The organism is Nonomuraea sp. NPDC046570 (assembly GCF_040645915.1).
GTDB lineage: Bacteria > Actinomycetota > Actinomycetes > Streptosporangiales > Streptosporangiaceae > Nonomuraea.
The window spans coordinates 1-54187 of record NZ_JBEYZF010000023.1 but is presented as its reverse complement, the minus strand read 5'-3'; the positions used below and the strand labels follow the sequence as shown (position 1 = coordinate 54187).

The following is a 54187-nucleotide window of genomic DNA, read 5'->3' as shown; positions in this document are numbered from 1 at the left end:
CGCCGAGCAGCGCTTCGTACAGCTCACCCCGCGCGGATCCGGCTGCTCCATCGTGCTCGGCGCCGCCACCACGCCGCCCGGCTCCCTGCAGGGCCTGCAACTGGTGGTCGACGACATCGAGGCCGCGCGCGAGGAACTACTCGGCCGGGGCGTGCAGGCCGGGCCGATCCACCACTACGGCCCCGAGGGGATGGCCGAAGGGCGGGGCGGCGACTGGAACTCCTTCGTCTCCTTCGCCGACCCCGACGGGAACGGGTGGGTGCTGCAGGAGCGGCCCGCCGTACGCGACAGCGCGCAGGAGTCCCTGGACCGGCTCTCGCGCGCGCTCGACCAGACGGGCGCGCTCATCGAGGCGGCCAGGCCCGAGCAGGCGACCGCGCCGACGCCGTGCCGGTCCTGGGACGTGCGCACGCTGATCAACCACGTCATCGACGAGGTGCACCAGTTCGCGCTGGTCACCTGCGGCGGCGCCCGCGAGGCGTCCGGCACCGTCGGCGACGGTGAGTGGAACTCGGCCTACCGCGCGGCCGCTGAGGAACTGCGGGCCGCCTGGCGCGAGCCCGGCGCGATGGAGCGGACGATCAAACTGCCCGGCGGCGAGGTCAGCGCCGCCTGGACGGTCGGCCAGCAGATCACCGAGCTGGTCACGCACGCCTGGGACATCGCCAAGGCGACCGGCCAGCCCACCGACCTCGACCCGCAGCTCGCCAATGTGGCCCTGCAGTGGGGCCGGGACAACGTCCTGCCGGAGTTCCGCGGCGCCGAGCAGGACGGCTTCCATCTCGGCGCCGAGGTGGAAGCCGACGAGGACGCCCCGGTGTACGACAGGGTCGCCGCCTTCGGCGGCCGCGACCCCGGCTGGTCGTAACCTCAGCGAAGGCGGCGGGCCTGTCAGGCCCTCGGGGAGGATCAGACCGGGTTTTGGCGGTAGACCCGGCGATCTTGATACCGGTTCGGTGTCTGGCTCCGTTTGGCCTGCTCAGCGGCCCTACGTTCCGGCTCGTGCCAGTTGATTTCCTGTCTAATGATCAGGTCTCCCGCAGGTTGCCTCGGACGCCAAGTTCGATCTCATCGATAGCCACGATTGCGTTGATCCCTGGGGCCGCTGAGTCCGTTGAGTCGTCGAACGCACCGTCGGCGAACGGCAGGCGGTCGCTCAGGTCGACCACGTGCAGGGCCGCGTCGTCACCGAGCCGCCGCCTGGCCAACGCCAGCATCCCGGCGCTGGCGTCGATGCCGATGACGACGGCACCGCGGTCGCGTAGTGCAGCGGACAGGGGGCCTGAGCCGCAGCCGGCGTCCAGGATCCGGCGGCCGGCCACGTCTCCGGCGAGGGCTATGATCGCGGGCCGCGCGTAGTACCCGTTCATGATGTTGTTCTCGGTTTCCGCCGAGTACGCCACGGCGAAGCTGTCGTAGTCATTCGCCTGGGCCGGGATCCGCAGGCTGGACGAGACTCCCGGGCACGTCGGTTACGCGTTCCATCGTCGCAGCCTAGAGCCTGCTGCCGACGGGCGCGGCGTTGCCAGTGCGCAGGAACTCATCGATCCGGATGAGCAGCTGAACCATATCGGTCCAGATGTCGAATCGGCTTGGCTTGAACACGAGCGCCTGTCATCCGAACGTGCCTCCCACGTAGAAGGCAACCCCGATCCGTACGTCTATCGCATCATCGTGAACACCCACGCCTCGTGGTGGCGTCGGCTGTGGCGCGGCGAGGTGCCGGTCGAGACCCTGCCCGAGACGGCCGACCCCCATGACCAGGCCGCCGCGGTGGCCGACCAGGCGGCGCTGTGGAAGGCCATCGGCACCCTGTCGCCACGCCAGCGGGCGGTGATCGTCCTGCACTACTTCGAGGGAAGGACGCTCACCCAGGTCGCCGACATCGTCGGCTGCTCGCTGGGCGCGGTCAAGAGCCAGCTCGGCAGAGCCCTGACCCGTCTCCGGGTCGATCCGGACATCCGCACCATGAACCTGGAGGAGCTCCCGCGATGAAGCACACCGAGAGCAACCTGCGCACGCTCCTGGAGAAGCACGCCCACGACGTGACCGGTAGGGAACCGGTCCCCCACCTCGACGCGATCATCCGGCGAGGCCGCCGGACGCTCCGGGCCCGGCACGCGCTGAGCGCCGGGGCGGCGCTGGCCGTCGCCGCCACCGCCGCCGTCTTGCTGACGGGCCCCGTCCGGACGGACCTGGCCGTGGTGGCCCAGCCGCCCAACTCGGCGCGGGTCGAGGCGCCCCCGGAACTGCCCGAGAGGTTCCCCGTGGTGCTGGGAGCCGAGAGGTTCACCCTTTCCCTCATCCACTCCCAGCGCTTTGGTACGACGGGCGTCGGCCGGACCGTGACGTTCACGCCGACAAGTGTCTCCACCGGTAACAAGGTGGTCTGCGCCGATCCCCGGGCCTGGGTCGTCGTCTCGACCCCCCTCAAGAGCGGTGAACCGGGCGGCACGTCCGGACGGTGCGGAGACGGGGTGGGAGGCCACCACGACCGGCTCTCCGCGCCCTCCGGATGGCTCAAGGGCCCGCAGGCGATACGGGTGTGGGTCTTCCCCTCGGACGCCCCCGTCGTCAAGGTCGCCGAGGAAATCGGCCGCTGCCGGCAGTTCACGAAGTCGGCAACGTGCGACGAACAGGCGGCCAGTGTCGCGCTCCTCCGCAGGGACGTGCTCGAACGTCTCTCGGCGGAGGTCGGCGAGCGGCCCGGCGAGTGGGCGGTCGGCATCTACGACCGCCCCGCCGCCGAAATCCCCGAGACCTCCAAGCCCTTGGGAGAGCGCCGCCAGCCCGCCACCGGCTGACCGCTACCGCCAAAGTCCGGTCCTATCCTCCCCGGGGGCCTGTCAGTGGCCGGGGGCGAGCAGCGGCGCGGCGGGGAAATCAGCGACGGCCAGCTCGACGTCGGCCCCGCAGCCGTCGCGCCCGCACTCACAGGCGAAGACCACCACCGTGGTACGGGCGTCGCCCCGCGACCACGGCCTGGCGAAGTACGCCTGGTACTGCTCGACGATCGCCCGGTTGGCGTAGCGCAGCAGCGGCCCCCGCTCGGCGGCGACCGGGCCCTCGTCGAGCGCCCCGGCGAAGATCCGCTCGACCTCGGCGACCGTCTCCTCCACCCCGCGCACACCGTCCACGACCAGCGTGGCGCCGCCGTACTCGGCCACCTCCCGCGCGATCTCCCCGGCCAGCAGCCGGTACAGCTCGGCCACCCCCGGCGCCAGGTTCCGTTCGGCGAGCCTGGCCCGCCGCACCTCCGGCGAGGGCAGCAGCCCACCTGATCGCCTCGGGATGCCCGGCCGCGATGGCGCGGTCGCGGTGCTCCCAGGTGTGCGCGTCAGTGGAGAAGTTCCTCGTGCCCAGCAGGCGGATGCGCAACCTGACCTTCAAGCTGCTCCCCCACATGCCGGGCAAGAAGCTCGTCAACACGCTGACCACCAGGGCCGCCAACGCCATCGACCTGGACCTGGCACGCTAGCGGGAACTGCGGCGGTGCACGATCACCTTGTCGCTCCGGCCCGGATACACCATGACCAGGATGTGCTGCGGCGTCCACGACTCCCAGTCGGGCTCCCGGTAGTGCACCCTGACCCGGTAGTGGCCCTTGCCGAGGAACGCCAGGTTCGGCAGCTCCCCCTCCCCGTCCATCGGATCCATCAGCTCGATGCGCCCCGCAAGGCTCTCGTAGCCGACCTCCACCACGTGGTTCCAGTCCTTGACCTCGACCGGCGGCCTGCGCCGGTACGTCTCGGCGGTGAGGCAGATGTCGAAGTCGGAGTGGCTGAGGATCATCAGGTGCCCGGGAATGCCGGCCACCAGGCCGTTGTCCTGCACGGTGTTCAGCAGGCCGTCGTCGAACTGCCCGCCTTCCTCCCCTTCGTAGGATTCCAGCACGCCGTAGTCGGTCCGCGTACGCTCGGGGGCCACGCGCACGGGCTTGGTCAGCGGCCGGTGCCGGGAGGCGTCGCAGACCCTCTGGTTCGCCGCTTCCCGAGCCTGGTACTCGGCCTCCTCCGCGTCCCGCTCCCGTTTGACGTCGGCGGCGGCCTTGGGACAGATCGGGGCGATCAACCAGCGGTCGGCCTCAGAGCCCGTGTAGACCGCACACCTGGTACGGCCGTAGGCCAGGGCGAGGTGGTCGGGCACCTTGGTGAAGCGCTCGCCCGCGTGAGCCTCGCAGAGGTAGGCACGATCGCCCGTGGGTGTCTCCTTCCCGCCTCGGTCGATGGATCCGCACTGGTCGACGGCTGTGATGGGGCCGGATCCCAGGTCGGCGACCGGCAGGAAGGAGAGCAGGGCGAGCAGCGCCACGCCGGTCGCGGTTCGCCGGAACAAGCGGGTCCGCAGGATCCGCCGCACCCGGTGCCGGGGGATGCGCACGGCGGCCAGGACGGACAGCGCGGCGATCGTGGGCGCGATGTCCGGGGCGAGGAAGAACTTCAGGCCTTCGATCCCGCCCCAGATGTCGAGGCAGTCCCTGTCGACGGCCAGGTCCACGGCGAAGCCCAGCAGGGTGGAGCCGTACAGGACGAGGATGGCGCCCGCGATCACGCGGGAGACGATCCGGCCGATTCGGGGGCGCCCCATTCTGGACGACAGCAGGTGCGTCAGGAAGGCGAGTGCCACGAGCGGCGCGCCGCCGTACCAGAGCAGTGGCACCCACCCGACCACCGACCACAGAAAGCCGGACGCCTCCTGACGAATATCCCAGGCTGGACAGAAACGGTAGTAACTGAACATCCCGAACAAGACACCCATTCGGGTAAGCAGATAGCCCACCCCAGCCGCCGACGCGATGAGGGCGACGGCCCACCATAAACGTGATCTCTTGGACACGATCCGCCAACGTACAGGCGGGCACCGACACGAAGCGGGGGAACGCGTCAGGTTCGGCGCAGCACCGAGAAGACGATCTGGTCGTGCCACTGGCCGCCGCGCCACTGGGCCTCGCGGATGACGCCTTCGCGCTGGAAGCCGGCCTTCTCCAGCGCGCGCTGCTCGGCGTGGTTGGCGATGTCGGTGAAGGCTTGCACGCGGTGGGCCCGGGTGTGCTGGAAGAGGTAGTCGACGAGCTGCCGCTGCGCCTCGGTCCCGACGCCGCGTCCCTGGTGGGCCGGCCGGATGCGGATGCCGATGGACCAGCACCACGAGGTGACCGGCGGACCCCAGGAGCCCTTGAACCAGTCGACGCGTCCGGCCACGTCGTCGCCGGTGCGGACGGTCAGCGTGCCGCCGTCCTCGCTCAGCAGCCCGGTGTCGGCGAACGCGCGCCGCTCCCGCACCGCCGCCCGGTGCCCGAACCACTGGTAGTGTCCCGCGCCCACCGGTGTGTCGAACTCCTCCTCGAAGATCGCCAAGTCGCCTGCCAGGACCGGACGCAGCGTCACGAGGCTCACGCGGGATCTCCTTCGTCGAGGTCGGCTCCGGAACCAGGCTAGGCCAGAAGCAGGACCGCGTCCCAGCAGGTGACAGGGGCACGCAAGAACGGAATGGCCTCAGAGTGGTCACCGGGATAGTCCTAGACCTGAGCCGGTGGGGTCCGAAACCTGCCAGTCACAGCAGGTCACAGCTGTTTGGCTGAGGGACCATGCATACCGGGAGAACACCGCTGCTGGGCTGGCTGGCCGTCGTCTCGGTGATGATGGGGATTTTCTCCATCGTCACCACCGAGATCATGCCGATCGGCCTACTGACCACCATCGGATCACATTTTCAGATCTCGGACGGCACGGCGGGCTGGATGATGACGATGCCCGGGATCATCGCCGCTGTCGCCGCCCCGCTGGTCACCGTGACAACCCGGCGAATAGACCGCCGTTTGATGCTCTGTGCCCTCATGGCCCTGCTCGCCGCGGCCGATTTCCTTTCCGCCGCCGCACCCACCTACTGGGTGATGTTGACGGCCAGGGCATTGGTCGGATTCACCATTGGCGGTTTCTGGTCGATAGGCGCCGGACTGGCCGTCCGCCTGGTGGGGGAAAAGTCGGCCGTAACGGCCACCGCGGTCATCTTCTCCGCCGTCCCCCTCGGCTCTGTCCTGGGCGTTCCCGCAGGCACCCTGATCGGGCATGTCGCCGGTTGGCGGGCCTCTTTCGCGGTCATGGGAATTCTGACCGTGGGCGTTCTAGTGGCGCTGATCGCATTGCTGCCACCCCTGCCTCCCGTCCAGGCGACGCGCCTGAATGTGCTCGGCGGCCTGCTCCGCAGAACCGATATCCGGATCGGCCTCGTCGCGACCTTCCTCATCGTGACCGCCCACTTCGGGACCTACACGTATGTGACCCCTTTCCTCCAGCAGGTCACACATCTCGAATCAGGACTTATCAGCACGGTATTGCTGGTGTACGGCGCCGCCGGGATCGTGGGCAATTTCATCGCGGGCTCGACGATCTCCCGCAACCTGCGCGCCACCTTCATCGTCAGCGCCTGCATGCTCGCCGCCGCGACCCTGCTGCTTCCCGTTCTCGGCGCCGGGGACGCCGGCGCGATCGGGTTGCTCATCGTCTGGGGGCTCGCCTACGGCGCCGTGCCGGTCTGCTCGCAGACCTGGCTCGCCAGGGCGGCGCCGCACGCGCAGGAGGCGGCCACGGTCCTGTTCACCTCCTCGTTCCAGGCGACCATCTCCATCGGCGCGCTGCTCGGCGGCGTCGTCGTGGACGTCGCCTCCACCTCGGCCGTCATGGTGTGCGGCGGCGTGGTCGCGGCGCTCACCGTGATTGCGCTGAGCCGGCCGGAACCGGCTACACTGCCGCCCGTGACTCTCTCGGACGAGTACGCCGCCCGTAGCGGCGGCGTGAACTCTCGGTAACCACGCTTCGCCGCATCTGCGTCAATCGCCGGTGTGGCCCCTCGTGCTGCCCGGCTCCCTGTTCGATTCGCGGAGCGCGTAGTGCACAAAAATCTTCTGTTCGTCCTCATGCTGTCAGCGTTGACGATCCCCCTGACGATCACGGGCGCGTCGGTCGCGCTGCCGGACATCGCAGCCGACCTGGACGCCGGTCTGGCCGCGACCCAGTGGGTCGTGAACGGCTACAACGCCGGCTTCGCCGGCTTCCTCGTGCTGACCGGTTCACTGGCCGACGTGCTCGGCCGGCGGCGGATCTTCGCCTGCGGGGTGGCGCTGTTCTGCGCGAGCGGCCTGATCAGCACGGTGGCCGACGACATCCTGCTGCTCAACGCCGTACGCGCCCTCGGCGGTGTCGGCGCGGCCGCCGCCACCACCGGCATGTCCTCGATCCTGGCCGCCGTGTTCGAGGGTCCGGCCCGGGGGCGGGCGTTCGGGCTGCTGGGCAGCGTCCTCGGTGCCGGGCTCGCGTTCGGGCCGACGGTCAGCGGCCTGCTGGTGCAGGTGCTCGGCTGGCGGGCGGTCTTCGCCGTACCGGCCGCGATCGCCGGGCTGGTCCTGCTGATGACGCCCCTGCTGCCCCGGATCCCGGGCGAGCGCGGACGGCGCGTCGACTGGCCGGGCGCGGCGCTGTTCACCACGGCGCTGCTGCTGCTGATCTTCGCCCTGAACGAGGGGCCCGCGCTCGGGTTCGGCAGCCCGCCCGTCGTCGGCGGATTCGTCGTGGCGGCCGTCCTGGGCGTGGCCCTCGTCCTGGTGGAACGGCGCACCGCCGATCCGATGTTCGACCTCGGCCTGCTGACCAACCGCCGGTTCCTGGCCCTCGCCCTCGCGGCGGGCACGCTCATGGCGGTGCTGGTCCCGCTGGTGGTGTACCTGCCGTCCTACCTCATCTCGGTCGTCGGGCTCGACGCCGGGCAGGCGGGCGTCTGGCTGCTCATGCTCACCGTGCCGTCGGTGTTCCTGCCCTCGGCGGGCGCGGCACTGGCCAGGCGGGTGCCGACGGTGGTGGTCGTGGCCGGGTCGGTGGCGGTCACCGGAACCGGCGCGCTGCTGCTGGTGACCGTCGGCCCGTCCAGCACACCACTGCGGCTGCTCGTGCCGTTCGTCCTGATCGGTACGGGCGTCGGATTGTCCAACGGCGTGCTGGACGGACTGGCGATCAGCACGGTACGGCCGGAGCAGGCGGGCACGGCGGCGGGCATGTTCAACACCGCCCGCCTGGCCACCGAGACGATCGCGCTCGCGGTGGTGGGCGCGCTGCTGGCCTCCCTCAGCGGCAGCCGCCTCGAAGGCCCGGCCTTCACCGGCGCCCTGCACGCCACCGGCCTCGCCCTGGCCGCCTTCGCCGCGGCGTCCACGGCCTGCGTCGTCGTCCTGTTCCGGCGCAGCCGCTGACATCAGCGTCCCTGTCAGGGCCAAGGAGAACCCGGCTCCTTGGCCCTGCTCACCACCGATCCCAGTGCAGGACCTGCCATCTTCCACACCCTCACACGCGGCCGGCTCACCGGGCAAGGTTCTGGGGATCGACGCCTGACAGAGCTCTACCTCAGCGCGGTCAACCGCTCCGAGACCTTTTCCAGTTCGTGGCTCGGGGCCGGGAGAGAATCCCACATCACTCGCAGATCGTCGCCATGCCAGCGTGGCACCACATGGGTGTGGAAGTGAAAGACGTCCTGCCAGGCGGCCTCGCCCGTGGAGTGGACGACGTTCACGCCCTCGGGAGCGAAGACCGCGTTCAGCAAACCGGCGACTCGATGCACCATCCGGGCGACATGGCCGTGAGCGACCTCGGAGATCTCCCAAAGGTCCCGCGCATGCTCGCGCGGGACCACCAAGGTGTGCCCGGGAGAGGCGGGCGCGATGTCGAGGAAAGCCACGGCGTACTCATCCTCAAGGACGCGATAAGAGGGCTGCCGGCCGATGACGATCTCGCAGAAGACGCAGTCGTTCATCGTCCCATGATCACACCTGGCCGGGCCCCACCCGCTCATCAACCCTGAGAATGACAACTCCCGGGTGGATGTCATGCGCCGAACAATTCGGCAGAGTGGCCTCGCCAGCCCACCCCCTCCCAAGGAGACCTCCAGGATGCATTCGGTGCGGAAGCTGTGGGCACGGGTTCTCGCGGTGCTGGCGGCCATCCTCCTCGCCGCCGTCGCCGGAATCGCCCTGGCCTACCCTTCCGTGGCGGCGGCCACCTGCCCCGGCTGCTACGGCCTGGCCGAGCTGGAGGAGGGCGTCTACACGGAGAGCGGGCTCTCGGATCCGCAGAAGGCACAGGTGAGGCAGGTGATCCGGCAGGCGCACAAGCTGGTCGCCGACTTCTACGGCTCCCAGGAGAGCTCGCCCAGCCTGCTCATCTGCCTGACGGACGCCTGCTACTCGCGCATCGGGGGCAAGAAGGAGCGCGGCATCGCGATCCTCAACCGATCGGTGATGCTGTCGCCGCGGGGTGTGGACGCCGTGATCGCCTCGCACGAGATGTCCCACGTCGAACTGCACAACAGGCTCACGTCCACGGCGGAGCTCCCGCAGTGGTTCGACGAGGGCCTGGCCGTGGTGGTCTCCGATGACGCCCGCTATCTGGCGCCCGAGTCGGCCGCCGACCGCTGCCTGATCACACCGGCGGGGCCGCTCCCGGTCACGCTGGAGGAGTGGTTGAGCGCGGCGAGCAAGGACGCCGGCACATACGCCAAGTCCGCCTGCCAGGTGAGCCGCTGGCTCCGCGAGAACGGCGGCCGCGCGGGCCTGCTGTCCTTGATCGACCGCCTCAACGCCGGCGAGCACTTCACCTCGATCGTGAAGCCCACCCATTGACGCGCTCTCCGGCGTGAACGCCGAAGATTCAGCCTGTGCCGCTCTCACGGCACTTCCGTGGCTTCCTGCTTCACCGACCTGCGCCACCGAAGTGGTCTTATCGGGTCTCCACAGGCTTGTGAATCCCGCAGGACTCCGTTCCCGCCCGCCCGGCGGTACCTGACCCCGTCAGATTAGCGGACGAGCGAGCCGTGGAGACCTTGCTGCGCGGAATCGCCACCGACTATCCCAAACTGGTCGAACACCACCGCCGCTTGTCCGGCCACGTCCACCTCTGAACGACACGCCCCGGCTATGACGACATATCGGGAACCGATGACGATGCCGAACGTGATGAAAGCGCCACCGCGATGCGCGATCAAGTAATGGGGATTGCCTTTACTTGTGGGGCAATCGTGGCACACTGCGCAAAGCGAGACGGGAGGTACACACATGCCAGACCAAGACGATGACGCTCCCGAGGCGCGCAAACACCCTTATGCCGGGTATGGGCGACCTCTTGAGGTATCCGACCGCTCTTCGCCGGATCCCGGACACGTCCCCCTCGCCGAGCCGGAGAGCGATCCCCCTCCCGCGGAGGACGGTCTCGACGAGCGGTACTGGGCGGAGCGGCGGGCCCGATTAGCAGACCCGGAGGAGTGGCACGACCCTCCTCGCCGAGGCATCGACTGGCGGAGTTCCGCACCCTTCGTCCTACTACTGGTGCTGTGTGTCGGTGTGGGCCTGTGGCTGGGGTGGCCGAGCTCCGGAGAGGGCCAGGTGCTGCCCGCCGGAGTGAGCACCACCTCCGCCACCCCGACGCCGACCACCACGCGGGCCGTACTGTTCACACCGCTGGCCACGCCCTCGGACCCGCCCCGCGCCACCCGCAGCGCCAAGCCCTCCCCGACGGCGAAGCCGTCCCGGCGTCCGACGCCCGAGCCGACCGCCCGGCCGACGGCACGCCCCACCCCCAAGCCGACCCGGACGCTCGCCCCCTCGCCCCGGCCGACCAAGTCCGCCGCCCGCAAGAAGCCGAGCCCCACGCCGAGCAGGACGCCGACCGAGGACGAGGGCCCGCAGACCCCGCCTCCGCCGCCGGCCGAGGAATGCGAGAGCTGGAGCGAGTGTCACAACGACCCTCCGCCGATCGGTTGAGTTCATGGCGGTGTACTCTCGCGCGGCGCCAGCTGCATCGCACGGGCGACCAAGGAATTGACGAATCCCTGCGCCAGCCCGATCCGCCGTAGTACGCTGGCATAGTTGTACTCGCGAGCGATGTCGATCAACCAGTCCGTCTCGCCGGCGCGGGGACTGGACGGCCAATCGGCAATTTTGGTAGTTGCAGCGGTTCCGTCTGGATGGGCCATTGCGTAAGTGATCCAGGCCGCATAGGTTACAGATTCCAGCCGTTGCGCAGGGACGGCAGCGGTTACCGCGTACGCGCGTGCCAGCAGCAGGACGTCGGACGAGCTCAGTGTCCGTAACTTGAACAAGCCCTCATTGATGACAGTCTCTCGAGCGACCAGTTCGGCACTGGCGGTGTCGAACTCTCTCCGTACACGGACCAGGTCGGGGAAGGCGATCTGGAGATCCGTCCATAACGGTCTGAGGATCCACAGCGCGCGGCGAGGTCTTAGCCATTGCGCCAGCAAGTCGAGTGCCGGCAAGGCGATACCGATGAAGCCCACAGTGTAAAAGGGCAGGTTGATACTGATGCTCAGCTCCGTCGACCAGGGCACGTTCGGCGCGGGCAGACCGGTTACCTGCGGGATCAGGAAGGACATCGTGTATACCGAGCGGGTCGCGCAGCCTACCGATGCCCAGGCCAGAATGTGCCAGCCACGCCTGAGCCACACCCTGTCGCAGATGTGGGCCAGGCGAAAGAACATCGTCACCTTGATGACGAAAACCACTATCACGTACGTCTCGTAGACGCCGAGGTAGAGCAGCTGCGGGGTTGTCGCCTGCTGCTGTCCGACGGCCGTGTAGGTGGCGCTGGAGCTCAGATCGTTGCCGAAGGCCAGCGCCGCGAAGCAGATGATGATGGGAACGGCGACGTACCACGGGTAGCGGATACGGCGCCTCCACGTGAGATCCCCGCTCCCCACCGAGGCGATCATCTCCCAGGTCACCGCCGAGGCGAGCGCGATGACCACGAGGGATGTCTCCAGGAAGAACGGGAGAGCGGGGGTCCCACTGAGGCTGGTCAGCCAAGGTGACAAGGCCGTCTGCCCGATGCTGATGCTGATGATGCCCGAAGTGAGCGCCAGCCAGATCATCAGGTGCTGCGGGGAACGACGCATCCCCGGCATGCGCATGAGGGTGATCGTCCACATGATCGCCAGACAGGCCACTATCAGGGCACTACGCACGGCGTCGCCGCCTGAAGGGGTCCACCAGGGGGCTGGCCATCCGTCCCACCATGCCGGGCCCGTTGTCGATCTCGTCGTGCCGAGTCATGAGGCGTTCGCGTAACAAGATCGCGAATGTCTCGGCTTCCTCCTCCTGTTCACTTCGGAACGTGGTACGCCCGGTGATCCTCTTGACCGCATCCAGGCCCCCGTACTTCATCAGCGTGGGCGCCACGACCAGAGCGAGCTGCTCCAGTCTCGCGTCCGGTTCCCCGAGGTGATCGTGTTCGACGTGGCCGAGTTCGTGGCCGAAGAACGTGATCTGCAGTGAGATGGGGATGGCCGGGGCTGAGGCATATCCGATGATGTCGCGCAGGAGTCCGGGTGTGTCCGGATCTTCGACTTGCACCCAGAAACCCGTGACCGAACTACAGCTGGACAACGGGGTATGGACGGGGTTGAAGGGAACCGGAATCACAGCGCGCTCACGGTGTGCGCTGAGCGCTCGGCAGTACTGGTCGATGTCGAAGGGGTCGGGTAAGAGTTGGAAGACTCCTGCATGCCGGTCGCGCAGGGCCTGGAAGGAGACGGGCACTGAGAGCCTCCTTAGGCGGGGGAGATCAGGAGACGACGCTCACTCGGGGCCGGGGATGCGTCATTCGTCGTGTGGTGATCGGGAGATCTTGTCCTTGTTCTGTTCGAGCACGGTGAGCAGGGCTTCGATGGCGTCGAGGGTGGCCGGGTCTCCTTCCGCGACCCGGTCGGCGCGAAGGGCGATGGCGCGGACTCGCTTGTCGACGGTCAGGTCTCGTAGTTGTTCCATTTCGCGAAATACCTTGGTTCCGGCGGGGTCGTCCAAAAGGATCATGCGCGGCTGATCGAAGAAGTCGGCAAGGGCATACACGGTCTCCAGCGTGGGGTTAGTGGTGGTCCCATCGCGCAGCCGGCCGATGGTGCTGGCGCTGACACCAGAGCCCTTGGCCACGGCCAGATCGCTGTAGGGCTTGCCGGTATGCGGATTGACTATGTGTTCGAAGAGCCAGTTCAACCGTTCAGCCAGGGTCGGCGACGGTGATGGTGACGGAGTGGACACCAGACATCTCCCTGAAGTTCGCGGGGTTCGTCCTTTATGGGTGGCGAGAGTATCGGATTCACCACAGATGCGGAAGATGATATTGACACTGGTGTATCACACCGGTCATGGTGGGTCCCCATAGAAGACGAATAGTCACATGGGCCTCACCTTTGATGGCGAGTCGCGGGGACTCCAGCGGGGGCGGGCTCAGCCTGACCAGTACCGAACGGACCTCACGATGGATCGCATCACTCCCCTGTCCCCCGGCGAGTACGCCTCCCTGCTCAAGCGCCTGCCCAGCCGCGTCCACCCCGGCACCCGCCCGCACACGCTCTGGGGGATGGCCCCTGTCGCCCCCATCCACCTCGGCTTCGACCAGCTCATCGTGCACCAGCAGTGGCTGGTCCAGGCCGAGGCCCAGCACGTCGTTCTGCTGGCCGACCTGCACGCCGCGCTCAGCCGCGGCCTGTCTCCGGCGGTGATCGCGCCCCGCGCCGCCTACTACCAGCACTACCTCCAGCACGTGTGCGGCCTGTCGGCCACCTTCGTGCGCGGCACCGACATCCAGCGCTCCCCCGACTACGTCGACCGGCTGTACACCCTGCTGGCCTCGGCCCGCCTCAACCGCCTGGTGGCGGCCGCGCCCGACGCCCGCACCGCCTTCGCCGTCTCACAGGTCGCCATGCAACTCGTCGACCCGCTGGTCCTGGGCGTGGACGCGGTCTTCGCCGACGTCGGCCAGGCCAAGATCTACGACGCCTTACCCCCCGACCAGCGAGACCGCCTGTCGGCCGGACACGGCCCGAACAAGCTCTACCCGACCCTCATCTACGCCGACCTCAGCTGCGACACGCGCGGCCGGCCACTGCGCGAGAGCACCTCCCAGACTCGTATCACCATCCATGACGACCACGCCACCCTCACCCGCAAGATCAAGAAGATGTACGCGCCGCCGGCCGGTCAGCCGCTGGTGCCGGGCAGCATCAACGCGCTGCTGGAGCACTTCCAGTGGTCGGTCTTCCCCTGGACGGCCGACCCCGTGCCGGTGCGCACTCGCGGGGGCGGCGGCTACTCGTTCTTCTCCAGTTACGAGGACCTGGCTGACGCCTACGAGGCCGGCGCCATCCACCCCGCCGACGGCAAGAACGCGCTCCTGCTGATGCTCTGGGCCCGCCTGCAGGACGTCCAACATCAGATGCCGCCGGCGCTCACCTCCTGGATCACCGAGCGATGACGGTGACGCCTGCCCGGCAGGCACCCGAACCGAGATCGGCCGGAGCGACGCCATCCTCACGGCACCGCGCCGCGGCCGCCAGGCCGATCCGTTTCGCGCTGTTGCGCCTGATCACCGCCGGCGTCATGGCGGTGATCATGGCCGACACCGTGGCGACGACCATGGCCATTCCGGCCCTGGTCGACGACACGATGACGCGGGGGATCCCGCTCCCCCAGCTCACCTGGATCAGCACCATCAACTTCGCCGTCATCGCCGCACTGCTGGCCACCGCGGGCCGCTGCGCCGACCTGCTGGGCCGGCGCGGTCTGCTGGCCCTCGGCCTGGCGCTGTTCGCCGGCGGCGCGGTCGGCGCGGTCATCGCCGTCGACTGGCCGATCCTGCTGGCCGGCCGCCTGGTCCAGGGCATCGGCGCCGCGATGATCATCCCCGCCTCGCTGGGCATGCTGCTCAGCGAGCTCCCGCTCGAACGGCGCGGCGGCGCGATCGCCCTGTGGAGCTCCGCGGGCGGCGTCGGCGCCCTGGCCCTGCACGGCTTCGGCGGCCTGCTCCTGGAGATGTACGGCTGGCGCGCCCTGTACCTCCCCAGCGCCATCATCGGCCTGGCCCTGCTCGTGCTCACCCCCGGCCTGCCCCGCTCACGCCCCGGGGTGCGCCGGATGCCCGACCTGATCGGCGCCGTGGCCCTCGTCTGCGCCAGCGGCGCACTCGTCCTGCTCATCTCCCAGGCGGGTATCTGGGACTGGAGACCCACCCTGCTCTGCGCGGTCGGCGCGATGGTGCTGCTGGACCTGGCCGTCGTCCGCTCCCGGCGGCATCCCGCGGCCGCCGTCGACACCACCCTGTGGCGGCGGCCGGGCTTCGCCTGGGGCGGGATCGCCACCTTCGCCTACGGCCTGCTCTGCTTCCCCGTGCTGGCCATCGCCCCGCTGTTCCTGCGCGACGCCGGAGTCGACGCCGGACAGATCGGCACCTGGCTGGTGCCCATGTCGCTGGCCGTCATCGTGGCCAGCCCGCTGGCGGCGATCGCGGGGCGCCGTACCGGCGTGCACGCGATCATCTATCTCGGCTCGCTGGCCGTCGGCAGCGCGAGCGTGCTGCTGCTGGCCCATCCCGAACCCGGCCGGTGGAGCCTGGTGGCCTCCATCGTGCTGGGAGCCGGATTCGGCGCGATGGCCACCGGGGCCTCCAGCGCCGGGACCCTGACGGTCGAGCCCGCCCAGCACGGCGCCGCCGTCGGCGCGATCACCACCACCCGGATGCTGGGCGGGGCACTCGGTGTGGCGGCCGCCTCCACCGTGATCAGCCACGCCGTCACCGAGGGCCCCGAGGCGGGTTACGCGCTGGTACTGATCGGCTGCCTGCTGATCGCGGCGCTGACCGGGGCGCTGTCCATCGTGCAAGTGATCCGCGGGCGGGGCCGCGCGCTGGGGGTGGCCACCGTCGCCGTCACCAACGCGCAGGTCACGGTGCCCCGCAGGCTGCTGCTGGAGCTGCGCGCCAGCTTCGTGCAGATCAGCGCCGAGGCCGACAACGCGCTCGCCCGCCTGGCACCGGCCCCCGCGGCCATGCCGCTGTCGGCTCCGACGATGGCCGACGCGCTGCCCGACCGGCGACCGCCACCGGCCTGGCCGTCCCATCAGCCGACGAACACACCCGTCCTGCGCCATCCCCTCTGATCGCGTGAAGGAGACGCCCGCCATGTCCACCACCGTGTACGACCCCGCGCACAGCCACATGAACGGCACCCGTGAGCACCATCGGAGCTCGCGGGCCGTACCGGACCGGGAGGGTCCCGCGCCCGTCGGCCGGCACCGCCACCCGTACGCCTCCGACCCGCGTCCCGGCCCGGACGTGATGCCGCTCGCCGCCCCCGTGGCGGTCGCGGAACCGATCGAGCGGGCCTGGCCGCGCTGGCAGGACTTCGACGACGAGACCCCGACCGCGAGCATGCGGGCGCTGTTCCCGGCGGCACTGCTCGCGCAGGTGCCCGAGCCGGCCGCGCTGACGCCGGAGGACCTCAGCCGGCTTCGGCACGTCCGGGACGTCGCCCGCGAGGCGATAGCCGTGATCGACAGGATGCTCGACCAGGCGTCCTGACCCCCCTGACATCTGCCCATGGGAAGGAGCGCCCCAGTGCCCCACCCTGAACCGGACAACCCGCCTGGCCCCCGCGGCCGGCACGCCCGTGCCGACGGCGACGATCCGGATGACTTTCGTAGTTGGGATAGCCGCGCCGACAAGGTCGACGACCTTGAGCGGGTGCACAAGGAGGTGTACGCGGAGATGTGGGCCGATCGCCCGGACGAGGCGCCGGCGGAGGCACGCATTCAGCTGCGGCCGCTGCTGCGGATAACCGCTCTGCTGGGCGGCGGCGGGCTGATCGCCATGCTGCTGTGGCAGGGCATGTTCGGCAACAGCGGCCAGGCCACCCTGTCGTCCGGAGTCCGGGCCGGTCAGGTGCAGAATCCGCTTCCGTCGCTGGAGGATCCCTCCGCGCTGCTGGCCACCGATCCCGCGCTCCAAGTCCCACCGACCCAGCCGGGCCGGTCCGTTCCCGACCAACCCAGCCGCGGGCCCAGCGCCGCCCCGAGCACGCTGCCCACGCCGCCGCGGACGAAGGCGTCCAAGCAGCCCACGATCAGACCGACCGGCAAGCCCACCAGGGACACCGTCGTCCCCCCGCCGCGGACCACCAAGGAGCCCCAGCGCGACCAGGGGCCGAAGGATCCGCCGTCCACCAAGCCGACCGGCAAGTCCTCGGATCCCATCACCCAGCCGTCCACCAAGGTGGCGCCGCCGCCGCCCAAGCCGGCGCCGCCACCGCCGCGGGCCCAGCTGTCCAACTCCTCCATCAGCCTCGGCGCGGAGCGGTCGGGATCCTTCTCGGTCGACTTCTCCCCCGGCACCGGCACCGCGACCGCCTCAGGGTCCGGGGCGATCTCGGTATCGGGCAACTCCTTCACCGTCAACGCACCCCGCTCCAAGCCCGGCTGCGGCACCACCCCGACGACGGAGTCGGGCACCATCACCGTCTCCTGGTCCGGGTCCAACACCGGCGACGGGACCACCACCTCCGGTACCACGCACGGCAGCGGCTCGCTCACCCTCTCGGTCAGCTGGACCATCGCTCAGGACAGGGGGCAGTGGGTCGTCACACCAGGTGGAGGCGGCCACTGGATGAACTGCGGCAGCTAAACGATCACTCTTGAAGCGAGGATTCCCGATGAAGCGCCCCCTGAGCGGTACCGGACGCGAGAAGATCATCGCCGTCGTCGGTATCGTGCTCGCCCTTCTGGCGACCTCCATCGTGGTCGCGGTCGCCGAGACCGTCGACCCGTTCGGCGGCGCGTCGGGCCCCAGACCTCCGGCACCCGCCTGCGAGGACCTGCTCCCCCCCGACGCCAACCCGTTCCTGTGCGACCCCAACGGCAAGACGCCCGCCGAGCTGATCGCCGGCTACCAGGAGATCGACACCACCGGGACGGGCCTGGTCGCGGTCTCCCCCACCGTGCCGAGCAAGCGCATCACCATCTGCCATGAACTGTCCGACCTGGCGGCTCTGGGCCAGTGCGGCAAGGGGGGACAGACCATCTGCCAGCCCATCGACGGGCAGCGCCAAACCTGGCAGTGCTACAACTCCAAGACCCGGCAGTACACCACGCACAGCATCTCCGCGATCAAGCAGGTGTGCGGCGTCGGCAAGGGGCGCCGCTGCGGCGGCCTCGACAACGCCCGCGCCGACATGGGCGCCACCCGCGGCGTCAACAGCGCGCCCACCGAGATCCCCGTGGCACTGCCCTCGGACCGGCCGAGCACGCAGGCGCCCACCACTCCCGATCCGACCGCGATGCCGACACAGGATCCGCAGCCGTCCGCGGGCGAGAACCCCGAGGTCGCCCAGGCGATCGCGGCCGCGAGTCAGCAGCAGTTGCGGGTATGGCTGGAGGCCGATCTGACCGCGGCGTGGGCGGCCGGCCGTACCGTGCATGCCAAGGCCGTGGCCGCGCTGGTACGGCAGGCGAAGAGCGCGCAGGTGATCGGCGTGAACTTCGCGGACTCGCTGGCCTTCACCGGCTGGCAGTCGGCGGCCGATGTACGGCAGTTCATGGTGGCCACCTCTCGCGCCCTACGGGCGGCGCTGCCCGGTAAGCGGATCGCTGTCTCGGTGATCGTTCCCGAGCTGGGCTGCGGTTCCTCGCTGACCTGTGTCACCGCGATGCGCCAGAAGTACCCCCTGGTGACCAAGGACAACGTCAGCGGCTACCTGGCCGGCAATGTCGTGGACAACATCTACGTCGCCACCGGCCTGCTGCGCGACGACTACGCCAAGCACCAGATCAGCCTCAAGGGCAAGAGCCAGCGGATCACCCCGGCCATCGCCGCCGAGGCCCAATGGCTGATGATCAAGGCGCTGGGCTGGGACGCGATCATGCCCGTGGGTGCTCGCGAGTACGGCTTCGCCCACCAGACAGACCGCTCCACCTGGGACACCGCCCGCGCCAAGCTCGAACTTGACACCCGGGTACGAGGGCCCATCGTCAACCACCCCGTCGGCACCGTCACCTTGTGGGCCCACCGCTCCACCGCGGACGCCCGGATCTGGCGGCTGTTCGACGCGGGGCTGGCCGACAACGCGGTCACCGAGCAACTGGCCGCCGAACCCGCCCTGCGCAACCGCGTCGGCGTCCTGTTCGACCCCACCGACGTCGAGGTCGGCATAGCCGCCGACCTGGCCCAGGTGGCCAGAGTGGCCGGCGAGGTGTTCATCATCACCCGCTGACCTCACGCACCTCTCCGCCCCTCCGGCAAGGGGCGGAGACCCGGGCCCTGGACGGGCCTCGACGGGTGGGAACCGTACTCGCGGCGGCGGCCGACAATCCAGCCGTCCCTGACCTGGTCCGCAGGGAACAGGCCGGACGGTCGGCAACTCCGCCGGTACGGCTCGGCGCGACCACCCTGTCGAGAAGCCGTCCAGGGCCTTCCCCTCTTACCGGACGCCCATCGGCGGCGGGCCGCTCGTAGTAGCCATGCGCTGGGCGAGCCCGGTCGGGCTGGCAACACATCTTAAAACTGGACTATCATCGCAATATGGCGATTGATAGTGAAGCTGGCCGATGTGTGAGTGCTGACATCGCCGCAGGCATCTCCCCCGCGGCGGCACTGTTCCACTCGCTGGCCGATGGGACCCGGCTGCGGATCGTGCAGCGTCTCGCGCGTGGCGAGGCTCGGGTGGTGGACCTGACCGCGGAGCTCGGGCTGGCCCAGTCCACGGTGTCCAAACACCTGGCCTGCCTGCGCGACTGCGGACTGATCGACTACCGCGCCGAAGGCCGCCAGTCGTTCTACGCGCTGACCCGGCCGGAGCTGATGGACGTCCTCGCCTCGGCCGAACAGTTGCTGGCCGCCACCGGTCACGTGGTCGCGCTGTGCCCCGCCCACGGCGACAGGACGACCGGGTCATGACCGCGCTGAACCTGTCACCCCTGGCCCCGGCCCGGCGCGCGGTGCTGCACCGCCGGATCCGGCTGCTGGTGGGGGCGACCATCACCTACAACGTGATCGAGGCGGCGGTGGCCATCACCGCCGGTACCGTCGCCTCCTCGGCCGCGCTGATCGGCTTCGGCCTGGACTCCGTCGTGGAGGTCGCCTCCGCCGCCGCGGTCGCCTGGCAGTTCTCCGCCGCCGACCCCGAGCGGCGGGAAAGGGCAGCCTTGCGCGTTGTCGCGATCTCGTTCTTCGTCCTGGCCGCCTACGTCACCTTCGACGCTGTACGCGCGCTGCTGGGCGTCGGCGAAGCCGGACACTCCACCCCCGGCCTCATCCTCGCCGCCCTCTCCCTGCTGATCATGCCGTTCCTGTCGTACGCTCAGCGGCGCGCGGGCCGCGAGCTCGGCTCGGCCTCGGCGGTGGCCGACTCCAAGCAGACCCTGCTGTGCACCTACCTGTCGGCGGTGCTGCTGGTCGGCCTGACGCTCAACAGCCTGTTCGGCTGGTCGTGGGCCGACCCGATCGCCGCCCTGGTCATCGCCGCGGTCGCGGTCAAGGAAGGCCGCGAGGCCTGGCGAGGGGACGCCTGCTGCGCCAATGGCTCCACCTCTTGCCGCTCACCAATCAAGGAGGACAATCGATGATCGGCCGGAGAATGCCCGCCCTGGTGCGAGCCGCCTACACCGCCGAGATGATCGCGGCCCGTGCCGCCGCGGATCCGGCCGCCCGGTGGCGGCACCTGGAACGCGCGCACATCCTGTCCCAGCCCTGGGCCTGGCCGCACACCCGCAACCACATCTCCATGCTGGCCCTCGCGATCGTCCAGCGAGACCGGCGCGAGGCCCTCGGCCAGGTGGTACGGATCATCGTGGCCGCCCCCGGCTCGGCGCTGGGCCGCTACCCCGAAGGCAACACCGGCCGCACCCGCGTCGGCCTCACCCAGCCCATGCCCATGCCGGCCGACCTGGCCGCCCTGCTGGCCTCCACCTGAGCCCCCTGGTAGCCGCCGCGTCCGGTCTACAGCCGCTTTGCATTGATATCGACTCCCGGCACCCCTCCCATCTTTTTGCTGGTCAGGCCGTTAAAGCACCCCTCGGCCCCACAGCGCCGCGCCATGGCAGAGCGACGGCATCTTCACCCGGCTCAGCGGCCTGCTCCGACGATTAGTGCGCACCAGCGAAGGATGTGACCCCGACCCAAGCGCCTGCGTCATCGACGCCCAAAGCGTCAAGACCTCCACCAACGTCCCCGCCCACAGCCAGGGCCACGATGCCGGCAAGAAGATCGCCGGCCGCAAGCGCAGCATCGTCACCGACACCCTCGGCCTGCTCCTCGCGGTCCCGGTCACCGCCGCCGGCGTCTCCGACAGCGCCGCCGGCCTGCCCCTGCTGACCCAGGTCGCCGCAGAGAACCCGGCCATCACGGGGCATGACGAGCATCCGAGCGAAAAGTCCCGTTAGCGGGTGGCCACAGCTAACTATTTGATCTTCCGCTCGTCCTGCTTGCTGGGACTGCCCTACCTTCGGCGTCTATGCCGGTTGAGTTCTTGAGTGATGGTGAGGCGGCCGCGTACGGCCGTTTCTCGGGTGCTCCGTCGCAGGCGGAGCTGGAGCGGTTCTTCTACCTGGATGACGCGGATCGGGCGCTGATCGCCGAACGGCGTGGGACACACGCCCGCCCCGGCTTCGCCCTTCAACTGACGACAGCCCGCTACGTCGGGCGCTTTCTGACCGACCCACTGGACGTGCCCGACGAGGTGCTGGTGCACCTCGGCGAGCAACTCGGGATCGAGGATGTCTCGCAGATCAACCAGTACACCGAGCGGCGCAGCACGCCGTTCGAGCACCAGGACGTGATCCGCAAGGCATACGAATTGAAGGAGTTCTCCCAGGCGGAGGCAGATTTCATCGTCTGGGCGGGCGCGCGGGCGTGGAACACCGGCGACGGCAAGAAGACGATCTTCTATGACGGGGTGACGTGGCTGCGCACCAACAAGGTGCTGCTCCCGGGTGTGACCACGCTGGCCCGGCTGGTCGCCCGGGTGCGGGATGAGGCCACCGACCGGCTCTATGACACGCTGCGCGGGGTGCTGTCGCCGCGGCAGCGGGTAATCCTGGAGATGCTGCTGGAGGTGCCCGAAGGTCGGCGCGCCTCGGACCTGGAACGCTGGCGCAAAGGCCCAGCGGCGCCCTCGGGCAGAAATCTGGAAAAGGCGCTGGAGCTCGCCGCGGAAATCCTCGGGGTCGGGCTGGGGGCCATGCCGCTGCCGCCGGAGGTGCCGCACCGGCGGATGGTCGACCTGGCGCGGTACGGCACGCAGGCCACGGCGACCGCTTTGCGCCGCCATGGCCCCTCTCGCCAGCTCGCCACGTTGCTGGCCACGGTGATCTATCTGGAGGGCAAGGCGGTCGACGACTGTCTGGAGATGCTGGATCTGCTGGTCACCACCGAACTTGTCGGCAAGGCCGAGACCGCGACCGACAAGGAGCGGGTACGCCAGCATCCGAAGTTGGCCAAGCACTCGGCCACGCTCGCCGCGGCGGTGGAGACCCTGCTGGAGGTCACCGACCTCCGGTTGGATCAGGTGTGGGAGGCGATCGACGCGATCGTGCCCAGGCGGGAGTTGCGGGAGGCGGTCGCGGCGGTGACCGAGATGGTGCCGCCGTCCGACGCCGATGCCGATGGGGAGATGCGGGCGCTGCTGGCTTCGCGGATCGCCACTGTGTCGGGGTTCCTCAAGACGCTGACCACGGTGATCGAGTTCGGTGCCAACGCCGAAGGCACGCGGGCGCTCGCGGCGATGAAGCAGTTGCCCCGGCTGCTGGACGGACGCAAGAAGAAGGTCACCGAGGCCGACATCGACCCCGAACTGGTGACCGGGTCCTGGAAGCGGCTGGTGTTCAAGAGCCTGCCGAACGGCAGCACCGTGGACAAGAACGCCTACACCATGTGCGTACTCACCCAGTTCCACCGGCACCTCAAGCGCCGCGACGTCTATGCCGAGGCCTCGGCGCGCTGGCGGGATCCACGCGGGCAGCTGCTGGACGGTGCGAAGTGGGAGGCGGCCAAGGGTCCGGCGCTGGTCGACCTCCAGCTTCCCGAGGATCCCGGGCGGCTGCTCGCCGAGCACGCGCTGGTGCTCCATCTGGCGCTCAACGACGTCGCGGCCGGGCAGGGCAGGACGGTGTGGATGTGAGCGTGGGTGGGGAGGGACGACTGCACGTGGCCAAGCTGGCCGCCCTTCCGGAGCCGCCGTCCCTGATCGACCTGCGCAAGCGGTTCCTCGCGATGCTGCCGCGGGTGGATCTGCCCGAGCTGCTGCTGGAGGTGATGGGCCGGGTTCAGGAGTTCGAGGCCGCGTTCACCTCTGTAGCCGGCGGGGTGAGCAAGCTCGCCGACTTCCGCGTCTCGGTCGCGGCCTGCCTGACGGCTCAAGCGCTGAACATCGGGTACGCGCCGGTGGTGAAGGCGGGCACGCCGGCGTTGGAGCGCGGACGGTTGTCACACGTGGTGCAGAACTACCTGTCTGCGGAGACCTACACCCTGGCCAACGGTCCGCTCATTGATGAGCAGGGCAAGATCGGTTTTGCCCAGGTGCTCGGCGGTGGGCTGGTCGCGGCGATCGACGGGATGCGGTTCGTGGTCCCGGTACCCTCGATCTACACCCGGCCGAATAAGAAATTCTTCGGCCGTTCGCGCGGAGTCACGTGGCTCAACATGATCAACGACCGTGGGGTGGGGCTCGGGGCGAAGGTCGTCACCGGGACCGTGCGCGACTCGCTCCACATGATCGATGTGGCGTTCCGGCGGGATGGCGGACCGCGCCCTGAGGTTCTGGTGACCGACACCGGATCTTACAGCGACGTCGTGTTCGGCCTGGCCCACCTGCTGGGCATGCAGTACCGGCCCGCGCTGGCCGACATCCCCGATCAGAAGGGCTGGCGCATCCAGGACGCCGACTACGGCATCCTGTCCCGGTTCGCGCGCGGGAAGATCGACCTGGAAAAGATCAAGCGGCACTGGAGCGACATCCTGCGCGTCGTGGTGTCGATCTACACCGGTGAGATCCGCGCCTACGACGTGATGCGCATGATCCAGCGAGACGGTAACCCGACCCCGCTCGGGGAGGCGATCGCCCACTACGGGCGGATCTTCAAGACCCTCCATATCCTCACCTACGCCGTCGAGGAGCCCTACCGGCGCGACATCAAGGGCGTGCGCAACCTGCAAGAATCCCGCCATGCACTGGCAGGGAAGATCTTCCACGGCAGGAAAGGCGAGATCTACCAGCGCTACTACAAGGGCATGGAAGACCAGCTCGGCGCGCTCGGCCTGGTGCTCAACTGCGTCACGCTGTGGAACACCTTCTACATGGACCGGGCCCTCGATCAGCTCAAGGCAGAGGCCTATTCGCTGGCTGAGGAAGACGTCGCGCGGCTATCGCCCTTCGTCCGCCAGCACATCAACGTGATCGGCACCTATTCCTTCGCCCAGCCTGACCTTGGCCCCGCTGGCGTCCGGCAGCTCCGCAACCCCGATGAGCCGGATTGGGAAGATGACATCCTCTCAACGCCGTTCAGTTAAGGGGGAGGACTGTTCGTCAAGGTCGGTGAACAAAGCAGCGGAGCTGCTGTAGAAGAGGTCTGTATAGGCATCAGCTCCCATAACGCCCTCTAAGGTCGCTGTCCCGTGACAGCGAGCCTTGAGCTTGGCGCAGAGGGATGCCCCCGATCATGTCGCCCGTCCGGTTGTTGTGCAGGTGGCGGTCCAGGCTGGTGAGGGATGCCGCATGTGCGGGTGCGTAGTAAGTCGCCCTCCGGGCCGGGGCTTGCGGGCGATGATCGCAACCTGTAGATTGCCATTAATGGCAACCTACAGGTTGCGAATGAGGGTGGGCATGGGTTCGGACGCGATCGAACGTGTGGTGGTGCTGCGGCACCCCATCGAGCGGGTGTGGGCCGCGCTGACCACCGCGGAAGGGCTCTCGCGGTGGTTCGGCTCGGTAGCGGGGATAGATCTGCGGCCCGGTGGGCGCGCGTTCTTCCGTTGGGACGACCTGGACGAGGAATCCGTCGCCACGATCGCGGTGGTCGACCCACCACACCGTTTCGCGTTCAGGTGGGCAATCGAGGGCCTGCCGGAGGCTGACGCACCCCAGACGCTTGTGGACTTCACCCTGGAGCCGGTGCCGGGCGGTACCCGGCTGCGCCTGGTGGAGAGCGGGTTCGCCCAGGCCGCCGCCGACGTGGCCCACTCTGCCCACAAGGCCAACAGTCAGGGATGGGACGCCGAGCTCGTCGATCTGGAGACCTACCTCGATGCGGCCGCCTGATGCAGAAGGTCAGGCCGTCGCGGTGTTCGCGGCGCTCACCGATCCGACGCGGCGGGCGCTGCTGGAGGAGCTCGGCCGCGCCGGGCCCGCAACCGTCACGGATCTGGCGCGACGGTTGCCGATCAGCCGCCAGGCGATCGCCAAGCACCTCGGCCAGCTCGCCGAAGCGGGCCTGATCAGCGTCGGCGAACCGGCCGGTCGCCGCCATCCCTACCGGTTGGAACCAGCCGCCATCCGCACCGCCCAACTGTGGCTGGCCAGGCTCGCCAGCAGGTGGGATGACCGGCTGGCCGCGCTGGAAGGCGCACTGGAGGCCACTGACACCGACGCCACCGACACGAACCAAGGAGTCACGCAACCATGAGCAAGCCTGAATTCACGGCCGGCCTGAACCTCGCCATGAAGATCCCCAAGGCACAGTACGAAGCCACCGTGGCCTTCTACCGCGACACGCTGGGCTTCGACGTCAAAGAAGACGACGTCTCCTACGCTCCGACCGTCTCGAGAACTCATTCGGTGCGGTTCGGACCCAATACGCTGTGGCTCGACTGCGTCGACAACTACAGCCAGCCCGACCTGTGGCTGCAACTGCACACCGATGACCTGGACGCGGCAGCGAGCAAACTGGCCGACATCGGCATCCACCCGTGTGACGAGGTCGAGCCCCTGGAGAACCTCGAATCCAGAACCCACTGGATCAAGAACCCAGCCGGTGTCGTCCATCTGCTCGCGGAGTCCGGCTGATCCCGATGTCGCGATGAGGCATCCCAGCGAGGTGAGCAGCCACCCTCGGCGGTAGCGCGGAGCCGAACGCCCGGTTTCCCGAGTCGCTTGCACGAGGTGTTCGGTCTCATCGGACCCGAGGCAGTCTCACCATGACCGAGGCATCCGCGCAGATGCCTCACCTTCATGAGACGGCCGGGGCACGACCAGGCGCGACGGCCTGGCCGCCGCCCGCGACCAGCTCATCCTGGCCGCCGGCGTCATCACCGGCACGGACATCGACCTGGTCGGCACCATCGGCCGTCATGTCCTGGCCCATCTCCTGCCCGCCCGGCGAGTCCGCACCAAAGACCGCATCGTCAAACGCGCGATCTCCAAATACAACGCACGCGGACCCGCCATCGACCGGACCACCTACAAGGCCACCATTCACATCAACATGATCACAAGCAGCCCTTGACGCCGCTACCTCAGCCCTAACTGAACGGCGTTGCCTCTAGCCCCTGAGGCATGTGTGGGCTGACGCCCGCGACGGGAGCGGCCTGTAGGTAGCCTTCGCCCGTGATCAGCTAGACGAGTAGATCCGATGTGATCAGTGGTCGTAGGCGATCAGTGAGCGGGTGACAGGTGCGCCTGTCTGGTTGTTGTGCCAGATTCCGGCGGCCATCGCCAGGACTCGCTGGGCCACTCGGACTGCGACGCCCTCGAAGGTGCGCCCGCCGTGTTGTTCCAGGTCGAGCTGCCCTTTGAGGGTGTCGTTGACTCGATGAGCTGGCGGACCTTCTTGAGCATCGGCTCGCCGAATCGCCGTTTCTCGCGTTTGAAAGAGGGCCGCAGCAGCTCGATGCTTAGCCCGGCGAGCTCCTGCTCGAGCGCTTTGGAGGCGAAGCCCTTGTCGGAGATGAGCAAGATGCCCTCGCGCTGGGCAACCAGATCGGCGTCGGCCTCGAGCATCGCGGACAGGACTTCGCGCTCGTCGAGCTTGGGGGTGGCCAGTGCCCACAAGATCGGCATGCCGGTCGGGGTGCACACCAGGTACAGGCGCAGGCCCCAGAAGAACCGGGAGTGGGAGGCGCAGTAGCCGTAGCCGGCCCATCCGGCCAGGTTCGACCGCTGGACGGTGGGACGCGACATGCCGCACGGCACCGGTGTGGAGTCGACGATCCACACGGTGTCGGTCCAAAAGTCGCTGTCTTGGGCCAGCTCCCGGATCAGGCGTTTGACCAGCGGAAGCGCCGCGCGCAGTCGTTTGTTGTAGCCCGCGCGCTGGGGCAGATAGGGGAACATGCCGGACAGGTCCTTGTGCGCGTAGCGCAGCCAGCGGGCTTCGGAGTGGTAGCCGAGCAGTGCCTGCGCGACCGCCAGACAGACCAGTTCGGAGTCACTGAGCAAAGGCGGGCGGCCCAGCCACCGCGTTCCTCCGATCTCGTCGTCGATCTTCACGTACAGTGCGGTCAAGAGGGTGTTCAGGTCGGTCGTCACAAACTGATCTTGGACACCCTCACCCCTTTGGCGGGGCGGAACTTCGGATCTACTCGTCTAGGTAGATGCGGGGGCGGAACGTCGCCGGACGCATCCGCTCTCCATGGTCTTCGGGCCGGATACCGATCAAGATGTCGACTGTACCTGCGGCTATGGCAAGTCGACATGGGCCACGATCGGCATCATCCGAGCCCGGACCGCCTCTTCACGGCGCGAGGGATCTCGGCGCGACGGTCGCTGCCATGGCTTGTCGGCGTGATCGGGCGCGCAGCAGGCCGAGGACGCCGATCACGACAAGTGTCAGCGCGACGAGTTGGAAGCCGTGCGTACGCTCACCGAGCAGGAGGACTGCCAGAAGCATCGTCACGGCCGGAGCCGGGGCGGTGATGGTGCTCGCGACCGATACGTCGATGTGACGGACGGCGTTGAACCAGACGATCAGCTCCAGGTAGTAAGCGAGCCCCATCATCGCCGCGAACGACTGCAGGTCAAGGCTCGACCAGGTGTGTGCGATCTCCGATGGGCCTTCGAGAGCGAGGGCGATGGTGAGCAGGCACAGGGCCGAGACAAGGAGGCGTGAGGTGGTTACCTGGTTCGGCGTGATGGGTGTGGTGTCGAGAACTTCCTTGAGGATCACGTGGGCGACACTCCACAGCACCGGGACGGCGATGGCGACCGCGAACCAGGGTGACAGTCCCGCCAACTTCCAGGTGCCCTGCGTCGCAAGGTAGTACATCGCCGCAAGGATCAGGCCTGTGAAGCCCCACTCGGCAATGGTCTTGCGGCGGCCCAGGAACAGCGACTCGAGCGTGGCGGCGAAGAGCGGGTAGAGCTGGAGCGCGACCGCGGCGTTGATGGCGCCGGCCTTCTCGAAAGCGAGAACGTAGGCCCAAGTGGACAGCGCGAACAGTAATCCAGTGAGGTGATCTCAGCGAATTGCCGGTAGATAGTCGTGCTCGAAAGGGGTGAGGACAAGCGCCGCGCGGGCGATGTCGCCGATTCTGCTGGGGCTGACGGTGATGTGCTGGAGGGCTCGCCAGCGGGCTTTGAGGGGGGGCAGCCGGAATACGGGAGAAAGACACCGCGGCCGGGTGTTCCTGCTGGTTAGTGGCGTCGGCGGGGTGGGGCGAGGTGTTCGGTGACGGCGGCGATTGCTTCGCTGCCGGGCCGGGTGTAGCGCATGGCGGTGCGGGGGTTCTTGTGCCGGGTCTTGGCCATGATGAGCTGCAGGGGAATTTCGGCGTCGCCGAGGTGGGTGGCGGCGGAGTGGCGGAGCTGGTGCAGGTCGAGCCCGGCGTACTTCTCCAGCAGGACGCGGGCGCGATCGTAGCCCAAGCGTGCCCGGCCGGTGTGCGGGCAGATGTCGGCGGCCGCGGGCTGTCGGGCGGGGACGGGACGGCGTTCGGAAAGGAACAGCGGCCCCCGGGTGCGCTGCGTCCCGTCGGGCAGCCGGAGCAGCCGGGGTAGGAGGTGGGCGGTGCCGGTGTCCCAGTACACCCATTCGATCGCCCCGCCCTTGGATCGGATCGGTGCGCGGCGTCCATCGAGGTCGAGGTCTTCGACGTTGAGGGCGAGGATCTCAGCGGCGCGGGCGGCGGTTTCGTAGAGCATCCGCCACAGGGTCTTCTCACGCAGCGGCACGTCCCGGCGCGACAGTAGCCGGTGGATCGTCGTCTTCGCGACCGCCTTGGTTTCGTCTGGGGTCTCGCGGCGCCGTTCGATATCGCCTGGCACCGACGGGGCCGCCCACCGCTTCTTCGTCGTGCACCAGGTGAGCCAGGAGGCGACCGCGGCCCGGTTGCGGTTCCACGTCGCCGGCGCGCACCCACCCCACAACTGGGTGAGCGCGGCTCCGATCTCGTCGTCGGCGACCTCAGCCAACAGCCGGCCCGCACCCAGAAGCGCGACGGTCCGGTCGATCGCCGAAGCGTAGGCACGATGCGTGTTCGGATTGCCGATCCGGTTCGTCGACAGGAACTGCTCGGCGGCCGCGGCGAGGTCGACGCCGTCGCCGCGCAGCGGCGAGACCTTACGGGCTGCGGCCGCGTTCACACCGACGTCCTGATGTACCGGATAACGTGCGCGAGTCGCGCACCATCCGTGAGAGCGGATCGCCTGCTCGGCCGGGGCCGCTGGTGGCTCATGTACGTGATAAGACTATTATCACGTACATGAGGCGCGGCTTCGACCAGATGGGGGCAGGAGGTCCAGATGGGGGCAGGAGGTCGAGGCGGCCCATGGCGCGGGCATCAGGGAGGAACTCCGCGGGGAAGCCCTGGCCGATCAGGAACTGGCGCTCCTCCTCGAACGCGGCCAGAGTCTTGCAGCGCCAGGTGAAGGCCCACCCTCGAAGGACTGGCCTCGGCCCGAGCGCGCGGCCGCGTCGGTGGGCGGCTGGCGGCCCTGGATGCCCACGGGGTGGAGATGGCCCGCGCGCTGTACGAGATGAAGGGCGATGACGGCAAGCGCCGCTACACCGTCCAGCAGATCGCCGACCGGCTCGGCGTCAGCCGCGCCACGATCTACCACCACCTCGATCCCGACAAGCCGGTCTCGGCGTAGGAGGAGCACGGTGCTGCCCCGGTCACCTACTACGGCGGCAAGGCCAAGCTGAGCTTGTTCTTAGGAAATCTGGAGCAATCTCGCAAGCGCTAAGGTTAAAGGTCAAGTTGGCGGAGTGGTGCGGCGGAGCCGTACCGCTACAAAGGCGAGCAGCCCGAGGGCGGCCAGCGTGAAGACCGTGTTGCCGATGAGGTCCACATTCGCGGGCGCTGGGAAACTTGGCGGCTGCGGGAAGCTGTGCCAGGCGTAGGTGAGCAGGCCGGCAGCGCTCAGGGCGAACCTGTGCCAGGGTCCCCAGCCCGTGCGCCGGGACCAGCGCAGGATGAGCAGCGTCATCGTGGTGTAGAGCGTGAGGTAGAAGCCGACCGTGATCCACGCGGGCACGATGGACTGCAGCTTGCCCGCCATGGTGGGGAGCCAGAACGCCAGCCCGGCCGCGATGGTGATCGCGAAGACGGTCCACGGGCTGGCCGGTGTGGCCGGGAGGAGGGGGCGGCGGAATCGAACGGACAGGAACGCGGCGATGATCAGGGCGATGGCCGTGATCAGCGTCCAGGTGATCTGGGCGGCCGACAACGGGTAGATGGCCGGACTTGCCAGGGCGATGGGCACCGCGCCGCCTAGCAGAAACAGGACGGCTGACACGGTGAGGCCGACCTTGCCGAGCCAGGGCGTGTCCGGCCGGCGTGAGCCCGCCTCTACTATCGAGATCGGCACCGCGATGCTCCACACCCCGTGGATGGCCAGAACGAACACGGTCCAGTAGGCGCCGATGCCCAGCGCCGGAATGAACCCGTAGTCGAGCAACCGCAACCCGACGTAGTCGGGATTGAACAGCGACTGGGTGAGCAGGCCCTCCTCGATCACGGCATAGGCGAGCCCGAGCAGGATGATCCCCGGCCACCCCAGCCGCCACCGGCGGGCGACCTCACGGATCAGCAGCGCGCCACCGCCATAGAGCGGAATCAGCCCGATGATCATCGGTAGGGCGTTGATGGCGATGTTGCCCAGCAGATACTCGCCGACCAGCGGCGCGAGAACCAGCAGGCCAAGTGCTGGAAGAATGCGTTTGAACACGTCTACCCTCACCGGTTGTAGAGCCTGCGTGCCGACAGATAACTGACCAGGGCGATGCCCGCGCTCCACACAGCCGCCTCCAGGAAGCTGGACCCGGCCGGGCGCCCGGCCAGCAGCGCGCGCAGCGTCTCGATGACAGGGGTGGCCGGCTGGTGCTCGGCGAACCAGCGCAGTCCGGCCGGCATCGACTTGGTCGGGACGAAGCCGCTGCCGAGGAAGGGCAGCAGCATCAGCGGCATCGGCAGGTTGCTGGCCGTGGCCACGTTCTTGGTGACCATGGCGAGCGCGACCGACAGCCAGGTGATGGCGAAGGTGAACATGGCCAGCACACCGACCACGCCGAGCCAGTCCAGCGCCGAGGCGGACGGGCGGAACCCGATCAGCAACGCCACCACGGTCACCATGGCAATCGCGAGGAATGTCTGCACCATCGCCCCGAGTACGTGCCCGGTGAGCACCGAGACGCGGGCGATGGCCATGGTCTTGAACCTGGCGATGATGCCCTCGGTCATGTCGGTCGCCACCGAGATCGCGGTCCCCTGCGCGGCCCCGACGATCGTCGTGATCATGATGCCGGGGGTGAGGTAGCCGACGTAGGCGGCGCGGTCGGCGCCGATGCCCGCGCCCATGGTGCCGCCGAGGACGTAGACGAACAGCAGCAGGAACACCACGGGCACGGCCGCGAACGTGAGGATCAGCGTGGGGTAGCGCCAGATGTGTTTGACCTGGCGCCGCAGCATCGTCGCCGAGTCGGTGATCGCTCTCATCGGGAGGGCTCCTGGGTCAGGGTGAGGAAGACGTCGTCCAGGTCGGGGGTGTGCACCGACAGCTCGGCGACGTCGATGGCATGTGTGTCCAGCCACTCCAGGAGCTTCCTCAGCGTCCTGACTCCGCCGGAGTCGGGGATCTGGACGGTGAGCGCCGCGTCGTTGCTGGAGGTGGCGCCGACGTGGCCAGCCGCCCTGCGGTACCCGTCGGGGTCGGCGAAGCGCACGACGATGTGGCCGCCGGGGACCATTCGCTTGAGCTCCTCAGGGGTGCCTTCGGCCACCAGTCGGCCCTGGCTGAGCAGCGCGATGCGGTCGGCGAGTTCGTCGGCCTCCTCCAGGTATTGGGTGGTCAGGAAGATGGTCACGCCGTCCTGCTGGACGAGGTCCCTGACGATCTGCCACATGGTGCGGCGGCTGCGCGGGTCCAGGCCCGTGGTCGGTTCGTCGAGGAAGATGAGCTTGGGCGTGCCGACCATGGTCATGGCGAGGTCGAGCCGGCGGCGCATGCCGCCCGAGTAGGTGGCCGCGGGCTTGCGCGCGGCGTCGGTGAGGTCGAAGCGCTCCAGCAGTTCGCGGACGCGCCTGCGGCCCTTGGCGCGGCCGAGGTGGAGCAGGTCGGCCATGAGTCGCAGGTTCTCCTCGCCGGTGAGGAAGTTGTCGACTGCGGAGAACTGGCCGGTGACGCCGATCGCGGCACGCACCTTGTCGGGTTCCTTGGCCAGGTCGTGCCCGGCGACCCAGATTTCGCCCGCGTCGGCCTTGATCAGGGTGGACAGGATCTGCACTGTGGTGGTCTTGCCCGCGCCGTTGGGGCCGAGTAGCGAGAAGACGGTGCCCTGCGGGATGGTGAGGTCGATGTCGTCCAGGACGCGGTGGGCGCCGAAGGACTTACGCAGCCCCGTCACCGAGACGAAGGTTCGCATCGCGTTCACCCCCGATCCCAGGTGACGGGCAGGCTGTGCACGCCGTACACCTGCGAGGGATCGGTGCGCAGCGACAGCTCTTCAGCCGGTACGGCGAGCCGCAGCGTCGGGAAGCGGATGAGCAGCGCGGGAAACGCGACACGCATCTCGATGCGGGCAAGCTGCTGACCGAGGCACTGGTGGACGCCGTGGCCGAAGGCCAGATGCCCGGCGGCTGAGCGGCGCAGATCGAGCACGTCGGGGCCTGCGAACCTGGCCGGGTCCCTGTTGGCGGCGTTGATCGCGATGACGACCGTGTCGCCCGCCTTGAGCTGCCTGCCGCCGAGCTCCACGTCCTCCAGCACGCTGCGCATACCGGTGGCGGCGACGGACAGGTAACGCAGCAGCTCCTCCGCAGCGCCGACGGCCAGATCGGGGTCGCCGCGCAGTGCGGTGAGCTGGGCCGGGTTGCGCAGCAGGGCGAAGGTGCCGAGCGCGAGCATGTTGGCGGTGGTGTCGAGCCCGGCGCCGAGCAGGAACGCGGCCACGCCGCCGAGCTCCTCGTCGGTCAGGCCGCCGCCGGTGACCACGTCGCTGAGCAGGTCGTCGGCCGGCTTGGCCCGCTTGGCGAGCGCGAGCTCCCGCAGGTACGTGCCGAGCTCGACGAAGGCGGCGTACTGCGCCTCAGCGGCCCCGGCCTCCGGCAGGGCCCGGGTGGAGCTCTGGAACTGGTCGCGGTCCTCGTACGGCACGCCGAGCAGCTCACAGATCATCAGCGCTGGAACCGGCTGCGTGAAGACCTCGACGAGGTCGGCGGGCGGCCCCTGCCGCTCCATCGCGTCGAGCCGCTCACGGGTGATCTCGGTGACCCGCTCGGTGAGCAGGTTCATCCTGCGGACGGTGAACTTGCCCGCCAGCAGCTTGCGGAAGCGGGTGTGCTGGGGTGCGTCCATGCCGGTCAGGTCGCCGACGGGGGCGGGCGGCAGGTGCCCGCCCGCCAGGGGGTGGTAGTGGGTTTCGTAGCGGGAGCTGAACCGCGGGTCGGCGAGGATCTGGCGGACCAGGTCGTATCCGGTGATCATCCAGACGCCGGGGGCGCCCTCGGATGCGGCCAGGCGGGCGATTGGCTGCTCTGCGCGCAGGGCGGTGAGCGAAGGGGCGGGATCGAAGGGGCAGGCGGGTGCGCGGTCGAGGGACGGAGTGACCGGCTCATCGCGATAGTACGTGTTCATCACGATTGAAAGCTACGTTGCTTTCAGAAATTCTGTCAATTGATCGATGCACATAAGTGCAGGTCAAAGCCAATAAATTGATGCGTTGATGCTGAAGCTGAATGCAATGAAGCATTGCATTGTGTGGCGCCGAACGCAATAGTGGTGTCATGTCAGAAGGAAGGTTGACCCGGCAGGAGCGCCAGCGCATCGCGACCGGCCTCGCCGAAGGCCGCTCCTATGCCGAGATCGCCAGGCGGCTGGACCGGCCGACCTCGACGATCAGCCGTGAGGTCGGCCGCAACGGCGGCCCCAGTGACTACCGCCCCGAGCGGGCGCACCAGGCGGCAGCGCGGCGGGCGCGGCGCGGCACCCCGGCACGTTCGCCCGAGGCCGAACCCCAGGACCGAAAGGTCTTCGAGGTGGAAGAGGGAGCCGTCGAGATGGCGATCGGGATGGGCCTGCCGAAGATGATGGCGCGCGTGCTCATCGGCCTGTGGCTGAGCGAGGACGGCAGGCTCACTGCGGCAGAGCTGTCGCGCGGGCTGAAAGTCAGTCCCGCCTCGATCTCCATGGCGGTGGGCTACCTCACCCAGCAGGGGCTGATCAGGCGCGAACGTGATCCGCGGCGGCGGCGCGACATCTACGTGGTCGACGACGACGCCTGGTACCACTCGACGGTGATCAGCTCGCGGCAGACGCTCGCGGCGGCGCAGATCGCGAAGGAGGCGGGGCGGACGCTCGGGCTCGATACGCCCGTGGGACGCCGCCTGGCCAGGGGCGGTGCGTTCCTGGAGCGGATCAGCCTGGACGTTCTGGCGTCGGCCGAACGCTGGCGCGACCTCCCGCCGTGATCAGACCGCAGTATTTCTGCTAGCCACGCAGCGTCACAACAGTCACACAGAGTTACTTTGCCCCTGATGGCGCCGACCCGAGAGGGGGGCCTTAGACGCTGTCCCGAGAACCGGACAGAACCCAGGTTCTGTCCGGTCAGTATCCCGGCGCGGCCCGTTTCCGCCGTATTCCGGTGACACCCCCTGCACGGCGGCATCGAGGCGATCCCGTTGCCCGGCCAGAGCGTGGATGTGGTCATCTCCAACTGCGTGATCAACCTGTCCGACGACAAGGCCGCGGTGCTGGCCATCTACCAGGCCGGCCTCGACACCGGCCAGGCGAGCTTCGAGACCGTCGCCCCGTCCTGGGAAGGGTTCGAGGCGGGCAAGCTGCCCCACCTGCGCTTGGTCGCCGTCGACACCGAGACGGGCGAGGTCGTCGGCTGGGCCGCCGCCTCGCCGGTCTCCAGCAGGCCGGTATACGCGGGAGTGGTCGAGCACAGCGTCTACGTGCACCCGGCTGCCAGGCCCACGGCATCGGCCGCTCGCTGCTGAGCGCGTTCATCGCGGCGGCCGAGGACGCCGGGGTGTGGACCATCCAATCCGGGATCTTCCCCGAGAACGCCGCCAGCCTGTCGCTGCACCAGGCGCTCGGCTTCCGCGTCGTGGGTACCCGCGAGCGCGTCGGCCGCCACCACGGCCTGTGGCGGGACGTGTTGCTCATCGAACGTCGCAGCATCGTGACCGGAACCTGAGCCCGCCTGCTCCAGGCCGGCGGCGGGAACATCGGCAGGCGGCTGGTGGTTACAGGACTCGTGGCCGGTGTGCCCAGTGTCCCCGGGCCTCACCTTTTGCCTTCGCGGACTACCGTTCGGCTGGAGCCGCGTTGAGCCTTTCGCCGAGAGGCGACACGCACACCGGTACGCACACGTGCAAGGCCCCGGCCGTCGCAAGACGCCGGGCCTTCGCCATCTCCAGGTCGCGCAGTGGCCGATGCCGGGAGCCGCGGGCCGAGCAGGAGACGACTGTTCACCCGCTGTTCGCCCGCCCGTACATCGACAGGTGTCAATATCGAGACTCATCTATGTGACTGCGGGAGCCCCGAGATGCCGGACACCTACAAGCGCCACGACCTGACCATCGACCAGCAGCTCGCCCTGACCACCGCCGCGCGCCGCCTGGGCGAGGACTTCGCCGGCACGTTCGGCACCGAGACGATCGAGCGGTTCCTGCACGCCGGCTACGACCAGTTCGCCACCAGCGCGGCCGTGGCCAACTTCCTGCCGCTGCTGGCCGAGCGCTTCGCCCGCCAGCGCCTGCACGCCCTGGCCCGCGTCGAAGGCCACGGCGACGGCCGCCCGATCGTGCTGTTCCTGTGCGTGCACAACGCCGGGCGCTCGCAGATGGCGCTCGGCTTCTTCGCCGCGCTGGCCGGGGAGCACGCGGTCGGCTGGTCGGGCGGCTCGGAGTTCGCCACCGAGATCAACCCCGCCGCCGTGGCGTCGATGGCCGAGCGCGGCATCGACATCTCGCGGGAGTTCCCCAAGCCGTGGACCGAGGAGATCGTCCGCGCCGCCGACGTCGTGGTCACGATGGGCTGCGGCGACGCCTGCCCCGTCTACCCGGGCAAGCGCTACCTGGACTGGGAGCTCGACGACCCCGCTGGGCTCGCGGCCGAGGATGTGCGCCCGATCCGGGATGAGATCGAGCGCCGGGTGCGCGACCTGCTGGCCGAGCTCGACGTCCCCGTCACCGACCACGCATAGACACATGTCAATATAGACGTGAGCTGACTTCGACGCTCATCTATAAGGAGTGGGTATGGAGCTGCTGCAGATCCTGGAGTGCAGCCCGCCGCTGGCGCGCGAGCCGCTGGACGCCGAGCAGGCCGCCGGTGTCGCTCGCGTGTTCAAGGCGCTGGGTGATCCGGTACGGCTGCGCATCCTGTCGATCGTGGCCAGCCGCGAGGGCGGCGAGGTGTGCGTGTGCGACATCAACGACGCCTTCGAGCTGTCCCAGCCGACCATCAGCCATCACCTCAAGGTGCTCAAAGACGTCGGCTTGCTGACCTCGGAGCGGCGCGCCTCGTGGGTGTACTACCGGCTGGTGCCCGAGACGCTGGGTGAGCTGTCGGCGATCCTCGGCGCTCCGGCGGCGGTGTAACCGATGGCAACCCGAAGCTCTGCCCCGACGCCCACGCCTGGCCAGGGGGTGATCGCCGGGCTGTCCACGCTGGACCGGTTCCTGCCGGTGTGGATCGGGGTCGCGATGGCCGCCGGGCTGCTGCTCGGCCGTCTGCTGCCCGGCCTGGACAGCGCCCTGGAGGCGGTGAAGATCGGCGAGATCTCGCTGCCGATCGCCCTGGGCTTGTTGTTGATGATGTACCCGGTGCTGGCCAAGGTCCGCTACGACCGCCTCGGCACCGTCACCGGCGACCGCCGCCTGCTGCTGTCCTCGCTGGTGCTCAACTGGGTACTCGGGCCCGCGCTGATGTTCGCGCTGGCCTGGGCGCTGCTGCCGGACCTGCCCGAATACCGTACCGGCCTGATCATCGTCGGCCTGGCCCGCTGCATCGCCATGGTCCTCATCTGGAACGACCTGGCCTGCGGCGATCGCGAGGCCGCCGCCGTCCTGGTCGCCCTGAACTCCGTCTTCCAGGTGGTCGCGTTCGGCCTGCTCGGCTGGTTCTATCTGGAGCTGCTGCCCGGCTGGCTCGGACTGCCGGAGAGCGCGCTGGACGTCTCGGCTTGGGACATCGCGCGGTACGTCCTCATCTTCCTCGGCATCCCCCTGGCCGCCGGGTACCTGTCCCGCAGGCTCGGTGAACGCGCGAAGGGGCGCGACTGGTACGAGACCCGTTTCCTGCCGAGGATCGGGCCGGTCGCGCTATACGGGCTGCTGTTCACCATCGTCATCCTGTTCGCCTTGCAAGGACACACGATCAGCCAGCGCCCGTGGGACGTGGCCCGGATCGCGCTGCCGCTGCTGGCCTACTTCGCGCTGATGTGGGGCGGCTCGTTCCTGGCCGGGCGGGCGATCGGCCTGTCCTACGAGCGCACCACCACGCTCGCCTTCACCGCGGCGGGCAACAACTTCGAACTCGCCATCGCGGTCGCGGTCGGCGTCTTCGGCGTCACCTCCGGCCAGGCCCTCGCGGGGGTGGTGGGGCCGCTCATCGAGGTGCCCGTCCTGGTCGCCCTGGTCTACGTCAGCCTGTGGGGCCGACGCCTGTTTCAAGGAGCCCGCGCATGTCCGATAAGCCCAGCAGGCCCAGCGTGCTGTTCGTCTGCGTGCACAACGCCGGACGCTCCCAGATGGCCGCCGGATGGCTCACCCACCTAGCCGGTGACCGCGTCGAGGTCCGCTCGGCCGGGTCCGCCCCCGCCGACCGGATCAACCCGGTCGCCGTCGAAGCGATGCGCGAGGTCGGCATCGACATCACCGCCACCCAGCCCAAGATCCTCACCACGGACGCGGTCCAAGCCTCCGACGTCGTGATCACCATGGGCTGCGGCGACGCCTGCCCGATCTTCCCCGGCAAACGCTACGAGGACTGGACACTCGACGACCCCGCCGGCCAGGGCATCGAGGCCGTGCGGGAGATCCGCGACGAGATCCACGCCCGGGTGAAGAAACTGATCCACGAGCTCGCCTGACCGCTCGCGGCACCCTGGGGGCCGGCAGGTTGCCGGGGTGCGAGATTCTTGCTCTCCACCGGTGATGAGGAGCGGGATGGATCGTAGCGACAGCCTGGAGAGCGCGGCCGTTGGCCGAAGGCGCTCGACGCTCCTGGTGGCGGCGGCCGGGGCCGCGGTGGGCGCGCTCGGCGGGATGATCGGCCTGGGCGGAGCCGAGTTCCGGCTGCCGCTGCTGATCGGCCTGTTTGGCTTCGCCGCGCTGGCGGCGGTCATCGTGAACAAGGCGATGAGCCTGATCGTCGTCCTGGCCGCGCTCCCCGCCCGGCTGGCCGCCGTCCCTCTCGCCGACCTGGCCGCGCACTGGACGGTCGCCGTCAATCTGCTCGCGGGCAGCCTGCTGGGCGCGTGGGCGGGAGCGTCCTGGGCGGTACGGATGCGCACCGCCACCCTGTACAAGGTGCTCGCGGTCTTGATGGTGGGCATGGCCGCCGCCCTGGTGCTCACCCACACCACCACCGTCGGCTCGCTGGCGCTACCCGGCGCCCTTCAGGTGGTGGCCGGGGTGGCGGCCGGGTTCGGGATCGGCGTGGTGGCGGCGATCATGGGCGTGGCCGGGGGTGAACTGCTGATCCCGACGATCGTGCTGCTGTACGCGGTCGACATCAAGACGGCGGGCAGCTTGTCGCTGCTGGTGTCCCTGCCCACGATGCTGGTGGCCTTCGCCCGCTACAGCCGCGACGGCAGCTTCGCCGTCCTGCGCGCCAACCTGCGCTTCACCGCGACGATGGCCGCCGGGTCGATCGCGGGCGCGCTGCTGGGCGGCTTGCTCCTCGACGTCGTGCCCGACCTCGTGCTCATCCCGGTACTAGCCGCCATTTTGCTGATCTCGGCGGTCAAACTGGCCCGTCACGCGCCCGGTCACGTATAAGACGGCGCGCCCTCAAGTCGCGTCAGGCGCGGGCCGCGCTCAAGCAGGAGTCAGCTTCAGCTCCGTCCGGCCGGCCGCGGCGGGCGCCGTTTGGCTCAGGGGTGTGAACAGGGCGCCGAGTCTGTTCACGGTCTCGGGGATGATGCGGTAGTAGACCCAGGTGCCGCGGCGTTCGCCGTCGATGAGGCCGGCGGTGCGCAGGATCTTCAGGTGGTGGGAGATCGTGGGGGCGGTCAGGTCGAAGGCGCCGGTCAGGTCGCAGACGCACGCTTCGCCGCCGGCGTGGGAGCCGATCATCGACAGCAGGCGCAGCCGTACCGGATCGGCGACCGCCTTGAGCAGCAGCACCGCCTCGGCCGCGTCGCTCTCGGAGATCGGCTCGCGGGCGATCGGCGCGCAGCAGGCGAGGCTTGCGGGGGCGGCCATGACACGACTCCTTGGTTCGACGTCAATCTAACTATAGGCGGTGGTAGGCGACCAAAGCTCCAGCGGCGATCACACAGACGGCGGCGACCGCGGCCATCACCGGCGGGTAGCCGACGACCTGGGCCAGGGCGACGGCGCCGAGCGGGGCCAGGGCCTTGTCGGCGACGGAGAAGACGGCGATTCGGCCGGACAGGGTGGCGTAGGCGGCGGTGCCGTACCGGGCCACGAGCAGGTGGGGCAGGGTGATGGAGGCGATGCCGAAGCCGAGCCCGAAGGCCAGCACGCAACCGATCGCCCCGGCCACACTGCGCCCTGCCAGCGGCAGCAGCAGGGCGGCGACGCCCTGCAGGGCGAAGATGGCGGCAGCGATGAGGGCTGCGGGCAGCCGGGCCTGCAGGCCGGTGGTGATCAGGCGGCCGGTGACCGACAGCACGCCGAGCAGGCCGGCGAGGGCGGCGGCCAGCACCGGGCTGTGGCCCAGATGGATGAGGTAGGTGACCAGCACGACGGCGATGGTGGCGACGGCGCCGCCGTTGGCGGTGAAGGCGATCACCAGCAGCCAGAACGGGCGGCGCCGCACCGCGGCCTGGACGATCTCGGCCCGGTCGGCGGCCGCGGCGGGTGTGCGTGCGGCGGCCGGGCGGCGGCGTAGGACGAGCAGGTGCAGCGGGATGGCGCTCAGCCCGTAGAGCAGGGCCAGGACGATCAGGGCCTGGCGCCAGCCGTAGGCGTCGACGAGCAGGCCGGTGAGCGGGATGAAGATGGCCGAGGCGAACCCCGCGACGATCGTGAGGGCCAAGATGGCGCCCGCGCGGCCTTTCTGGTCGGTGCCGTACCAGGCGACGATGACGGCGAAGGCCGCCTCGTACAGCACCATCGCGCAGGCGACGCCGATGGCGGCGAAGGCCGCGTACAGCTGCCACACGTTCTCCACCCGTGACCAGGCCAGCACCGCCACGGCGGCGAGGATGGAGCCGGCCGTCATGAGCCCGCGTCCGCCGCGGGCGTCCAGCCAGCGGCCCGCGGCCGGGGCGAGCGCGGCGGCGATCAGAATCGACACGGTGAGGGCGGCGGCGATCTGGGCGTGAGAGGCACGCAGGTCGCGCGCCATCGGGGCCAGGAAGACGGAGAAGGCGTAGTAGAGCACGCCGTAGCCGATGGTCTGGGTGACCGCCAGCGCCGCGACGATCCCCCGGCCGCGCCCCGAGCGCGGCCGGCCGCCGTCCCCGCTGGCGGGGGCGGCGGCCTCGGCCTCAGGCCCGGTGTGAGGCCCGGTAGCAGGCTCGGTGGCCGAGCTCACGCGGGCCCGCCACTGCAGCCGATCAGATCCCGGCCCGAGGCCGTGCTCGCCCAGACCCCGCCGGTTTCGGCGATGTGGTGCTGGGCCTGCAGCCGCCAGGCGAGCATCCCGGCCTGGCGGGCGATCGCCGGCGCGTAGCCGGGGTTGGTACCGGCCGGGCGGGCGGCCACCAGGTGCCGGGCGAGCTCGGTGGTGGTGAGCCGGTCGTGGTCGCAGATGAGCCGCAGGGCCTCGCGCTGCGCGGCGGTGGGGTGCCCGTCCGACATGACGTTCCTCTTCCTCTTCCGGGTTGTGCGTCCTGCTGCGGGTGCGGTGGTCAGCCGCAGCAGCCGCCCTCGGCCGACACCGTGGCGGTGGCCAGAGGCAGCGGGGTGGCGAGCAGGCCGCCGCTGATGCCGGTGGCCAGGCCGACCCGCTGCTCCTGGGCCTCGGCCAGGCTGGAGGAGCACACGCCGGTCTCGGGCAACTCCAGCTGCACATCGCGGGCGGCCTCCCAGTCCCCGGCCAGCGCGGCGACGACCGAGCGGACCTGCTCGTAGCCGGTGGCCATGAGGAAGGTGGGGGCGCGGCCGTAGGACTTGACGCCGACGGCGTAGTAGCCGGGCTCGGGGTGGGCGAGCTCGTCGACGCCGTGGGCGGGGACGGTGCCGCACGAGTGCTGGTTGGGGTCGATGAGCGGGGCCAGGGTGCGGGTGGAGCCGAGGATCGGGTCCAGGTCCAGGCGCAGCTCTGCGGCGATGGTGTGGTCGGGGCGGTAGCCGGTCGCCGCGACGACCCGGTCGGCGACCAGAGTCTGCTCGTGGCCCGACGCATCGCGGCTGACCACCGTGACCTCGTCACCGTTGCGCTCGACGCGATGGGTGAAGAAGCCGGTCACGAGGTGGATGCGGCCGGCGTCGACGTGCGCCCGTAGCCGGGTGCCCAGCGCGCCGCGGGCGGGTAGCGCGTCGGCCTCGCCGCCGCCGTAGGTACGGCTCGCGCCGCCGGCGCGGATGGCCCACGTGATGCGGGTGGCCTCGGATAGCTGGGCCAGGGCGAGCAGGGTGGTGGCGGCCGAGTGGCCGGCGCCGACGACCAGAGCGTGCTCGCCCTCATATCGGTCGCGGTCGGCGCCGAGCACGTCGGGCAGCGCGTGGTCGACCAGGCCTTCGGCGGCGGCCTGGTGCTCGCCGTGGGCGGGCAGGCCGCTGGCGCCGAGCATGTTCGGGCTCTCGTAGGTGCCGGAGGCGTCGATGATCGCGCGGGCCTGGAGTTCTTCGCCGTCGTCGAGGCGGATGAGGAACGGCACGTCCTGGCGGCCGTTGGTGCGGACCCGGTCGTAGCCGAGACGGCTGATCGCGGTCACTTTCGCGCTGAGCCGTACGCGCTCGCCGATGAGTTTGGCCAGCGGGGCGAGGTAGTCGCCGATGAGCTCGGCGCCGGTGGGCAGCCATTCGTCGTCCGGGGCGCTCCAGCCGTCGGCCTGAAGCAGGCGGCGGGCGGCGGCGTCGATGTTGTACTTCCACGGGCTGAACACCCGCACGTGCCCCCACCGGGCGATGGAGGCGGCGATCTGCTCGCCCGCCTCCAGTACCAGGAAGGGCTGGCCGCGTTCGGTCAGGTGGGCGGCGGCGGCCAGGCCGACCGGGCCCGCGCCGATCACCACGACCGGCAGACCTGCCGCGTCGGGGCCGTGCACGATCTGCTTGAGTTCAAACGCGGTGGTGCCGCAGCAGCTGTTGGTCATGACAGGGCTCTCCTCAAGATCCGAACGGTGCGAAGACGAAGGACGCGCAGGGTGCCGGGTGCTGGTCGCACCCGACCTCCCTTGTTTAGAAGATTGTCGAAGCAGTGTTCATAGTGCGCCACTGCTTAGAGGAATGTCAAATTAGCTGGATGTCGAAGCAGCGACCGTGCTGAGGGCCGGCCTCAGAGGCCGACCTGGGCCGGGGCGCGGCGGGCGTGCGCGGCCAGCGGGCCCATGATGTGCGCGGCGTCGGCCGCGACCCCGCGCAGGGTGTTGGAGGCGAACGAGCGCTGAAACTCCAGCCCCAGATAGGCCAGGCCCGGCCGGGTGAGGGACAGCCCGCCCTGATGCACGGGCAGGCCGTGCTCGTCCAGCGCGCCGAGCGGCGCCAGATAGTCCAGATCGGGCAGGTAGCCGGTGGCTAGCAGCACCACGTCCACCGTCTCCCGCTCTCCGTCGGCCCACACGACGTGCTCGCCGTCCAGCGCGGTGAACATCGGCCGGCGCACGAGGCGGCCGTCCCGGACGGCGGCGGCGTAGTCGCCGACGTCCATGACCAGCCGGGCCCGCACGTGGTGGATCAGCCAGGCGGGCGGCAGGTCGTCGAAGCCGCTGGCCACCAGCCAGTGATGCACGTCCCGGCCGTCCCGTCGCTGCGGCAGGAAGGCCAGCGGGGCACGCGAGGCGACGCTCACCCGCTCCGCGGCGCCGGCTAGTTCGTAGGCGATCTGCACGGCGGAGTTGCCGCCGCCGACCACCACCACCCGCTGCCCGGCCAGATCCTTCGGGTCGCGGTAGTCGGCCGCGTGCAGCACCCGGCCGGCGAAGGTGCCGGCGCCGGGCAACTCGGGGCGGATCGGGCGGGCGAAGGAGCCGGACGCCGCCACCACGGCCGCGGCCTCGATCTCCTGCCCGCTGTCGGTCCGCACCACGAACGCGCCCTCCGGATGCCGCTCGTCCGCGCTCTCGACGGCCTCCACCCGGGTGCCGGTGCGGATCTCGGCGTCCAGCAGGGTGGCGTAGCGGCGCAGGTAGTCGGCCACCTCGTCGCGATGCGGGTAGCGGTCGGGGTCTCCGTCAAAATCCAGGCCGGGCATGGCGCTGAAGCGGGCCGGGGAGAAGGTGGTGAGGCTGTCGTAGTAACGCGGCCACGAGCCGGCCGCCTCGCCGGAGGCTTCCAAGATCAGCGGGCGCAACCCGGCCTGCAGGGCGGCGCGGGCGGCGGCCAGGCCGGACTGGCCGCCGCCGACGATCACGATGGGTTCAGTGGTTCGGGTCATAACCCCGGAACATATATCGCTAATTTCAGATATGTCAAAGAAGCGATATGATGATGGAATCCGACCGGAAGAGGAGGAGCATGACGCAGCAGATGACCGGGCCGGAGGCCGGTGACCTGGAGGCGAGCAGCCCTGCATGCTGCCCGGCCGAAGGCGCCGTCCAGAGGCAGGACGGGCCGGAGGTGGCCGAGCTCAGCCCGGCCGTGCACGCCTTCCTCAAAGCCATGGCCAGCCCCGCCCGCCAGCGCGTCATGCTGCTGTTCGCCCACGGCGCCGAACTCAACGTCGGCCAGGTCGCCGAGGCCACCGGCCTGGCCCAGCCCCGCGCCAGCGAACAACTCGCCGAACTCCGCCGCGGCGGCATCCTCACCTCCCGCAAAGACGGCAAGACCGTGCTCTACCGAGCCGACAAACAGGCCACCACCGCCGCCCTGGCCGAACTCCAGGCCTACCTGCAGCACTGCTGCTGACCAACCCAGGAGGTTATGGGTCACGGCGTTCGCGCTGGCTGCTCGCCGTCGTGGAAGGCACGCAGACCGCCGGCGACCTCAGCGCGGGTGAAGGCGTAGCGGCCCAGGAAGTTGATGTGCTCATAGGCGATCGGCGACAACCTGGCGCACATCTCCTCGGTGACCGGGAAGCCCTGCTCACGCAGCCGTTCGACGGCGGCGTCGATGTACAGGCTGTTCCACCAGATGACCGCGTTCAACGCCAGCCCCAGACTGCCTAGTTGATCTTCCAGGCCCTCGCGGTAGCGCTGGCGCAGCTGGCCCCGGTTGCCGAAGGCGATCTTCCGGGCGAGCCGGTGCCGGGCCGGAGTCGGAGGGTGAAAAGGGGTCAGTGGAGCGAGCGAGTGTATTTCGCCGCCATCAGGCGGGTGCGGCGCCGAACAGGACGCGCGGTTCCAGGTCCAGCCGGGTGGCGGGCACCTGGTCTGGCGGGTTGAGGTTGAGGGTCCAATTGCCGAACCGGCGGATGGTGTGGGTGATGTAGGGCGAGATGGTGGCCAGGTCGTCCAGGTCGACGGGGTGGCCTTCGGCGGCCAGGGCGTTGGCGGCGTCGGTGAGGTCGCAGGCGTTGGAGTAGATGACGCAATTGGCGAGCAGTTCGTTGAACTTGACGACCTTCTCGTGGTGGTCGGGGTCGTTGTGGCTGATCAGCTTGCCGCCGAACATCAGCCAGTCGGCGAAACCGTGGAAGGCCTCGGTGCGATTGGTGATGGCGGTGATCTGCTCGCGCAGGGCCGGCTCGGACAGGTAGCGCAGCAGGGTGATGGTGCGGATGGCGCGGCCGAGCTCGCGGAAGGCGCGATACAGACGGTTCTTGCGGGAGTGGTTGCCCAGGCGGCGCAGCAGCGTCACCGATGACAGCTTGTTCTCGCGGATCGAGATCGCGGTGCGCAGCAGGTCGCTCCAGTGGGTCTCGATCAGGTTCCAGTCGACCGCCTCCTCCCCGAATAGGGAGTCGATGTGCTGGAAGCGGACCTGCGCATCGGGCCGGTAGAAGACCAGGTCATGCCAGTTGCGGATGCGTGGCAGCAGGTCGAACCCCAGCAGGGCGCCGAGCCCGAAGACCGGCAGCGACTGGCCTTGGGTGTCGGCGTGCACGGTGTCGGGTTGGATGTCGGAGGCGTTCTTCAGCAGCCCATCGATCAGGTAGACCGCCTCCCACACCCCGCAGGGGATGAAGCGGGAGAACAGCGCGATGTAGGTGTTGGAGACAAGCCGGTAGGCGATGCCGCCATAGCCGCCATAGCGGATGGAGGTCTCGGCCAGCAGGTTGTCCTCCCAGGTGTCGATCTGGGAGCCGTCGGCCGCGGCCGTCTTCCCGTCACCCCAGACGCCGGCGACATCGAGCTGGTTGAAGGCGTTGATGACGTCGACCGACGCGGCGTCGATTTTGCTTGCGGTGGTGTGCTTGTTGCCCGCCAGGCTCAACTCGTGCACGCTGACCTGGCCCCGCATGTGCGCGGCGACCTGGGTGGGCCCCAGCAGGGTGCCGTGGGAGAAGGCGGTCAGCACATAGCGGCCCATCGCGTCGCGAATCTTGGGATCGGAGCCGGAAGCCGGTCCGAAGTGGCGGTGCCATCTCAGCAGGTAGGCGGTGCGTGTGAGGACGTCCAGCAGCGCTCGCTGAGGCAGGCGCTCGTGGATCGCCGCTTCCAAGGCCAGCGCGGAAGGGCTCCGCTCGGCTCCTTTGCGGCGCCGCAGCACCGGCCGCCCGCCTTCGAGTAGCAGATCGGTGTTGCCCGGATATCCGGCGTCGACCGCTGCGGCGACCTCAGCGAGTTTGGAGCGGTAGTGCGCGGTCAGCGCGCCGGGTGCGGCCGGGATCCCGGCCTGGGCGCAGAACGAGGCCACCAGCGGCTGGCACTCCTGCCATGACATGAGCTGATCGTGCAGGTTGGCGTAGGAGTCCGATCCGGCTACCGCGATGTCGCCCGAGCGCAGTTCGGCCGCCAGGTAGGAGAACACGCACACCTCCAGGTGGCGGCGTACCAGCATGCCGGGTCGCTTCTTGTCCCGCAGGATCTTGCGCCACATGCCCGAGGCGAACGCCTCCACGTCGATTGACAGCGTCGCCGTGACCGGCTCGCCGTCCGGGCCCGGCTCCTGCAGCGTTATCCGCTCCGGTACCAGCGCCGCCTTCGCCCCGCGCAGCGCTCGCAGGAACTGCACTGCTTTCAGCACGCTGCGATCGGCGCTGGTGGATTCCAGCTTGATCGCCTCCACCAGCGTGAACAGCGCTGAACGGTGGGAGCGGTAGTGCTGGTCCAGCAGCGGCAGATAGTTGTTGCCGTGATGGGCTGACACGGCCTCGTGCGCAGTCTCCAGCGCGTTCAGCCCACCGGCCTGTTCCAGAGTCTTGAGCACCAGCCGCCCTGCTCGTTCGGCCATCCCCGCGTCGTCCACCCGCGACGTCGGGCGCTGCTGTTCGGCCAGGCTGTCCGTACCGGAGGCGGTGGCCTCGCGGACCACTGACAACACCTCGCCGAGCACGCCCAGCAGCCGCTCGGACTCGGTTCGGTGCGCCTCGCGAAGCAGCTCCAGATGGTCGCGCCCCTTCTTGTGGATCGCTGCCATCCGTTTGCAGAACATCGTCACCACGTCATCGCGGACCCCGGTCGCCACCGTCTTCGCGAAACACGCCAGCAGCGTCAGCTGCTTGACCTGGCCGACCTTACGCATGTCGGCGGCGTCGGTGACACGGGCCTCGCCCGCGAAGTGCGCGATCTTGCCGGGAGGAATCCCCTCCAGCCATTCCTGGGTCGGCCCGATCGCGTCGATATCGGCCAGCAGCACCAGGCGCTGCTTGAACTTGCCCAGCGACGCGGCCTTGGCCACGTCCTTCAACCGGTCGAACTCGCTGCGCCTGCTCACCGGATCGACCACCAGCAGCCGGGCCAGACGGGTCTGTGCAGCCCAGTCCAGCCGCCCGGCGACCAGAGTGAACATGCCCGCGTTCACCTCGGTACGGATCGCCGAGGCCATCGTGTCCAACGTGGTATAGCCGGGCAGCTCACACCGCTCGCGGACCAACTCCTCCAACGCCACATTGATCAGATCCGCTGGGTTGTCTTTGCTCTGGGCCTCCTTGCGGATCGCCTCCTCGGCGATCTGCCGGACCCGAGCCGGCTCATAGGTCACCTTCAACCGCTCGCGAACGAACGCGCGATGCCGGCTGGCCGTCATAGGCGCGGCCCGCTGCAGCTCCACCTCATCGGCCAACTTCAGCGCCCCACGGATGTGCGCGACCACAATCGGCGGGACATCCGCGATCTTCGGAAAGTACCCCAGCCGCTGGTAGGACTTCAGCCACACTGCCAGCGCCAGCAGATGATGCTCGTCCTGAGTACGGCCCCGCGCCCACTCCACCTCTGCATCGGTCGGCGTGAACACCTCGGCCAGCTCACGCGCCGACACCACCCGCCCAAACCGCGGATACGCGGTCCGATCGATCGAGGTCACGCACAACCCCCGAGACCGTCACCAACACGACGACGATCACCTTAACGATCAACCCATCAGCCCGCGGTGTCTTTCTCCCGTATTCCGGCTGCCCCCCTTGAGCAGGGCGAATCCGCGCTCGCCGAGACAGCGCAGGGCTCGTAGCAGTCGGTTGTAGGTGCGGTTGTCCGGGCTGAGGATCTGGTTTCCTTCGGGCTGCCTGATCGGTGTGTGAATGCCGATTCCGGCGCCGTCGTAGCCGCTGTCGGCGAGGGTGGGCAGGCCGCGTGCGGCAGCGGCGTACAGCGCGCCCAAGACGTGCATGCGGGCGGCGGTCAGATCGTGGACGGAGCCGGATTCAACCTCGCCGATCCACAACGGCAGGCCGCCTGGTGCTGAGAGCGCTTGGAGGTTGCCGGCATGTCGGTGGGCCTTGCCCGAGTACCAGGCGTCGATGGATTCGCCCTTGACGCTGAGGGCCGGCTCGGCGCAGCGATCGATCGGGATCAGGGTGCCGTCCAGGATCACGTATGCCAGCCCGTCGGCGTGGGCGCGGTCGAGAGCTTCGGGCAGATCTGGTGCTCGAGCTGCGAGAACCTCGATTCCCTCGTGGATGTAGCGGTAGGCCGTGGCCCGGGAGACGCGATGATCGCGGCCGAGTTTGGGGATGTCGTGCTCGCCGCGGAACCAGCGCAGCACCATGACCGCCTGCCGGAACGGGCTCAGGACCCGGCTGTCTTTCGGGGTGCCGCGCAGTCGGCGTTCTTCGCACAGGAGGCGGGCGACGTGCTGAACGAGTACCTGGGAGACGTCGAGCGTGGCACGATGAGCAATCACGTGGAGCCTTTCGGCGGCTGGAAATTCTTGTGGTGAGAACTCATCTACCGGAGGCTCCACACCTGTCTCCGGCCTTCGACGACTCCTCCCGAAAAGCCCGGAAGCTCACCGGCAGCGTCCAAGAAATCCCATTCGTCCGAACTATTTCGCTGAGATCACCTCAGTGAACAGGGTGATGGCCACTAGGCGGCGCGCCGCCATCGGCGGCGAGTCCTTCCGGAACAGGCCGCGCTCTCCTGAACGCCATTCGCGGATCTGCAGGGGCAACGAGAACAACAACTGCCAGACGGAGACGATGAGCGCGAAGGTCAAGGCGCTGGCCCCGGCCGGGCGGCCATTGGAGATGACAGGCATGAGGCCGAGCAGCAACAGGCAGGTGAAGGCCAGCAGGATGCCGGTGCGGGGCGCGATGTGCGAGGTCCGGGCCATGGTCGAGTCCTCCTTGTCATGACGACGACCGAGATACTCGCGACCTCGCCGTCCGCGGCTTCCGAGCGACTCATATTACATCGATTGATAGATGCAATATGAGCGATGCAATCGTATGATTGTCTCTATGGAAATGTGGATTCCATCGATCGAAAGAGCTGCCGGGACGAGAGCGCAGGCCATCGCCGACGCGATTGGCGCGGACATCGCCGCGGGTCGTCTACAAGCAGGCGACCGGCTGCCGCCGCAGCGGGATCTGGCCGAGGCACTTGCCCTTTCCCCGAATACGGTGATGCGCGCCTACTCGCAGGCGGTACGCCGCGGGTACGTCGTGGGCGAAGTCGGTCGGGGTACCTACGTCCGTCCTGCTGACGCCGTGCCGCAGGACGGCCCCGTGGCGTTGACGCGACGTCTCGACGGCCCGGTCGACCTTTCGCTGGGCCTGCCCTTCATCGGCTCGGCCGGGGACGCGCTGTCGGCGACCCTTGCTGAGATCGCCCGGAGCCGGGACCTCGGTGCACTTCTCGATAACGGTGAGGCGCGGGGCAGGCATGCCGACGCCGGGGCCGCATGGCTGTGCCAGCTGGGGCTGGCCGCAGAGTCTGAACGCATCATGCTCGTCAACGGGGCACAGCAGGGCATCTGCGCGACCTTGCTAGCCCTGCTCCGCCCCGGCGACACCCTGCTCACCGAGCAGCTGACCTACGCACCCCTCAAAGCGCTCGCCGGCCATCTCGGTGTCCAGATCCACGCCCTCTCCATGGATGACGAGGGCCTTTTGCCGGACTCGCTGGAAACCGCGTGCCGGTCGGCGGCACCCAAGCTGCTCTACTGCACGCCGACCCTGCAAACGCCGACCGCCGCGACGATGAGCGAAGGCCGCCGGGAACACATCGCCCGGATCGCCGCCGCCCATGATCTCGTGATCGTCGAGGACGACGTCTTTGGCTTCCTTCCGGACGGCCGCCCACTGCCGCTGGCGGTCTTCGCGCCCGATCACACGGTCTTCATCACCAGTGTCTCGAAATCCATGGCGCCGGGTCTCCGCGTCGGCTACGTCCACGCTCCGGACCGGCTGTTTCCGGCGATCAGCGCGGCCATCGCGGTCTCGTCATGGATGCCGCCGCCCCTGATGGCCGAGATCGCCAGCCGCTGGATCGAGGACGGCACGGCAACGCGCCTCAATGAGGCGCAGCGCTCACACGCGGCACGGCGGCAGGCCATGGCCCGCGAGCTGCTCTCCGATCATGTCTACCACGCCCATCCGCAAGGCCCGCACGTCTGGCTTGAATTGCCGGAGTACTGGACGTCGAGAGCCTTCGCCGCCGCCGCCGAACGCTCCGGCGTACTCCTCAATCCCGCCGAGTCGTTCGCCACCGGAGCCGCGGCGCCCGCCGCTGTTCGTCTCTCCCTCAGTCACGAGATCTCCGACGAGCGCGTAAGACAGGGGCTGACGATCGTCGCCGCGCTCCTGGACGCACCCGCCGACGGCCAAACCCTCGTCATCTGACGCCAGACATCCACCGTTCCCTTTGCCGTGATGGCGACCTTGGAAGGTTCGCTCATGGTCCCGCGCGTCCACGCGAGTCACATGCTGTCACCATTATCACGCAGAGTTACTTTGCGGGTGGTGGCACGGGCCCGAGTGTCGGGCCGTGATCTCAGTGCTTCGAGAAACGATCTCTACAGGGCAGCGCGATGAGAGCATGATCCACAGCGTCAACTCAAAGGCCGTAGGGGCGTAATTGGTCGATTCCGCCCCCAAGGGCGGATCCGACCGGCGGAAACGACACATCGATCCAATCGGATCCGGTCCACATTTCCGCCTCCCCATTTCGCCCCTAGGATGGGCCTGCGGACACCGCCGGTGTCCCGTCTCGTTCGACCTGGGTCCGATCGGCCGAGAGGGGCCAGATCATGTGAGACACGCAGATTATCCGATCGCGCGAAGGCGTACTGCGAACACTCCTCGCGGACCAGGCGGACTGAGATCTCCGGCTCCTCGGCGTCTCGATCGATCTGGTCGTCGCTACTCGGGGCAGGGTGCTCGGACCAGGTCGCTTGCGATGGAACGGTTGGACCGCGCAGCATAATCCGCAAGCGATGACGGGGTGGCCACCATGCCTCTTGAGGGCGAGTACGGGCCGAGTCCGGCTCGGTGGATACGCGAACAGGTCGAGTTGTACGAGAGTTCGGGCGGCACGCGGGGGACGACGCTTTGGGACACGGGCCTGCCCGTCGTCATTCTCACGACGCGCGGTGCGCGGAGCGGCAGGCTTCGTAAGATCCCGCTGATGCGCGTGGAGCACGAGGGACGGTATGCGGCCGTAGCCTCGAAGGGTGGCTTCCCGCGTCATCCGGACTGGTACTTCAACGTCAGGTCCGACCCGCACGTGGAACTCCGGGACGGCGCCGTATGCCAGGACATGACGGCCCGTGAGGTTACCGGGGACGAGAGGGCCGAGTGGTGGGAGCGCGCGGTCGCCGCGTATCCGACATACGCGGAATACCAGGAGGAGACCGACCGTGTGATCCCCGTCTTCGTGCTGGACCCGTGTGCGTGGTAGGGCCGGACGGTCTCACGAGAGCCTGCCCCCGGCATGCGAACAGAAGAAGGCCCGGTGAGGCAGGGGCAAGGTCTCGTGAGGCGGGACAGCCGGGCACCACCCGGCCCACCCCGAGGGAGGCCGAGAGGCGAATGGTCGACCGGATCTGTCTGCGTCACTCCACCGACAAGCAGACCGACGCCCGCCAGCGCCACGCCCTCGACCGCACCGGCTTCACCAGGCTCCTGGACGAAGCCATCGTCGGCCACACCATCCGCATCGCCGACGCCGCAGGCAAGGTGCTGGGCCGACACGGTGTCGGGAAATCTCCTAATCCCGACACCTCGCGGGTGCGCCAGGCACCGACCTGACGCGGGCGGCTAGGCGGCTTGGAGTTGTGGGTAGTCCGGGAGTCGCCAGTCTCCACCGCGGTCCTCCTTGAAGAAACGTGCCACAAGGTCGGGGATGTGTAGCGCGGTGGCCAGCCCGGTGACGGTGAGGAAGGCGTCGATCGCGCGCTGGGTCATGGGCATGCCCAACCGTAGGAGGCGCGGGTTGACTTGGCCTTGGATCTCCTCGGCGAAGGGTCTCAGCATCGTGTCATAGTTCGCCAGCGCCGCCGGCAGGTCATCGGGGTGCTGGTTGATCTCTCCGGCCAGGACGTAGGCGCCCACCAGGCCGCCGGAGACGCCCATGCCGCTACAGGGGGAGGCGCAGTGGGCGGCGTCACCGACCAGGACCACGCGGCCCTTGGACCAGGTGTCGATGCGGACCTGGACGATCTCCTGGGAGTAGAAGAACGGGCTGGTCTTCATGCCGTCGATGAAGCGCTCGGTCTGCCATCCGGCGCCGGCGAACCTGCCGGCCCAGAACTCCTGCTGGCGCTCGATGGGCTCGCGGTGAATCGCTGAAGCCTCCTCGGAGTCTTCCCTCATCACGAAGTAGACCTGCGTCTCGCTCGGATTGTGGCTGCGGCGCATGATCTGGCGCCCGCCCGGGACTATGTAGCTGTCGCGGATGTTGCTGTCGGAAGCGATGCGCGAGACGAACCAGTAGGCCATGTGGATGCCGACCCGCCAATACGGGTCGAATCCCTCAGAGAGGATCGCCCGCCGCAGTCGCGATCCCTGCCCGTCCGCGCCGACCAGGAGATCGAATTCCTCCGATGATCCGTCGGAAAAGTGCGCGACGACCTGGTGTTCATCCTGATCGAAGCCGTCCACGCTCTTGCCGAAGACGTATTCCACGTTGTCCTTCGTCGCGTCGTTGAGAATGCGCACCAGGTCGCCGCGCATGATCTCGTACTCCGACGTCAGGGTCTGGCGGCCCTGCCCGGAGGTGTTGGCCATGATCGTCGCCCTGGCCTTGCCGCAGGCGTTCACGAACGCGACGCCCGCCTCGTCCACGAGCTTGTTCCGGACGGCGCCCATGAGTCCCATGCGCTCGATCGCCTCGATGCCCTGGCCGCGCAGGTCGACCTGGGCGCCTGTGGCCCGCAGCGCCGGGAAGCGCTCGATGACCTTCACCCGGTGACCGCCGTGGGCAAGCCAGTAGGCCAGCGCCTGCCCGGCGATCCCGCCGCCGCAGATGAGGATCTTCAAGGAGCGGGTTCCCGATGCGAGAGCCATGTCATCGACCTCCTTATCTATCACTGATAGGTTCATCCATCAGGGAACTCTATCGGTGATAGTTTGTCAAAGGTGGTGAAAGTGAATCGAGAGACCGTCATCGCCCAGGCGCTGGACCTCCTCGACGAGGTCGGCCTGGACGCCATCAGCACCAGGCAGTTGGCCAGACGCCTGGGCGTTGAGCAGCCGTCGCTCTACTGGCACTTCCGGAATAAGAAGGAACTCCTCAGCGCCATGGCCGAGGCCGCCATGGCGCCGCACGCCACAGCACCGCTACCGGCCCCCGGCCAGGACTGGCGGGAATGGTTCCTGGACAACACGCGCAGCTTCCGGCGCACCCTGCTGATGCGCCGTGACGGCGCACGCCTGCACTCCGGATCCAGTCCCGGCCCGGCCGACCTCGACCGGATCGCCCACAAGATGGCCTTCCTGACCGCCTCCGGTCTGCCCGAGAAGGACGCCCAGATGGCCATGATGGCCGCCAGCCGCTTCACCGTCGGCAGTGTCCTGGAAGAACAAGCCGACACCGACCCCAGTACAGCCCGCGCGGCCAACGTCCCGACGATCGACCACCAAGCGGCTTTCGAGGCCGGACTGGCACTCATCCTCGATGGCCTGGCCCATCGCGCCGAGCACGCTCAGGAACCGGCCAGGACCCTTCCCGATCCCGACCGGATCAACTGACAGACTCTGGCACACACTTTGGGGCTGGGGACACGTTCGGTTGCGACATGAGGTCGCACGTTTTGAGTGGTCACGAGAAGGGAGGCCCGGCGATGTCGGGACCGTGATCCAGGTCAGTGTCTGAGACCTG

At 68.9% G+C, this 54187-nt stretch carries 59 protein-coding genes and 3 pseudogenes (1 of these 62 cut by a window edge); 36 read left to right on the top strand and 26 right to left on the bottom strand.

The window, feature by feature from the left end; all coding sequences use genetic code 11:
* Positions 1-868, top strand: partial view of a TIGR03086 family metal-binding protein gene (locus ABZ911_RS29850; protein WP_358063108.1) — the 3' portion only. 110 nt of this gene lie to the left of the window's left edge; only the last 868 of its 978 coding nucleotides appear in the window; its start codon lies beyond the left edge, outside the window; it ends in the stop codon at positions 866-868.
* 250 nt (positions 869-1118) lie between these two features.
* On the opposite strand, the pseudogene ABZ911_RS29845 reads toward ABZ911_RS29850, so the two are convergent.
* Positions 1119-1485 (bottom strand): annotated as a pseudogene (locus ABZ911_RS29845) (methyltransferase domain-containing protein); the annotation flags it as partial.
* Here ABZ911_RS29845 and ABZ911_RS29840 point away from each other — a divergent pair.
* A complete protein-coding gene (locus tag ABZ911_RS29840) occupies positions 1438-1995 on the top strand; it encodes a sigma-70 family RNA polymerase sigma factor (RefSeq protein WP_358063376.1) in 558 nt (185 codons plus the stop codon). The pseudogene ABZ911_RS29845 and the gene ABZ911_RS29840 sit on opposite strands and share 48 nt — an antisense overlap.
* Complete coding sequence (locus tag ABZ911_RS29835; protein ID WP_358063106.1) at positions 1992-2804, top strand: hypothetical protein; 813 nt, start codon at positions 1992-1994, stop codon at positions 2802-2804. The genes ABZ911_RS29840 and ABZ911_RS29835 overlap by 4 nt, the downstream gene beginning before the upstream one ends.
* 42 nt (positions 2805-2846) lie before the next feature.
* On the opposite strand, the gene ABZ911_RS29830 is transcribed toward ABZ911_RS29835, so the two are convergent.
* Positions 2847-3254: a hypothetical protein gene (locus ABZ911_RS29830; protein ID WP_358063103.1), complete on the bottom strand. Its 408-nt coding sequence runs from the start codon at positions 3252-3254 to the stop codon at positions 2847-2849.
* Between the two features lie 86 nt (positions 3255-3340).
* On the opposite strand from ABZ911_RS29830, the gene ABZ911_RS29825 reads away from it, so the two are divergent.
* The gene (locus ABZ911_RS29825) at positions 3341-3478 is read left to right on the top strand and encodes a hypothetical protein (RefSeq protein WP_358063100.1); all 138 of its coding nucleotides are present in this window, start codon (positions 3341-3343) and stop codon (positions 3476-3478) included.
* On the opposite strand, the gene ABZ911_RS29820 is transcribed toward ABZ911_RS29825, so the two are convergent.
* Positions 3475-4740, bottom strand: coding sequence for a hypothetical protein (locus ABZ911_RS29820; protein ID WP_358063097.1), 1266 nt, complete (start codon positions 4738-4740; stop codon positions 3475-3477). The genes ABZ911_RS29825 and ABZ911_RS29820 overlap by 4 nt on opposite strands.
* Positions 4741-4883: 143 nt before the next feature.
* Positions 4884-5396 carry a GNAT family N-acetyltransferase gene (locus ABZ911_RS29815; RefSeq protein WP_358063094.1) on the bottom strand — a complete coding sequence of 171 codons (513 nt, stop codon included), beginning with the start codon at positions 5394-5396 and terminating at the stop codon, positions 4884-4886.
* A 191-nt stretch (positions 5397-5587) separates the two neighbouring features.
* Between ABZ911_RS29815 and ABZ911_RS29810 the strand changes: the two genes are divergently transcribed.
* Positions 5588-6808 carry an MFS transporter gene (locus ABZ911_RS29810; protein WP_358063091.1) on the top strand — a complete coding sequence of 407 codons (1221 nt, stop codon included), beginning with the start codon at positions 5588-5590 and terminating at the stop codon, positions 6806-6808.
* A gap of 108 nt (positions 6809-6916) precedes the next feature.
* Positions 6917-8242 carry an MFS transporter gene (locus ABZ911_RS29805; protein ID WP_358063373.1) on the top strand — a complete coding sequence of 442 codons (1326 nt, stop codon included), beginning with the start codon at positions 6917-6919 and terminating at the stop codon, positions 8240-8242.
* A 146-nt stretch (positions 8243-8388) separates the two neighbouring features.
* Here ABZ911_RS29805 and ABZ911_RS29800 read toward each other — a convergent pair whose 3' ends face one another.
* On the bottom strand, positions 8389-8799 hold the full coding sequence (locus ABZ911_RS29800; RefSeq protein ID WP_358063088.1) for an HIT domain-containing protein: 411 nt from the start codon (positions 8797-8799) through the stop codon (positions 8389-8391).
* 136 nt (positions 8800-8935) lie between these two features.
* On the opposite strand from ABZ911_RS29800, the gene ABZ911_RS29795 reads away from it, so the two are divergent.
* On the top strand, positions 8936-9664 hold the full coding sequence (locus tag ABZ911_RS29795; protein WP_358063085.1) for a hypothetical protein: 729 nt from the start codon (positions 8936-8938) through the stop codon (positions 9662-9664).
* 702 nt (positions 9665-10366) lie between these two features.
* Positions 10367-10801, top strand: coding sequence for a hypothetical protein (locus tag ABZ911_RS29790; RefSeq protein ID WP_358063082.1), 435 nt, complete (start codon positions 10367-10369; stop codon positions 10799-10801).
* Between the two features lie 2 nt (positions 10802-10803).
* On the opposite strand, the gene ABZ911_RS29785 is transcribed toward ABZ911_RS29790, so the two are convergent.
* From ABZ911_RS29785 to ABZ911_RS29775, 3 genes are all read right to left on the bottom strand, one after another.
* Complete coding sequence (locus ABZ911_RS29785; RefSeq protein WP_358063080.1) at positions 10804-12018, bottom strand: DUF6545 domain-containing protein; 1215 nt, start codon at positions 12016-12018, stop codon at positions 10804-10806.
* Positions 12011-12406 (bottom strand): hypothetical protein, encoded by a 396-nt coding sequence (locus tag ABZ911_RS29780; RefSeq protein WP_358063078.1) that lies wholly within the window; start codon positions 12404-12406, stop codon positions 12011-12013. The genes ABZ911_RS29785 and ABZ911_RS29780 overlap by 8 nt, the downstream gene beginning before the upstream one ends.
* Before the next feature lie 246 nt (positions 12407-12652).
* Complete coding sequence (locus ABZ911_RS29775) at positions 12653-13090, bottom strand: helix-turn-helix transcriptional regulator (RefSeq protein WP_358063075.1); 438 nt, start codon at positions 13088-13090, stop codon at positions 12653-12655.
* 220 nt (positions 13091-13310) lie between these two features.
* On the opposite strand from ABZ911_RS29775, the gene ABZ911_RS29770 reads away from it, so the two are divergent.
* From ABZ911_RS29770 to ABZ911_RS29705, 14 genes and pseudogenes are all read left to right on the top strand, one after another.
* Entirely contained in the window at positions 13311-14306 is a 996-nt protein-coding gene (locus tag ABZ911_RS29770) for a hypothetical protein (protein WP_358063072.1), read from the top strand.
* On the top strand, positions 14303-15985 hold the full coding sequence (locus tag ABZ911_RS29765; protein WP_358063069.1) for an MFS transporter: 1683 nt from the start codon (positions 14303-14305) through the stop codon (positions 15983-15985). The genes ABZ911_RS29770 and ABZ911_RS29765 overlap by 4 nt, the downstream gene beginning before the upstream one ends.
* A gap of 22 nt (positions 15986-16007) precedes the next feature.
* Complete coding sequence (locus ABZ911_RS29760) at positions 16008-16406, top strand: hypothetical protein (RefSeq protein WP_358063066.1); 399 nt, start codon at positions 16008-16010, stop codon at positions 16404-16406.
* 36 nt (positions 16407-16442) lie between these two features.
* The gene (locus ABZ911_RS29755; protein ID WP_358063063.1) at positions 16443-17504 is read left to right on the top strand and encodes a hypothetical protein; all 1062 of its coding nucleotides are present in this window, start codon (positions 16443-16445) and stop codon (positions 17502-17504) included.
* A 28-nt stretch (positions 17505-17532) separates the two neighbouring features.
* Complete coding sequence (locus ABZ911_RS29750) at positions 17533-19089, top strand: hypothetical protein (RefSeq protein ID WP_358063060.1); 1557 nt, start codon at positions 17533-17535, stop codon at positions 19087-19089.
* A 308-nt stretch (positions 19090-19397) separates the two neighbouring features.
* On the top strand, positions 19398-19772 hold the full coding sequence (locus ABZ911_RS29745; RefSeq protein ID WP_358063057.1) for a metalloregulator ArsR/SmtB family transcription factor: 375 nt from the start codon (positions 19398-19400) through the stop codon (positions 19770-19772).
* Positions 19769-20440 carry a cation transporter gene (locus ABZ911_RS29740; RefSeq protein WP_358063054.1) on the top strand — a complete coding sequence of 224 codons (672 nt, stop codon included), beginning with the start codon at positions 19769-19771 and terminating at the stop codon, positions 20438-20440. Before ABZ911_RS29745 ends, ABZ911_RS29740 begins: the two co-directional genes overlap by 4 nt.
* On the top strand, positions 20437-20787 hold the full coding sequence (locus ABZ911_RS29735; protein ID WP_358063051.1) for a DUF3703 domain-containing protein: 351 nt from the start codon (positions 20437-20439) through the stop codon (positions 20785-20787). The genes ABZ911_RS29740 and ABZ911_RS29735 overlap by 4 nt, the downstream gene beginning before the upstream one ends.
* A gap of 109 nt (positions 20788-20896) precedes the next feature.
* A pseudogene (locus ABZ911_RS29730) lies at positions 20897-21256 on the top strand (transposase); the annotation flags it as partial.
* Positions 21257-21327: 71 nt separating this feature from the next.
* Positions 21328-22992, top strand: coding sequence for a DUF4158 domain-containing protein (locus ABZ911_RS29725; RefSeq protein ID WP_358063048.1), 1665 nt, complete (start codon positions 21328-21330; stop codon positions 22990-22992).
* Between the two features lie 26 nt (positions 22993-23018).
* A complete protein-coding gene (locus tag ABZ911_RS29720; protein WP_358063045.1) occupies positions 23019-24380 on the top strand; it encodes a transposase in 1362 nt (453 codons plus the stop codon).
* A 313-nt stretch (positions 24381-24693) separates the two neighbouring features.
* On the top strand, positions 24694-25128 hold the full coding sequence (locus tag ABZ911_RS29715; RefSeq protein WP_358063042.1) for an SRPBCC domain-containing protein: 435 nt from the start codon (positions 24694-24696) through the stop codon (positions 25126-25128).
* Positions 25115-25492: a metalloregulator ArsR/SmtB family transcription factor gene (locus ABZ911_RS29710; protein ID WP_355527943.1), complete on the top strand. Its 378-nt coding sequence runs from the start codon at positions 25115-25117 to the stop codon at positions 25490-25492. Before ABZ911_RS29715 ends, ABZ911_RS29710 begins: the two co-directional genes overlap by 14 nt.
* Positions 25489-25872, top strand: coding sequence for a VOC family protein (locus ABZ911_RS29705; RefSeq protein ID WP_345681477.1), 384 nt, complete (start codon positions 25489-25491; stop codon positions 25870-25872). The genes ABZ911_RS29710 and ABZ911_RS29705 overlap by 4 nt, the downstream gene beginning before the upstream one ends.
* A gap of 163 nt (positions 25873-26035) precedes the next feature.
* Here ABZ911_RS29705 and ABZ911_RS29700 read toward each other — a convergent pair whose 3' ends face one another.
* From ABZ911_RS29700 to ABZ911_RS29685, 4 genes and pseudogenes are all read right to left on the bottom strand, one after another.
* Positions 26036-26158 carry a hypothetical protein gene (locus ABZ911_RS29700; RefSeq protein WP_358063035.1) on the bottom strand — a complete coding sequence of 41 codons (123 nt, stop codon included), beginning with the start codon at positions 26156-26158 and terminating at the stop codon, positions 26036-26038.
* Between the two features lie 285 nt (positions 26159-26443).
* Positions 26444-27333, bottom strand: a pseudogene (locus ABZ911_RS29695) (IS982 family transposase).
* A gap of 205 nt (positions 27334-27538) precedes the next feature.
* Positions 27539-28069 carry a DMT family transporter gene (locus ABZ911_RS29690; protein WP_358063033.1) on the bottom strand — a complete coding sequence of 177 codons (531 nt, stop codon included), beginning with the start codon at positions 28067-28069 and terminating at the stop codon, positions 27539-27541.
* A 368-nt stretch (positions 28070-28437) separates the two neighbouring features.
* Positions 28438-29385: a site-specific integrase gene (locus ABZ911_RS29685; protein WP_358063030.1), complete on the bottom strand. Its 948-nt coding sequence runs from the start codon at positions 29383-29385 to the stop codon at positions 28438-28440.
* 303 nt (positions 29386-29688) lie between these two features.
* Between ABZ911_RS29685 and ABZ911_RS29680 the strand changes: the two genes are divergently transcribed.
* Complete coding sequence (locus ABZ911_RS29680) at positions 29689-29895, top strand: helix-turn-helix domain-containing protein (RefSeq protein WP_358063370.1); 207 nt, start codon at positions 29689-29691, stop codon at positions 29893-29895.
* Positions 29896-29997: 102 nt separating this feature from the next.
* On the opposite strand, the gene ABZ911_RS29675 is transcribed toward ABZ911_RS29680, so the two are convergent.
* The 4 genes from ABZ911_RS29675 to ABZ911_RS29660 are packed head-to-tail and all read right to left on the bottom strand — an operon-like array spanning position 29998 to position 33876.
* Positions 29998-30972: a hypothetical protein gene (locus ABZ911_RS29675; RefSeq protein WP_358063027.1), complete on the bottom strand. Its 975-nt coding sequence runs from the start codon at positions 30970-30972 to the stop codon at positions 29998-30000.
* 8 nt (positions 30973-30980) lie between these two features.
* Positions 30981-31739, bottom strand: coding sequence for an ABC transporter permease (locus tag ABZ911_RS29670; protein WP_358063024.1), 759 nt, complete (start codon positions 31737-31739; stop codon positions 30981-30983).
* Positions 31736-32665 (bottom strand): ATP-binding cassette domain-containing protein, encoded by a 930-nt coding sequence (locus ABZ911_RS29665; protein WP_358063021.1) that lies wholly within the window; start codon positions 32663-32665, stop codon positions 31736-31738. The genes ABZ911_RS29670 and ABZ911_RS29665 overlap by 4 nt, the downstream gene beginning before the upstream one ends.
* Positions 32666-32670: 5 nt before the next feature.
* Positions 32671-33876 (bottom strand): cytochrome P450, encoded by a 1206-nt coding sequence (locus ABZ911_RS29660; RefSeq protein ID WP_358063018.1) that lies wholly within the window; start codon positions 33874-33876, stop codon positions 32671-32673.
* Positions 33877-34025: 149 nt separating this feature from the next.
* Here ABZ911_RS29660 and ABZ911_RS29655 point away from each other — a divergent pair, with 149 nt between their 5' ends.
* From ABZ911_RS29655 to ABZ911_RS29620, 8 genes are all read left to right on the top strand, one after another.
* The gene (locus ABZ911_RS29655; protein WP_358063016.1) at positions 34026-34709 is read left to right on the top strand and encodes a helix-turn-helix domain-containing protein; all 684 of its coding nucleotides are present in this window, start codon (positions 34026-34028) and stop codon (positions 34707-34709) included.
* Positions 34710-34919: 210 nt separating this feature from the next.
* Positions 34920-35243 carry a hypothetical protein gene (locus ABZ911_RS29650; RefSeq protein ID WP_358063390.1) on the top strand — a complete coding sequence of 108 codons (324 nt, stop codon included), beginning with the start codon at positions 34920-34922 and terminating at the stop codon, positions 35241-35243.
* A complete protein-coding gene (locus ABZ911_RS29645; protein WP_358063367.1) occupies positions 35132-35443 on the top strand; it encodes a GNAT family N-acetyltransferase in 312 nt (103 codons plus the stop codon). Before ABZ911_RS29650 ends, ABZ911_RS29645 begins: the two co-directional genes overlap by 112 nt.
* Before the next feature lie 351 nt (positions 35444-35794).
* Positions 35795-36454, top strand: coding sequence for an arsenate reductase ArsC (locus ABZ911_RS29640; RefSeq protein WP_358063013.1), 660 nt, complete (start codon positions 35795-35797; stop codon positions 36452-36454).
* A 55-nt stretch (positions 36455-36509) separates the two neighbouring features.
* Positions 36510-36851, top strand: coding sequence for a metalloregulator ArsR/SmtB family transcription factor (locus tag ABZ911_RS29635; RefSeq protein WP_358063010.1), 342 nt, complete (start codon positions 36510-36512; stop codon positions 36849-36851).
* 3 nt (positions 36852-36854) lie between these two features.
* Complete coding sequence (gene arsB / locus ABZ911_RS29630; protein WP_358063007.1) at positions 36855-38030, top strand: ACR3 family arsenite efflux transporter; 1176 nt, start codon at positions 36855-36857, stop codon at positions 38028-38030.
* On the top strand, positions 37937-38344 hold the full coding sequence (locus tag ABZ911_RS29625; RefSeq protein WP_358063004.1) for an arsenate reductase ArsC: 408 nt from the start codon (positions 37937-37939) through the stop codon (positions 38342-38344). Before arsB ends, ABZ911_RS29625 begins: the two co-directional genes overlap by 94 nt.
* A gap of 76 nt (positions 38345-38420) precedes the next feature.
* Positions 38421-39254: a sulfite exporter TauE/SafE family protein gene (locus tag ABZ911_RS29620; protein WP_358063001.1), complete on the top strand. Its 834-nt coding sequence runs from the start codon at positions 38421-38423 to the stop codon at positions 39252-39254.
* A 39-nt stretch (positions 39255-39293) separates the two neighbouring features.
* Here the strand turns inward: ABZ911_RS29620 and ABZ911_RS29615 are convergent, their stop codons facing one another.
* The 5 genes from ABZ911_RS29615 to ABZ911_RS29595 form a co-directional block, all read right to left on the bottom strand.
* Entirely contained in the window at positions 39294-39680 is a 387-nt protein-coding gene (locus ABZ911_RS29615; protein WP_358062998.1) for a metalloregulator ArsR/SmtB family transcription factor, read from the bottom strand.
* A 31-nt stretch (positions 39681-39711) separates the two neighbouring features.
* Entirely contained in the window at positions 39712-40980 is a 1269-nt protein-coding gene (locus ABZ911_RS29610) for an MFS transporter (protein ID WP_358062995.1), read from the bottom strand.
* On the bottom strand, positions 40977-41246 hold the full coding sequence (locus ABZ911_RS29605) for a hypothetical protein (RefSeq protein WP_358062992.1): 270 nt from the start codon (positions 41244-41246) through the stop codon (positions 40977-40979). Before ABZ911_RS29605 ends, ABZ911_RS29610 begins: the two co-directional genes overlap by 4 nt.
* A 50-nt stretch (positions 41247-41296) precedes the next feature.
* Positions 41297-42706 (bottom strand): FAD-dependent oxidoreductase, encoded by a 1410-nt coding sequence (locus tag ABZ911_RS29600; RefSeq protein WP_358062989.1) that lies wholly within the window; start codon positions 42704-42706, stop codon positions 41297-41299.
* Positions 42707-42888: 182 nt separating this feature from the next.
* Positions 42889-43986 (bottom strand): NAD(P)/FAD-dependent oxidoreductase, encoded by a 1098-nt coding sequence (locus ABZ911_RS29595; protein WP_358062986.1) that lies wholly within the window; start codon positions 43984-43986, stop codon positions 42889-42891.
* An 80-nt stretch (positions 43987-44066) separates the two neighbouring features.
* Here ABZ911_RS29595 and ABZ911_RS29590 point away from each other — a divergent pair, with 80 nt between their 5' ends.
* The gene (locus tag ABZ911_RS29590; RefSeq protein WP_358062983.1) at positions 44067-44456 is read left to right on the top strand and encodes a metalloregulator ArsR/SmtB family transcription factor; all 390 of its coding nucleotides are present in this window, start codon (positions 44067-44069) and stop codon (positions 44454-44456) included.
* Positions 44457-44476: 20 nt separating this feature from the next.
* Here ABZ911_RS29590 and ABZ911_RS29585 read toward each other — a convergent pair whose 3' ends face one another.
* From ABZ911_RS29585 to ABZ911_RS29570, 4 genes are all read right to left on the bottom strand, one after another.
* A complete protein-coding gene (locus ABZ911_RS29585; RefSeq protein WP_358063364.1) occupies positions 44477-44827 on the bottom strand; it encodes a Tn3 family transposase in 351 nt (116 codons plus the stop codon).
* A 28-nt stretch (positions 44828-44855) separates the two neighbouring features.
* Positions 44856-47954 (bottom strand): Tn3 family transposase, encoded by a 3099-nt coding sequence (locus tag ABZ911_RS29580; RefSeq protein ID WP_358062980.1) that lies wholly within the window; start codon positions 47952-47954, stop codon positions 44856-44858.
* Positions 47955-48002: 48 nt separating this feature from the next.
* Positions 48003-48770 (bottom strand): transposase family protein, encoded by a 768-nt coding sequence (locus tag ABZ911_RS29575; protein ID WP_358062977.1) that lies wholly within the window; start codon positions 48768-48770, stop codon positions 48003-48005.
* A gap of 141 nt (positions 48771-48911) precedes the next feature.
* Positions 48912-49199, bottom strand: coding sequence for a hypothetical protein (locus ABZ911_RS29570; RefSeq protein WP_358062974.1), 288 nt, complete (start codon positions 49197-49199; stop codon positions 48912-48914).
* A gap of 127 nt (positions 49200-49326) precedes the next feature.
* On the opposite strand from ABZ911_RS29570, the gene ABZ911_RS29565 reads away from it, so the two are divergent.
* The 3 genes from ABZ911_RS29565 (at position 49327) to ABZ911_RS29555 (ending at position 52116) form a co-directional block, all read left to right on the top strand.
* Positions 49327-50709 (top strand): PLP-dependent aminotransferase family protein, encoded by a 1383-nt coding sequence (locus ABZ911_RS29565; RefSeq protein ID WP_358062971.1) that lies wholly within the window; start codon positions 49327-49329, stop codon positions 50707-50709.
* Between the two features lie 610 nt (positions 50710-51319).
* Positions 51320-51766: a nitroreductase family deazaflavin-dependent oxidoreductase gene (locus tag ABZ911_RS29560; protein ID WP_184729986.1), complete on the top strand. Its 447-nt coding sequence runs from the start codon at positions 51320-51322 to the stop codon at positions 51764-51766.
* A gap of 131 nt (positions 51767-51897) precedes the next feature.
* Complete coding sequence (locus ABZ911_RS29555) at positions 51898-52116, top strand: hypothetical protein (RefSeq protein WP_358062968.1); 219 nt, start codon at positions 51898-51900, stop codon at positions 52114-52116.
* 9 nt (positions 52117-52125) lie between these two features.
* On the opposite strand, the gene ABZ911_RS29550 is transcribed toward ABZ911_RS29555, so the two are convergent.
* Positions 52126-53409 (bottom strand): FAD-dependent monooxygenase, encoded by a 1284-nt coding sequence (locus ABZ911_RS29550; RefSeq protein WP_358062966.1) that lies wholly within the window; start codon positions 53407-53409, stop codon positions 52126-52128.
* Positions 53410-53454: 45 nt separating this feature from the next.
* Between ABZ911_RS29550 and ABZ911_RS29545 the strand changes: the two genes are divergently transcribed.
* The gene (locus ABZ911_RS29545) at positions 53455-54057 is read left to right on the top strand and encodes a TetR/AcrR family transcriptional regulator C-terminal domain-containing protein (protein ID WP_358062963.1); all 603 of its coding nucleotides are present in this window, start codon (positions 53455-53457) and stop codon (positions 54055-54057) included.
* The last annotated feature ends 130 nt before the right edge of the window (positions 54058-54187 follow it).

Bases quoted from the DNA above. Each gene is read 5' to 3' on its own strand.
- ABZ911_RS29835 (WP_358063106.1), top strand. From the start codon at position 1,992: ATGAAGCACACCGAGAGCAACCTGCGCACGCTCCTGGAGAAGCACGCC.
- ABZ911_RS29820 (WP_358063097.1), bottom strand. From the start codon at position 4,740: ATGTTCAGTTACTACCGTTTCTGTCCAGCCTGGGATATTCGTCAGGAG.
- ABZ911_RS29810 (WP_358063091.1), top strand. From the start codon at position 5,588: ATGCATACCGGGAGAACACCGCTGCTGGGCTGGCTGGCCGTCGTCTCG.
- ABZ911_RS29805 (WP_358063373.1), top strand. From the start codon at position 6,917: ATGCTGTCAGCGTTGACGATCCCCCTGACGATCACGGGCGCGTCGGTC.
- ABZ911_RS29800 (WP_358063088.1), bottom strand. From the start codon at position 8,799: ATGAACGACTGCGTCTTCTGCGAGATCGTCATCGGCCGGCAGCCCTCT.
- ABZ911_RS29795 (WP_358063085.1), top strand. From the start codon at position 8,936: ATGCATTCGGTGCGGAAGCTGTGGGCACGGGTTCTCGCGGTGCTGGCG.
- ABZ911_RS29770 (WP_358063072.1), top strand. From the start codon at position 13,311: ATGGATCGCATCACTCCCCTGTCCCCCGGCGAGTACGCCTCCCTGCTC.
- ABZ911_RS29765 (WP_358063069.1), top strand. From the start codon at position 14,303: ATGACGGTGACGCCTGCCCGGCAGGCACCCGAACCGAGATCGGCCGGA.
- ABZ911_RS29760 (WP_358063066.1), top strand. From the start codon at position 16,008: ATGTCCACCACCGTGTACGACCCCGCGCACAGCCACATGAACGGCACC.
- ABZ911_RS29750 (WP_358063060.1), top strand. From the start codon at position 17,533: ATGAAGCGCCCCCTGAGCGGTACCGGACGCGAGAAGATCATCGCCGTC.
- ABZ911_RS29745 (WP_358063057.1), top strand. From the start codon at position 19,398: ATGGCGATTGATAGTGAAGCTGGCCGATGTGTGAGTGCTGACATCGCC.
- ABZ911_RS29740 (WP_358063054.1), top strand. From the start codon at position 19,769: ATGACCGCGCTGAACCTGTCACCCCTGGCCCCGGCCCGGCGCGCGGTG.
- ABZ911_RS29735 (WP_358063051.1), top strand. From the start codon at position 20,437: ATGATCGGCCGGAGAATGCCCGCCCTGGTGCGAGCCGCCTACACCGCC.
- ABZ911_RS29725 (WP_358063048.1), top strand. From the start codon at position 21,328: ATGCCGGTTGAGTTCTTGAGTGATGGTGAGGCGGCCGCGTACGGCCGT.
- ABZ911_RS29715 (WP_358063042.1), top strand. From the start codon at position 24,694: ATGGGTTCGGACGCGATCGAACGTGTGGTGGTGCTGCGGCACCCCATC.
- ABZ911_RS29710 (WP_355527943.1), top strand. From the start codon at position 25,115: ATGCGGCCGCCTGATGCAGAAGGTCAGGCCGTCGCGGTGTTCGCGGCG.
- ABZ911_RS29705 (WP_345681477.1), top strand. From the start codon at position 25,489: ATGAGCAAGCCTGAATTCACGGCCGGCCTGAACCTCGCCATGAAGATC.
- ABZ911_RS29700 (WP_358063035.1), bottom strand. From the start codon at position 26,158: ATGACGGCCGATGGTGCCGACCAGGTCGATGTCCGTGCCGGTGATGAC.
- ABZ911_RS29690 (WP_358063033.1), bottom strand. From the start codon at position 28,069: ATGTACTACCTTGCGACGCAGGGCACCTGGAAGTTGGCGGGACTGTCA.
- ABZ911_RS29670 (WP_358063024.1), bottom strand. From the start codon at position 31,739: ATGAGAGCGATCACCGACTCGGCGACGATGCTGCGGCGCCAGGTCAAA.
- ABZ911_RS29665 (WP_358063021.1), bottom strand. From the start codon at position 32,665: ATGCGAACCTTCGTCTCGGTGACGGGGCTGCGTAAGTCCTTCGGCGCC.
- ABZ911_RS29660 (WP_358063018.1), bottom strand. From the start codon at position 33,876: ATGAACACGTACTATCGCGATGAGCCGGTCACTCCGTCCCTCGACCGC.
- ABZ911_RS29655 (WP_358063016.1), top strand. From the start codon at position 34,026: ATGTCAGAAGGAAGGTTGACCCGGCAGGAGCGCCAGCGCATCGCGACC.
- ABZ911_RS29640 (WP_358063013.1), top strand. From the start codon at position 35,795: ATGCCGGACACCTACAAGCGCCACGACCTGACCATCGACCAGCAGCTC.
- ABZ911_RS29635 (WP_358063010.1), top strand. From the start codon at position 36,510: ATGGAGCTGCTGCAGATCCTGGAGTGCAGCCCGCCGCTGGCGCGCGAG.
- arsB (WP_358063007.1), top strand. From the start codon at position 36,855: ATGGCAACCCGAAGCTCTGCCCCGACGCCCACGCCTGGCCAGGGGGTG.
- ABZ911_RS29625 (WP_358063004.1), top strand. From the start codon at position 37,937: ATGTCCGATAAGCCCAGCAGGCCCAGCGTGCTGTTCGTCTGCGTGCAC.
- ABZ911_RS29620 (WP_358063001.1), top strand. From the start codon at position 38,421: ATGGATCGTAGCGACAGCCTGGAGAGCGCGGCCGTTGGCCGAAGGCGC.
- ABZ911_RS29615 (WP_358062998.1), bottom strand. From the start codon at position 39,680: ATGGCCGCCCCCGCAAGCCTCGCCTGCTGCGCGCCGATCGCCCGCGAG.
- ABZ911_RS29605 (WP_358062992.1), bottom strand. From the start codon at position 41,246: ATGTCGGACGGGCACCCCACCGCCGCGCAGCGCGAGGCCCTGCGGCTC.
- ABZ911_RS29600 (WP_358062989.1), bottom strand. From the start codon at position 42,706: ATGACCAACAGCTGCTGCGGCACCACCGCGTTTGAACTCAAGCAGATC.
- ABZ911_RS29595 (WP_358062986.1), bottom strand. From the start codon at position 43,986: ATGACCCGAACCACTGAACCCATCGTGATCGTCGGCGGCGGCCAGTCC.
- ABZ911_RS29590 (WP_358062983.1), top strand. From the start codon at position 44,067: ATGACGCAGCAGATGACCGGGCCGGAGGCCGGTGACCTGGAGGCGAGC.
- ABZ911_RS29570 (WP_358062974.1), bottom strand. From the start codon at position 49,199: ATGGCCCGGACCTCGCACATCGCGCCCCGCACCGGCATCCTGCTGGCC.
- ABZ911_RS29565 (WP_358062971.1), top strand. From the start codon at position 49,327: ATGGAAATGTGGATTCCATCGATCGAAAGAGCTGCCGGGACGAGAGCG.
- ABZ911_RS29560 (WP_184729986.1), top strand. From the start codon at position 51,320: ATGCCTCTTGAGGGCGAGTACGGGCCGAGTCCGGCTCGGTGGATACGC.
- ABZ911_RS29555 (WP_358062968.1), top strand. From the start codon at position 51,898: ATGGTCGACCGGATCTGTCTGCGTCACTCCACCGACAAGCAGACCGAC.
- ABZ911_RS29550 (WP_358062966.1), bottom strand. From the start codon at position 53,409: ATGAACCTATCAGTGATAGATAAGGAGGTCGATGACATGGCTCTCGCA.